Here is a 54,671-nt window from a genome sequence, read left to right on the forward strand (position 1 = left end):
AAAAACTCAGAGCCATAATCGTTTATAATGACTAATCATTCTGTTGCGGTTAACTGGGGAGCCCCAGGACAATCAGTCGCAAGGCATCTAGTTACAATGCAAGGACGGGAATGGTCAATCTTGCTTCTCGGAGTGGCGACGGAGGCCTATGCGATACTCCCTGTCGCCTACAGCAATTATCGCGTAGACCTCATCTAGATCCTCTACGGGGCCAAAGTATATCTCAACGCTCGACCCAGGGGCAACTCTCCTGCCAAGCGTTATGCGCTCTGTTATTTCCCTCCGGATGGTTTTCGCCTCAACCTCGCCGGAAAGATGCTCGCTTTTCAACACCCTTACACTATACTTTACCTCAACAGCTTTGAGGTCCAAGCCCTCCTTGCAGCCGTTAACAACTACTATATAGGGTCCCTCCACCCTGTAGTACATGCACTCGGCCAACTGCTCAACAATGTCTCCAGACTGGGTCATGTACTCCACCCCATTATACTGAGGGGAGAGCTCCTATATTTAACCTGGAGGCTGCGACATTGACGGTCAGAACCGGTGGAGGCCACTCATCGCCCCTAGGCTGCGGGGCTTGTAGACGTGCAATCTTCTTCATCCCGTATGTGAGCCACAGCATAACCCAGCCTAATAAGGAGGAAGCCCGGGCCACTGGCCGGCCGGGGAGTGATGATAAACCCCGTCTCGCGAGCCCCTCCGGCGGTGAAGAGTGCACCGGTTACTGACCCTCTTCAATAAAATCATGCACCCTGGCCGGCTGGCTACGTGTCTTAGAGGGCGGCTGGCATCGGCAGAGCAACTCCTCGTCACCATGTCAGCTGAAAACCGGGCTCATCCCAGCCAGCCGCCCTGGGGGAGGGGGGCCCCACGCTATGGGGGAGCGGTAAATATTTTCCCTATGAATGAGAAAGAGGTGTCTACTCTCGGGCAGTGCTAGTTTGACCGGCAATACGGACTCGTCACGGGTATCAACTCTGCTTAACCGTGTACACCAGTTCTATACGTCGCTAGCGGAGCCCTTCGTGGGGAGGGAGGAGGAGGCTAGAGTTATCACACTAGCCATTATAGCCAGAGAGCACACAGTACTTATCGGGGAGCCTGGCACAGCAAAGTCAGCCATGGCCAGGCGCAGCGCCGAGCTAATAAACGCCAAGTTCTTCAAGTACCTGCTAACCAAGTATACGGAGCCGAGCGAGCTCTTCGGCCCCCTAGATCTTAACGCCCTCAAGGAAGGCAGGTATGTCAGGATAACTAAGGGTAAGATGCCGGAGGCCGAGATTGTATTCCTAGACGAGGTCTTCAACGCCAACTCGGCAGTGCTTAATGCGCTACTAAGCATAATGCAGGAGCGTATATGGTACGACGGCTACACCGAGATCAAGGTCCCCCTCTGGACTCTGATAGGCGCCACTAACCGTGTACCGGAGGAGCCCGAGCTCGAGGCTATATATGACAGGTTCCTATTAAGACAGTACGCCAGGCCGCTCCCGGAGAACAGGTGGGGCGAGCTGCTAGAGGCCGGGTGGAGAATAGAGTCCGGTAAAATGCCTCCCGCGAAGCCGGTACTAGACATGACCACTCTCACTGAAGTACATAAGCTCGTGTTTAATGTCGACATATCAGGCATCAAGCCAAAGCTGCTACGCCTATTCGCAGTGCTGGAGGAGAGAGGGCTCCACCTCACTGATAGACGTAAGGCAAAGTCACTTAAGATAATCGCCGCTAATGCCCTGCTCGAGGGCAGGATGAAGGCAGAGGAGCGTGACCTCATAGTACTGAAGTACATAGCTCCAAAGGACATAGAGGACTTTGACAAGGTCAATATCGTGCTCTCCGAGGAGCTACGCATGCCCGAGCGCTTCATAAAGGAGCTCAACGACATCAAGGCCAACGTGAAGGAGGCAGGCAGGCTAGTAGACTCCATGAGAAGCTATGACCCGCGTCTTGTCGATCTCTTCCGCAGCCTCAAGATAGCCAAGAGCAGAATACTTAACATACTCAAGGAGACCGATGACGAGCGTGTCAGAGCGCTCGCAAACGAGACCCTTCACGAGATAGATGAACTCCTTGAGAAAATCTCATATAAGCTGGGGATGTAGGCCATGAGCATACTCAGGGGCGTTAAGTATGATGACCCCCCCGTGAGGTATCGGGGGGAGCGCATAATATCTCTACTGCATAAGCTCCTACCCGAGCCCATTAAGACTCCAGACTACCTCAATGTGGACCTGGCGATAACAGTATACTACTCTCTCTTCCTGCCCTACCCCCTGCTAGAGAGGCCCAGCAACGCCGATGAGAGGGAACTGCTACATTACGCTATAGTGTCCAAGATGCTCTCCTCCCCGAAGATATCTGAGGTAAAGAAGCACACCATAGCGGACACAACCACTAGCATGGTAGCCTCCGCAGTGTTCCTCGAATCGCTAGCCCAGAGGCTCAATAGGATGCCGAGGCCTCAGGGCGGTGACGCATCATCAGAGGAAAGCCGGGGAGCGGAGGAGGCCACGCAGGAGACTAGCAAGCTTGAGAAGGCGGTTGAGAAGGCGCTGGACTCTGCACAGGAGGCTGCGAGGCAGGCTAAGGAGATAACCAATCTGGCAATGAAGTTCGCCGCCGGGAACGCGTCCATGCTGAGCCTCGACGAGGTTATAAAAGATGTTATAAACCTAGCCCGCAATACCGATATAAACATGCTCCTCGAGGCCCTAAAGACTATTGAAAGTACGAAGTCCTACATAAAGTCAAAGAAGCTGCCGAGCCCGCGTGGCGAGCTTGACGGCTACGAGCTGGGCGACAACATAGAAAGGGTTGTTGCCAGCGAGCTTGCTCTGCCCCAGGAACTATTCCTGGTTAAGCTTGCTGAGCGCAACCTGCTACTCTACAAGAAGGTCGTAAACGAGGACTATGGAAAGTTCTATGTACTGCTTGATAAGAGCGGCAGCATGATGGGCATGAAGATTATCTGGGCTAAGGCCGTGGCTCTGGCGCTTGCCCAGAGGGCTGTGAGGGAGCGGCGGGAATTCTACCTGAGGTTCTTCGATAGCATACCATACCCGCCATTCCACATATCCAAGAGAATCCATGGGAGAGATGTGGTAAAGCTACTCGAGTATATAGCAAAGATTAGGGCTAACGGTGGTACCGATATAACCAGAGCTATACTTACGGCTGTAAACGATATAATGACGCGCAGTGCTGCATCAAGGGTATCCGACATAATACTGATAACGGATGGCGAAGACCGCGTGGCCATAGAGACTGTTAGGCGTGCCCTGGCTAGAGCTAATGCCAGGCTACACACCGTGATGATATACGGCAATAACCCTGATCTCAGGGCGCTCTCCGACAGCTACATGATAGCCACTAAGCTGGATAAGGAAGAGGCCCTCAAGGTGGTTATGGCGGGGAGCTAGGGCGGCTCCGCCCTATAGAATTTCACCACGTTATCCACGTTTACCCTGTAGAGTTTCTCCTCGTCCACAACTCCCTCTCTCAGCAGCTCCAGCTGCCTATCAATGATCTCCCAGGGGCATGAGGATACGCAGGGCCTCTTCGGGTCATCTATATAGTCTGACTCTATCATTATATAGTCTGTGTTGGCCTCGGTAAACGCCCTTCTCATGGCCTCCTTCTTGCCCGGTATTGTAGCCCAGAAGCCCTTCTCACCGGCGCGCTTAGCAACGCGGGTTGAGGCGTGGTGGAAGAGGACCCTACTCCTAGGAGCCGACGCCAGCTCGACAAGCTTCTCCGTCGTGTCCACGGTCACGGGGCCTGCATTCTCGAGGTGCAGGTGGACCAGGCAGTCATAGTCACGGGCGTGCTCCAATGCTCTAGTAGTTACCGTGGCTGCTATAGCCAGTCTCTCCGGCATCGTCTTGTAGTGCTGCCTCCCGACCTCGCCTATCCCATCGAGCATACCGCTTCTACACAGCTGGGCCATGTGGTCCACAACGCGCAGGCCCAGGCTGAGAACCTCCTCCGGCTTCATACCCGCTGATACCAGCCGGTCTACCTCGGCCGGATGGAACCCCGCCAGGCATGCAACCCGCAGACCCGCCTCACGAGCCCTCCTACATTCGGTCAGGAACCTCTCGAGAGCCTTGAAGTACATCTCTATTCCTGGAGGGGCGTCTACCCCGTAGTGCCAGGGAGGGAGCATTACAAGGGCCATGAACCAGCCGCCCTTCTCCCGGAATCTCCTGGCTATCTCAGCTGCTCCCAGGCCAGTGGGACTACTATGGGCGTGAGCATCCGCGAACAAGAGCTTCACCATACCGGGCACCTCCTAGAGCATTGCAGCAGGGGCGCCCCGGAGTTATAGAGAGGGCTACGCAAGCCCAAGGGTCGGTGTAGGACCACTCTATCATCCCCCGGAACTTAGACCCCCGGGGCTCCGGGGTAGGGGCGTCCTCATCCCCGAAGAAGCATACCGGGCGGGTATAAACGGTGGAATGTCAGCCCTCACACGGCTCCTCACCGGGCCCGCAGAGACGCGGGAGCCTCAGGCCGGAATCGTTCATCACGTAGCCTCTTCCAGGAGCACTGGAAGAGCATTGGGCAGAATATAATCTAAGGCTGAGCCTTTCTCCGACTAGGCTCGAGGCCGCGCTTCCGGGGGCAAGAGATTGGCAAGAGACTCCTGGAGCTCGACTATTAAATCAGCGTTTCTCTTCACATTGCTAGTGTTCAACGGGAGCATAGCACTGGGCTTCAGGTTCCCCAGTACATCCATGCTACAGGACATTGAGAAGAGCTTCCAGAGCATAGAAGCACTCCCACTATTTCATAAATATGTCGCGATAGCTCTAAACAACATAGTGTTGGCCCTACTTCTGGCTGCCGCATCCATAGCAGTACTGCCTGGACTAGCGCTACTGGCGTATAACGGCTACATAATAGGTGCCTTGGCCAGGGTCTGGGTGGAGAGCGGCCAGCCAGTAGAAGGCTTTCTCATAAGTATACTGCCCCATGGCATATTCGAGCTTACAGCCATGCTCTATGCATCCTCCATAGGGTTGAGCCTCGCCGCTACGTACCTCTCCGGCGGCCTTAGCCGGGACAGCCTGCGGAGAGCACTGGCTAGCCTAGCCATTGTAGTCTATCTGCTCCTCATTGCCGCTGCAGTAGAAGTTACCCTAACACCTTACCTGGCTTCACACTATGGCTAGGATGCCTGGCACGTCTATTACCCTAAAACTTTGAAAAAAGAATAAATATATCTTTCATGTACTTACTCTCTACGCAATAGTGTAGTAGGGCTGTGGGGCTCTGGGCCATGGCAAACCTTATTGAGATGAAGCTCAAGCTGCCTACTGGGCGTGAAGCTGCTCTCGTAGAGGGTCTACGCTTCTGCTATGATCTCAGCGAGACCGATGCGCTGATTCTCTTCGAGCTGCTGAAGGGCGGTCAGTACACTGTAGATGACCTTACCAAGAAGCTTGGACTTAGTAAGGCTACCGTCAATAGGAGCCTAGCCAAGCTTATGGAGGCTGGCTTCGTCTCGAGATCCCGGGAAAAGCGTGCAGGCGTAGGGAGACCCCGATACAAATACTACATAGAAGACCCCGAGAAAGTAATAAATAAGATAATTGACGACTTTGACAAGTGTTCTCAATCCTTCAGGGAAGCCCTAACCGAGTTGCTTAGATCTATAAGAGCCCAGAGAGGCCAGAAGTAGTCGAATAGCCGAGAAGAGGGTGAGGGTGCCAGGGGTACCCCGGCATAGTACATCCTCGCGACAATACGTCGATAAAGATAAAATAAAATGCCGGCTAAGCAGGTCTAGTCGCTATCTGCCTCATCGCTCAAAATGGGTTCATTCATATCTTTGTTTCCAACTATAGCCGTTGACACCGATGATTTAAGGGTCTGGCTTGACGCCACGACTTGCATGTAGTAGAGTATCGCCTCTCTTATGAATTCGCTCCTGCTTGTGTAGCCTAGAGAGCGCCAAAGCCTATCCATCTCCTCAATTATATCCACCTCAAGTTTTACTGAGACCACTTTCTTTGGCGGTGATACTGGTACCTCAAACACGTTGCCGGTCTCAATTCTCTGTTCAATTCTCTGTTTAGAAGCCATCACAGCAGCACCAGGGTCCTACAGCTCTCCACGCGTCTGTGAAGGAAGCTTGGCTACACTAATAACAGAGTGTTTTCGATTATACTACATAACATGCCATGGTATACCCGCCTATGTGCTTAATTAACTCAACTTAACAAGGTGCCTAGTAGTACCGGAGAGGGGCTGGAACGGAGGTATACGCTGCTCTTCAACCCTGTGCCCAGCCAGCTCAAGTACCCCCTCCCCCGGATAGCCTCCAGTAGAGAGGGCGCTGCCATGGATAGCAAACCGGAAAAACCGGAGAGCAGGGAGCCGGTAAAGGTGAATGAAGCTGTTATCCAGTGCCCAGTGTGTGGGAAGCATACTCTCCGCGTAGAGGATTATTTATACGAGATACCTATGATTGGCAAGGTTATACTCACCACAGGGAAGTGTAGCAACTGCGGCTATCGATTTAATGACGTGCGGCTAGCCGAGGCCCAAGAGCCTAGAAAGATACTCCTTAACGTGGAGAAGGCAGAAGACCTTAATGCGCTTGTTGTAAGGGCCTCCTCCGCCTCAATACTGATACCGGAGCTCGGGATGAGCATGACTCCGGGCCCCGCGTCGGAGGGGTTCATAACGACTGTTGAGGGTGTGCTAGAGCGTTTCCTAGAGGCCCTCACGGCTGCATGCTCGAGCCCCGACGCTGATAAAGAGGCCTGCGAGAAAGCTAAGAGGCTGATAGAGGACGCTAAGGAGGGGAAGCTGAAGTTCACTCTCGTACTCGTAAACCCGGAGGGTGTGAGCACCATAGTGTCTAGCAAGGCTAGGGTCGAGCCCGTCAGCAAGAAGGAACTTGAGGAGCTTGGCTACATAGTGACGAATGCTCCAGGCGAAGAGAGCAGTGAGAGTGGTAAAAACTAGCTTTATTCAACCCTTATCTTTATACCGCCCTTTTCCTCCTCCTCTTCTTTCCTCTCTTTCTCGATGACTACCTCAAGGACGCCGTTCTTATACTTGGCCTTGGCGGTCTCGGGCTTTATGTCGGGGGGTAGCTCTATCTCCTTGTAGTACTTCCTATCCTTATCCTCCGCCTTTATTATTAGCTTCCCGTCCTTAACCCGGACGTCTATCTTGTCCTTGTCCACGCCTGGCATCTCAGCTACAACCACTACCCTATCCTTCTCATCTATCACGTCGACGAGCGGTTCTCGGCGCTCTTCGACTATCGCTCTGCGGCCACGCCTCTTCACGTTGCCAAACTCCTCTATTATCGGCCTGCCATCAGGCCCTATTGTTATCCTCACGCCGTAGATCAGTGGCCCCCTCACTTCTTCGCCGGGGTATCCGAGGGCTCTGGCCCCTATATTCTCCATCATACTCATCGCTAGCCTTTCCATCTCCCTTATCATGTCCTCTATCTCGTCGAATATATCACTGAACCTGCGCCTCCATATGAAGGACATGCCCTATCCCTCCATACTACATTAAGAAGGGCCGCAAGGGTCCTATTAAGGCTCTTGGTAGGACTATAGTGCTGCATAAAAAGGCCCCTTTCGGGGCTCATCTCGTGGCTGCCGCAGCGGGGCGTCACTGATGCAAGCCAGATACGACGCTGTCATAGCCGGGCTCGGTCCTGCAGGCAGTGTTGCATTATGGCATCTCGCCAGGATGGGGTTCCGGGTTGCAGGGTTCGACATGAGGGATCCCAGCGACGTGTGGGGTAAGCCGTGCGGCGACGCCATCGGGGCTCATCACCCTAGGGAGGCCGGTCTCCCGGAGCCGCCGAGCCACGTGGTTAAGAACAAGGTTAGAGCTATCGACATCTACTCTCCCGGCGAGACCACGAGATACCGTATATATGGAGAGGGCTATATAATAGACCGCGCCAGGTTCGGGAAGTGGCTCCTAGACGAGGCCTCCAACAAGGGGGCTGAGGTGTACTTTAATGCAAGAGTCCTAGGCCCCATAATCAGCAATGGCATGGTTACTGGGCTCCGCGTGAAGACGGAGAACGGCGTTAGGGAAGTATATGCAAACGTGGTGGTGGAGGCTACCGGGTTCTCGAGGGCAGTCAGATCCCGGCTGCCTCGAGACTGGCCCATATACGAGGATATAGACCCCAAGGACACTAATATAGCGTACCGGGAGATAATAGAATACGAGGACTACACGATAGAGGAGCCGGACGTAATAAGGATATACATTGACCAGAATATTGCGCCTGGGGGCTACTGGTGGTACTTCCCCGAATCCAGCCACGGCGTCAACGTGGGGCTCGGCGTCCAGGGCGGTATGGGCCACCCTAACCCCATGACTCTTTACCGCGAGAAGCTGCTGAACCATCCTCTAATGAGGCATCGGTTCAGGGTAGTGAAGAGTGCTGGAGCCCCACTGCCCACCCGGCGGCCATCTAACACGCTGGCCGGCCCTGGGATACTCGTTGTGGGCGATGCCGGCTACACTGTTAACCCGGTGCACGGGGGTGGGATGGGGTACGCGTTCCGCGCTGCCTACTATGCAGCGCTGGCCTACGAGGAGGCCTACAACGCTAACGACTTCAGCGAGCGGGGGCTCTGGGGTATAAATAGAAGGTACATGAGGGACCTGGGGGCTAAGCAGGCTGCCCTAGACATATTCCGCAGGTTCCTCCAGAGGCTGAGCAACGATGAGATAAGATTCGGCATGGAGAAGAGGCTTGTGCCGGAGCAGGACGTGTACTATACGAGTAGCAGCGGCGAGCTAAGAATACCCGTAGTAGAGAAAGCTATGATAGTGCTCCGCGGCTTGAGAAGGCCGAGCCTACTGGCCAAGCTGAAGACAGTGGCTGACTATATGAAGCGCATAAGACAGCTCTACACGGAGTACCCGGAGGAGCCCAGCGGGCTGCCTAGCTGGATTAAAAAGGTTAACATGCTTATCGAGGAGTACGAGGCCAGGATAAGCGGGTAGGGGGCCGAGGGCAGTGTCTCTACAGTGGGACCCCAAGTGGGAGGAAGTGGTCGTGGAAGTCGACGGTGTGAGGGTCAAGGCTCTCAGAGACCGGGTTACAATGCTGCTCGCCTGCCCCATATGCGGCACGGGCGACAAGGCCTCCTACTTCTTTAGCCCAAGGGACCTGGTGAACCACCTGTTCTCCCACACCAGTAGGGCTTCCGGGATCCGGGTTGTGGCTGCTCCGGCCGAGGAGCAGGACAGAGAGGAGTAGACTACAATGCTGGTTATCGACGTCTACTCCTCCTCAACGCTAGACGTTATAGAGGATAGGCTCTGCAGAGGCGGGCCGGCCTACTACGCCCAGCTCGCACTCCATGCTATAGGGGCTGCTGATGCACGTGTCAGGCTTGCACTCCCTACATGCATTGACGCAGAATGGTACCTTGACGCCGACTGGTGCCCCGGCTCAGTCCACGCGGAGGGCTACGAGTGCGCCACAGTGTTTGCTGTAAAGGAGGGCCACGGGGGGAGAAGGCTGCGAGTGCTGCGAGAGCCCGACCCCCTGGAGCCGGATCCCCGCGGAGACGCGGCACTCGTGTCCCCGGTTCTAGGCGAGCTGGAGCCCGCGGAGGCGGCGAGACTGCTCACCCACTACCGGCTGGCCATAGTCGACGTGCAGGGGTTTGGCAGGGTTAACGGCGGCGGCGAGGTCGAGGCTTTCAGCAGAGGCGTACTCGCATTCCTCGAGCAGCCCGCGGAGCCTGGAGGCTTCGCTGCGGTTAAGCTCAGCCTAGAGGATGTGGCGGGGGCGGCGTGGGCCGCAGAGGCGGTTCGGCTACACCGTCACGCCCCCTACTCAGCCCTCCTTGTCACCGCTGGGCCGAGGGGGGCGCTCGCCGTGCTAGGGGACGGCAGCGCCCTGGCCGTGAGGCCTCGCCGGGTGGAGGCCGTCTCCACCGGAGCGGGCGACATGTTATCAGTACTGACGCTCTATGGGCTCTGGAAGGGCTGGGACCTGGAGGACGCGGTGGCCGGGGCTGCGGCTGCCGTCGCGTGCATACTCCTGGAGAGAAGCCGCAGGGGGAGAGTAGAGGAAGGAGCTTGTAAGGCGAGCTTCATGGGGAGGCGCGGTGTAAGCGTGGAGAAGCTACCAGGCGGATGCAGCAGCGCTGACTGCATCGTCATGGCCTTTGAACAAGGGTAGGCCATGCGGCTTATCTCCCTTGTAGCCGAGGAGAGATAGGGCCGTATCAACTATCTCCTCGACCCCAGGCACCCGGCCCTCGGAGACCTCCATCCCGTTTATGACGAGTACGGGTAGGTTGTAGGGGGTAATCGTCCCTATATGAGCTATATCCCAGTACACCGTGCTGGGTATTATCAGCGCCTCGATCCCATACTCCTCCTTCAGTATCTTGGCCGCTTTACGCGCATTGGCTATAAGCTCCTCTGTTGCGGGGTCTAGAGCGCCGTAAACATGGATCTCTATGTCAGCTGCAAATGCCGCCTCCGCCTCGAGGGCGATGCCTGCCTCGTATACGGGGACCGCCGCTCCGGCCTCTGCTGCAGACACGGAGAGACCCCGGTGCAAGTATTCGGGACAACGCGCTGCGGCTTAAGCTACTACAGCCAGGTAACCCGGGGAACAGCCACCCACCTGCTGACGGAAGCGCCTATAGGTGCCGGCGCCCTAGACCGCGGATACAGCTACATTCTAATCCAGTAGTACGTTTAGCCGAGAGTAACACCAAATAGAGGAGAGACCCCCGACAGAGGGCCTGGGGCCCGACGTTGACTGGTAGGAGTAGGGCTAAGACGGGCGACTATATTGATGAGAGGATGCTCTCGGCCGCTGACCGCGCGGCAGAGGTGCTGGTAGAGCACATGGACGAGTGGAAAGACCCGATAGACGCTTACTGGCTGCTTCGGAGGCTCGAGCATGAGGTGGGCGTCCCGGTCACCTACGATATAGTTGAGCAGGCTGTGGAGAAGGCGCGTAGAATCATAGAGTCTGCCAGGCACCCTGCCGCTCAGCACGCCAGAGCTCAGGCTTAGGAGGGTTTCCACTATTACCCCCCGTTTTTACCGTGTTAACTGGTGCCCAGCATAATGCAGGACTCTGGGAGTAGCCGGCTCTCCACGCTGCCCAAGGAGCTGCGCGAGGTTCTCGAGTTCACAAGGATGCACAACCGGTGGAGGAGATTCGAGACCATAAACCTGATAGCAAGCGAGAACGTAATGAGCCCTCTGGCAGACTCCGCCTACATGAGCGATATGATGCACCGCTACGCTGAAGGGAAGCCCTTCAAGCGCTACTACCAGGGGACCCGCTATGTAGACGAGGTAGAGGTTAGAGTTATGAGGCTCATGGGGGAGCTGCTTAACGCCGGCTATGTGGACCCGAGGCCTATCAGCGGCACCACTGCCAACGCCTCCGTTTTCCGCGTCCTCGGCGCTTGCGGCTCCAAGGCGGTAATAGCCCCGGTCCAGGCAGGCGCGCATGTGAGCCACACGAAGTTCGGCACTCTAGGCGCGCTCTGTATAGAGCACATAGAGATGCCCTACGATCCGGAGCGTATGAATGTTGACGTGGACAAGGCCGTCAAGTTGATAGAGGAGGTTAAGCCCAGCTTCGTCGTCCTCGGGGCTAGCGTCTACCTCTTCCCGCACCCCGTGAAAGAGGTAGCTGAAGCAGCCCACTCCGTGGGCGCAAAGCTAGTCTATGATGCCGCCCACGTGCTCGGCCTCATAGCTGGCAAGAGGTGGCGCAATCCCCTAGACCATGGTGCAGACGTGATGACTGCCTCGACCCACAAGACGTTTCCAGGGCCGCAGGGAGGCATAATAGCTACAAGGGATGAGGAGATCTACAAGCGCGTATCCCGCGCCGTTTTCCCCTACTTCGTCAGTAATCACCACCTTCACCGCCTTCCAGCCCTAGCTGTTACAGCTGTAGAGATGAAGTACTTCGGCGAGGCCTACGCGGATCAAGTCGTCAGAAACGCCAGGGCGCTGGCTGAGGCTCTGGCTGCTGAGGGCTTCAAAGTGCTGGGGGAGCATCTGGGGTACACGAAGAGCCACCAGGTTGTGCTCGACGTCAGGCCTCAGGGAGGTGGCGCTAAGGCGGCCAAGCTGCTAGAGGACGCCAACATAATAGTTAACAAAAACCTGCTGCCCTATGACCCACCTGACGCGATAAAGGATCCGAGCGGGCTCCGGCTTGGCGTCCAGGAGATGACCAGATTCGGTATGAAGGAAGACAATATGAAGGATATAGCAAGGTTTATGAGGAGAGTTCTAATAGACAGGGAGGACCCAAGGAAGGTGGCTGAGGAGGTTAAGGAGTACAGAAAGGAGTATACGAGGGTTCATTACTGCTTCGACGTGGACACCATAGAGGATGGGAAGCTCTACCTGCTATACTAGGCCACGGGTCTCGGCAGCGCTGAGGCGGTGAGCAACGAAGATTGCGGGAGGCAAGTCCCCTTACCCTCATCCAGGCCCCGTGCCGCGGGGCTGTCCGGGGGGCGGCGCGCCGGTTGAATACTAGCCGTTACGCCCGAGTTTTAGGGTAGCGCCCCTTGTACAGGCCGCGCGCCTGGATAATAACTATCGGCAATGAGCTCCTTATAGGCAGGACTGTGAACACTAATGCAGCCACAATAGCCAGGGAGCTTACCCTACGCGGCGTGCTCGTGAAGCGTATAGTAGTCGTAGGGGATAGCATCGACGAGATAGCTACAGCTGTAAGAGAGGCCCTGGGGAGCGCTGACATAGTCGTGACCACGGGGGGCCTCGGGCCGACGGATGATGACATGACTATGGAGGCTGTTGCAGCCGCCATAGACGAGCCGCTAGTCCTAAACCCGGAGGCCCTGGAGATGGTTAAGAAGTTTTATGGGGAGAAGGGGCTACCCCTAACCAGGGAGAGGATAAAAATGGCCTATCTGCCTAGGGGGGCAGAGCCGCTCCCCAACCCGGTGGGCGCGGCTCCTGGCGCCTACATAATCTACTCTGGATCCCATATCATAATGCTGCCAGGCGTCCCCGCGGAGATGGAGGCAATGCTCCAGGAGGCTCTAAAGAAGCTTAAACCCTTCCTCCCAAGACTCTGCGTGGTCGAGGAGGGAATCACCATAAGAGGTGTGCCCGAGTCCACCCTGGCTCCGCTGCTCCGACGGGCCGCGAAGAGCTGCAGCGACTGTTACGTGAAGAGCCACCCTAAGGGCCACGAAGTAAGGGAGCCGGTAGTAGAGGTTAAGGTGCTAGCGTCAGCGCCCAACTGCGAAACAGCAAAATCTAGAGTGCGGAATATGCTGGGTAAACTGGAGGCCCTCCTTAATGCTACACATAGCCCAGGAAAGCGAGGCCTTTAAGAGGGGTGCCGCCATCATTAACGCCCTGCTTATCCCCCTGGCTGCTGCTGCAATCTACATAGCATACCTCGGCGCCACTAGGCAGAGTACAGCTCTACTCGTAGCGGGTATAACGCTGACCCTTGCATCCCCCTTCATAGCCTACCTGGCTGCACGCGCTACCCTGCTCCGGAGACTCTTTTAGAGAAGCCTACGGGGCGGCTAGATATGCCGTGTAGCCTCTAGCGCTAAAGATATACTTCAAGCTACCCGCTTCAAGTTAGTGTGGATAAAAGCTTGGGGGTATAGAGTGCCTTGGCAGGCACACAGGCGCAGGCAGTTAAGCAGAGTGGACAGAATGAGGCGAATGCCGAGGAGATAAAGAAGAAGGTCATAGAGGCACTTAGAACGGTGTACGACCCGGAAATACCTGTAAATGTCTACGATCTAGGGCTAGTGTATGACATTAAGTTCGAGGGTGGCAAGGTGAAGGTTAGGCTCGGCGTAACCGCCCCTGGGTGCCCGGTTACAGGCCAGATAGCACTCATGGCTGAGGAGGCCATTCGCCAGAACGTGCCCGAGGTTAAGGACGTCGAGGTCGAGCTTGATATAGAGACGCCCTGGGACCCGCGAAGGGTGACACCGGAGGGTCGCAAGCTTCTGCAGGAGCTCTTCGGCTATGACGTGGTGGAAGAGTGGATCAAGCGTTACGACGAAATGTATGGCGGCTCCCAGGAGGAAGGCGGGAAGAACGAGGATAGCTGAGCCACCGCCCAGGGGAGCGCGTCCCCCCTAACGCCGTATAGGGGATTGGAAGCCGCCGGCACTGATCATGATTTATCCCGGCTCATTTATTCCCGCCAGGCTCCCTGGGTGGGCATCCCCAGGGGCCGGGTGTGACAGAACAAAAGAGCAAAGGCTGGCATCCGACACCTTCGGTGGGGAGGGGACCACCAGAGCTGACCCGGCCCCTCCCTCTCGGCCCAACATTTCCCCTCTGAAAGACGCGGGGCAACGCCAATGGACCCTGCCTTAGCCTTTATAGAGATGGGGGTGGTGCTGTCTACAATGGGTGCCTATCAGGCTTGACGTGGAGCCTGCTCCGCTACCTCCGAGAGAGCCCGGATGTGCTCCGGGAGAGCCTGCGGAAGCGCTTCATGGATCCCTCTATGGTTGATAGGCTCCGCGGCCTGGACGAGCAATGGCGTAAGCTCAAGCGTACCGTCGACGAGATTAGGCATAAGCATAACGTGATTACACATAGCATAGCCAGGACTAAGGATCCAGAGGAGAGGAGGAAGCTGATAGAAGAGGCTAAAAGACTGCTAAAAGAGAGGGAGAGGCTCGAGGCAGAGCTTAAGCGGGTAGAGGAGGAGCGGGAGAGACTGCTTCTCTCGCTACCCAACATAGTCCATGAATCCGTGCCTGTGGGCGAGTCGGATGAGTACAATATGCCCATAAGGTTCTGGGGGAGGCCCAAGGTCTACCGCGGCTTCCTTGACAGGTTCCGCGAGCAGACAGAAAAGTGGGGCTTCAAGGTAGACTACGAGGTTATTGACTGGAAGCCGGTAGGCCACGCGGATATGCTGGAAAGAGTACTTAAGCTAGGCAACACTGCAAAGGCCGCCGAGGTGGCTGGCTCCAGGTTCTACTACCTCTTTGACGACCTCGTCTGGCTGGACTTTGCCCTGCTCATGTACGCGATAGACAAGCTTACCTCAAAGGGCTATCGGCTGGTGCTCCCGCCCTACATGATAAGACACCGGATACTCATGGGGATAATAGACATGGAGACGTTTAGGGACGCCATATACAAGGTTGAGGGCGAGGATCTCTACCTCATAGCTACGGCCGAGCACCCGCTGGCGGGCCTCTACTCAAACGAGGAGATAATGGAGGACGAGCTGCCAATAAAACTGGTCGGGGTAAGCCCATGCTTCCGCAAGGAGGCTGGCGCCGGCAATAGGGACCTCAAGGGTATATTCCGGGTACACCAGTTCCACAAGGTGGAGCAGTTCGTCTACGCGAAGCCCGAGGAGAGCTGGGATATACTCGAGGAACTCATACGCAATGCCGAGGAGCTATTCCAGGGTCTCGGAATACCCTACCGGGTAGTCAACGTGGCCTCCGGCGAGCTCGGAGCGCCCGCGGCGAAGAAGTATGATCTCGAGGCTTGGATGCCTGCTCAGGGCAGGTACCGGGAGATGGTCAGCGCAAGCAACACTACCGACTGGCAGAGCTATAGGCTCAACATAAGGCTTGTGAGGAGAAAGGGCATGGTTAGGGAGTATGTCCACACCCTAAACTCCACAGCTATAGCGTCAACGAGGACTATAACGGCAATACTGGAGAACTTCCAGGAGCCCGACGGCACTGTTGTCATACCGAAGGTGCTGCGCAAATACCTAGAGCCGTTCTCCAAGGCACCCAAGGAAGCAATATACCCTGCCGGGAAGCGGGAGTAGCCGCCCGACAGCATAATAGTGCGTGCCCGAACCCTTTCATACGTACTAGGGCCTCCTAATGGACTTGAAGAGCCGCATATTAAGCCTCGTAGAGGGGGCCCCGCAGGCCAACCAGGCGGCTTTCTACAGCGACCCCTACGTGTCAGCCCTAGTGGAGGAGCTCCACCGGCGGTGGAGTAGAGCAGGCCATAGAGGAGAGCCCATAGACTTCGCCACTAGGGAGGAGCTTATGAGGCTCTACGAGCTTGCTGAGTACTATGCATCCCTCCCCGAGTGGAAGGCCTACCGTATATTCATGGAGAGGCGTGGGGGGCGGTAGGGCAGAGGAGTGGCAGAGACTAAGGGTGCCCGGTGGGCCGAGGCACAGGGACTATAGAGTTGGCGGGGTGTAGACTCTCCTTGCTTCTATTTGAGCGCTTCGTGCCGGAGAGGCTCTGGAGAAGGCTTAGGCCCGACGCGGTGGCGGTATGGAGCGACCCTGAGGTAAGGAGGAGACTCTCATGGTACTACCGCGTGATGAGGGATGAGGCGCCGGCCAAGTTCATGATAGCCAGGAGTGTAGAGGTTGATGAGGACCCCTGGCGCCTCGACTATGAGGGGCTCCAGGATCTGAAAAAATCCGCGAGGAGGGTCTTCGAGAGCCTTCTCCGCGAGGCTCGGAGAGGGGAGCTAACCCTCGAGGCACTTAGGAAGGAGTTCCGCAGCAAGCCCAGGTATACACTGCTACACGTTGACGCTGTCCTGGCCTGGAGGCTTGCGAACCCCTGTAGGCTCTGCGAGAGGAGATGCATGATAGACAGGAGCAGGAGGGTCGGAGCCTGCAGGCTCGACTCGAGGGTCTATGTGCATAGCTGGTTCCACCATCTAGGGGAGGAGGCACCCCTCGTCCCCAGCGGCACCATATTCTATGGAGGCTGCAACTTTACCTGCGTCTACTGCCAGAACCACGATGTTAGCCAGACTGCCGCCCGCAGGGGCGAGGCTATAAACGCTAGGAAACTAGCCTGGATCCAGAAGATGCTAAGAGTACACGGAGCTAGGAATATAAACCATGTTGGGGGCGAGCCTACGCCCAGCCTGCCGGTTATTGTAGAGTCTCTACTCCACCTGGATGTAAACGTGCCGCAGATATGGAACTCCAACATGTACATGACTCCGGAGGCTCTGGATATACTCGTGGATATAGTGGATCTCTGGCTCCCCGACTTCAAGTACGGCAATGACCGCTGCGCTATGAGGCTCTCGGCCGTCCCGCGCTACTTTGAGGTGGTTACCCGCAACCTACGGGCCGCGGTGGAGTGGGCTGACATGATAATAAGGCACCTGGTGCTGCCCTCGCATGTCGAGTGCTGCAGCATACCAGTGCTTAGGTGGATAGCCGAGAACCTGCCCCGGGACCGGGTGCTCGTCAATATAATGAACCAGTACCGGCCTGAGCACCTGGTGGCCCGGTATCCTCGACGCTGGCCCGAGATAGCCAGGACCCCCACGAGGGAGGAGATTGAGAGGGTCTACGAGTATGCCAGGAAGCTCGGCCTCGTCTTCGAGCCTGTCAGCTGAGGGGCTCCTCGCTACCTGAATAGAGTCGGGTGGGGCTATGGCTAAGCCCCGTAGGGTGCTGATCCTAGACGGCTATACCGATGAGCCGGCAGGCTTCGGCGTGCCGCCTTACATAGACGTTTACCCACGCTATATAGCCGGGGCCTTCTGGCTTGCAGACAAGACGACAGTCATACACTACATAACCGTGGACGAGGCTAGGAGGGATGTAGCCGGGTTCATAAGGAGGGCCAACACCTACGACACGGTGGTTGTCATAGCGGGTGCTGTCGTGCCTGGCAAGTACCTGGGCGGGGAGCCGATAAGGCTGGAGGAGCTGAAGCAGTGGTTCCGGCTAGTGGAGAAGCCCTTCAAGATCCTCGCAGGAGCGGCTGCACGCTGGGGCATAGGGAACGAGGGCGGCACAGTAGCGGCCCTGCCTAGAGAGGTTAGAGACGCGTTTGACGTGATAGTCACCGGCGACCCGGAGGCCTACATGATAGACTACGCCCGCTACGGCCCAGAGAGGGCTGAGCCCTGGCGCATAATGACTGATATGAAGCTTGTTGGTGAGATAGCTGTAAAGGGTGCCCGGATAGCCGAACAACACCCGAACCACGGCTACAACCTGGTTGCAGAGATAGAGACGTACCGGAGCTGCAGCAGGTGGATAAGCGGCGGCTGTAGCTTCTGTGTTACAAAGCTCTACGGTAGGCCGAGGCAGAGGGAGCCCAGAGACGTAGTCCGGGAGGTGGAGGCGCTCTACCGGGCAGGTGTGAGGCACTTCAGGCTGGGCAGGCAGGCCGACATACTAGTCTACGGGAGCCCTGAGCTAGACCAGGAGGAGTGGCCTAAGCCCAGCCCAGAGGCGCTTGAGAGGCTGCTCCACGGGATAAGGGCTGCCGCACCCGGGCTAAAGACCCTCCACATAGACAACGTGAACCCAGGCACCATAGTGAGGCATGAGAAGGAGAGTATAGAGGCGCTCAAGACCATAATAAGGTACCACACACCTGGCGACGTAGCAGCGCTGGGAATAGAGACAGCCGACCCCAAAGTCGTGAAGGAGAACAACCTCAAGACGATGCCGGATGAGTCGCTCAAGGCTATAGAGATTATAAACAAGTATGGCTCGGCTAGGGGCTACAACGGGCTCCCCGAGCTACTGCCCGGGCTCAACTTCGTGCTCGGCCTCCGGGGGGAGACAGCTGAGACGTATAGGCTGAACGAGGAGTTCCTCAAGACTGTATACGAGCGGGGACTGCTGGTACGCCGTATAAATGTTAGGAAAGTGCTCGTGCTTCCAGGCACGTCCATGGCTAGTGTTGGGACGAGGCTTGTTGAGAGGCACCGCAGTCTAGCTAAGAGGTTCCAGCATATAGCTAACATATACTCGAGACTCTTCCTGGAGAGGCTGCTTCCCCGAGGCTCGGTGCTGAGAGAAGTCTATATAGAGCGCTACGACTCGCACCGCAGGGTCACCTTCGCTAGGCAGGCTGGCAGCTACCCCGTAGTAGTGGAGATACCTTGCAGAATAGAGGGCAGGAAAGTTATCGATATAGCTGTATACGGTTACTCCGCCAGGAGCGTCCGAGGCCTCCCAGTGCCCCTCGACGCCAATAGGGCTAGCTTAACGCTCCTCTCCAAGCTCATCGGGAGGGCCAAAGCGGCGGAGGTTGCGAGGCGTCGCCCCTTCCGGGGAGACTATGAGCTTGGCAGGCTGCTTGGGGGCCAGATGCATCTTCTCTCCGTATCCGGCTTTGCATGCTAATGCGAATAGGACAATAGACGGTCAGTACCTGGCACTATGCTCACACGGCTAGCCCTTTTTATACAAGGGCTAATGGCTACCCAGCTCAGGATGTGGAGATGCCAGGGGGAAGGTGCTATGGCTCTCTCAACCAAGATCCCTCGGAACAACGCAGCTGGGTCTAATAAGCATGATATCCTGGAGTCTCCTGCGATCTACGATGCTAGGAGCAAGGTAGTTGTGGTGGCTGGTAAGCGGATCCCGATAGGCGGCCCTATCCCGAAGCTCAAGGAGGGCGAGAAGTTCGTTGCCTACACCACTAGTATCTGCCCGTACTGCTCGAGGCTGCTGCCTGCGGTGATCTATGAGAAGGAGGGCAAGATATACATGCGTAAGACCTGCCCGACACATGGCACCATTGATGAGCTGTACTTCAGCGACGCCAGGATCTACCGCAAGTTCATGAAGTATGAGGAGGAGGGTGTCGGCGTAACTCCCCACGTGAAGCTGACGGCTCCCTGCCCCTATAACTGCGGCCTCTGCCCTAGGCACAAGAACCACACCGCTCTCGCCAACCTGGTAGTGACAAACCGCTGCGACCTGTCATGCTGGTACTGCTTCTTCTATGCGGAGAAGATGGGCTACGTCTACGAGCCAACGCTTGAACAGATACGCCACATGATACGCCAGTATAAGAAGGAGGGTGTATCAATGGCCGTTCAGATAACCGGCGGCGAGCCAACGCTGCGCGAGGACCTGGTGGATATAGTAAAGCTGCTCAAGGAGGAGGGCGTAACCCACATACAGCTAAACACTCACGGCATAACGTTCGCTAGGCTCTGGTTCGAGAAGGGCCTCGACGCGGCTGTTAAGTATACGAGGGAGCTACGTGAGGCTGGTGTAAACACCGTATACATGAGCTTTGACGGTGTAACGCCCAGGGCTAACCCGAAGAACCACTGGGAGGTCCCCTACACCCTCGAGGTGTTCCGCAAGGCTGGCATGACAAGCGTGGTGCTCGTGCCGACAGTCATAAGGACGATTAACGACCAGGAGTTGGGCGCCATAGTCAAGTTCGCGGCAAAGCATATAGACGTTGTACGCGGCGTCAACTTCCAGCCCGTGAGCCTCACCGGCCGCATGAAGAAGGAGGCGAGGCGCCGCTATAGGGTAACCATAGCCGACGTGCTGAAATGGGTGGAGGAGCAGACCGACGGCCAGATACCTGCCGACGCCTGGTTCCCCATACCGGTTGCGGCAAAGTTCGCCTACTTCATAGAGGCTCTCAGCGGCGAGCTAAAGGTATGCATGGGCAACCACCCCGCCTGCGGCTCCGCGACATACGTGTTCGTTGAGAGGGGCGGTGATGGGCTGCCCAAGCGCTTTGTACCGATAACAGAGTTCTTCGACGTCGAAGGCTTCATCGAGTATATGGAGCAGAAGACTGGAGAGCTGCGGAAGGATGCCGAGTCAAGCTTCAGCAAGTTTAGACGCGCTCTACGAATAGCATCCATAGTCAAGGATCTGCCGAAGTTCGTTGACCGCGAGAAACTACCTAAGAACCTTAACATAACAAAGCTGCTAACCAACGTGTTCCTTAAGAGGAGCTATGAGGCGCTGGGGGAGCTACACTACAAGATGCTATTCCTAGGCAACATGCACTTCATGGACCAGTACAACTACGATGTGGAGAGAGTTATGAGGTGCAACATCCACTACCTCTCGCCCGACGGCAGGGTGATACCATTCTGCACCTACAATGTGCTCAACGACATATACCGCGACCATATACTCAAGAAGTTCAGGATACCTATAGAGGAGTACGTAAAGAAGTATGGTAAGGACAAGGTAGGCCCCGACGTGAAGTATGTACGCAACATAAAGCTGCTGAAGAGTAACCCGATATACTATGAGGCCTACAGGGGCATAGTGCCCGACGAAATACTCTTCGGCAAGAAGAAGAACTAGAGGCGGAGCCTGGTCTAGACTCCATGCAGTTTTTTCAGGTTGAGTCTAATCTGCTGCGCCACTGTTGAAGCATCCATGTTCTTTACAGCTGCTATTACTTCGAGAACCTCCTCCACCATCAACGGGTTCAGCCGCATGCCCTTATACTCGTAGGGGCCGTCGCTCTCGGTCAACATTATCGAGAGTGGGGCATTCTCTACGACGGCACGATGCTTACGCTGGATCTTCACGGCGGGGTTTATTGATATCATATAGCCCGACGCCTCTATGTCCCTTATGAGATATATTGGGCCTGTGTACCAGTGGAACATAGCCTTTTCTATATCATATTTTACGAGAAGTTGGTAGACTTCCTCCCATGTGCCGGCAGTATGCAGGTTGAGCACTAGCTTGTAATCCCTTGCAGCCTCTAGGAATACTTTGAAGACCTCACGTTGAAGCTCAATGGTTTCTGGGACGAACTTGGTGTCTAAGCCTACCTCGCCTATGCATCTAACCCCGCTGCTCAATGCGATCTCTACTATTTTCCTAGCCTTCTCTACGCCCTCCTCACGGCTCTTCACATTCCATGGGTGAAGGCCTATGCAGGGAATCACGTTCGGCTTTGCTCTAGCTATTTCAAGTACCCTCCTGCTAGTCTCTATATCTTCCCCCACAGCCACGATGGTCATCCCACGTGATAGTATGGACTCCAGCTCCTCGTTGCCGAACTCGTATAGGTGGCAGTGCGCGTCTACAAGCGGCCTACTAGCCTGCATGGGCCCCAGCCTCCCGGGGTGTGAGGCCTTCTCTGCAGCCCTTGAACAGCTGGCTTGGGGCTAATATAGGGGGATGTGCCACGACGGGGGTGGGAGTGCTCTCGTGGGGCGATGAGGAGCATCCCGAACCAGGAGGCCCCGCCGATGATTATGTGGCGGCTGACTGAGCCCCTCAGCCCGTAAAAGAGTCATCACCTACTCAGCATAGGCGGCCACAAGCATCACCGGGCTAGAGATCGATAACCGCCACATCTCCACGTGCTGGGAGGGCCACGTTGATTACACGGGTTCTGCCCAATACAGCCTCCAGCCTCTTTGAGCGGTGAGCGTGGCCGTGGATAGCCAGGTCGGGTGCTGTTTCAAGCACCACCCTCTCCATTATCGTGCTCCCTAGCTCGGGCCATATTCTTGGATCCTCTCCTTCGAGTGTTAGGCGGGTCGGCGCATAATGCGTCACGAGTATAACCTTGTCCGCCTTGCCACGCAGCTCTCGGAGCGCGGCTGCAGCTCTCTCAGCTCTATGGCGGTAGATCGCCTCTATGCCTGGTATGTGCCTGCGCTGCCACCTGGTGGGCCTGTCTAGAACACCCCTGCTACCATATATGGCCAGCTTTATGTCCTCCTCGACCACTATGTAGGTGTCGTTGAGCCATACTACGGAGGGGTAGCGTCTAATAAACTCCTCCTCCCTGTCCATGTATTCCTCGTTACCGAAGACAGCCACTATTCTCGCGGAGGGGCAGCTCCTCCTCGAGGCCTCCACCACGGCCTCGAGCGCGCTAACCCTGCCACGGTCCACCATGTCACCTGCCCATATGAGAATGCCTGCTCTGCTGCACTCATCGCGGTGCTTTGCAAGTGCGGCCATGTACTGTAGCAGGTACCTTGGACTATGCACATCGCCGGCTGCCACAATGATCAAGGCTCCTGCTGCACCTCCTCCTTCCCCAGGAGAGCGGGAGGAGAGGGGCCAGAGAAAGGGCGCGGTGAATACGTCCCGGCCCTGCTCATCCCAGAGAGGCTCCAAGGGCGGAGCTGTTGCAGGGCCAGATTACCGGGAAGAGCACCCGGCGGGTGTAAAGACATTGCGCCTGCTCTAGAGGATGGTGCAGGGAGGAGGGTCAGCCAGGGTTCCGGCACTCATCACGGCGGGGCGTCAGCGACCCTCTTACACATCACGGTCCACGGGCAGCCGTGCGGCAAGGAGGACCGTCCAGCCTTCATAAAAGTCTCCTAGCTCGTGTTATTCTCCCTGGGAGTGCTGGGAGGATGAGGAGCTGAGGGCTGAGCCCCTGGAAGGGGGCTGTGAGGAGGCTGAGCTACGCTGAACCCTGCTGGAAGAGTGGCATACACGCTGCAGGGGAGGCGGAGCAGGCAATGAGCCCGGGAGGGATAGTTTCCATCCTCGGGCGGGGACTGAGAGTTTACATAACGCCGCCGCTACGGCGTGTGTCGATAAGCCTTGGCCTCGTGGCCGCCTACAACGCAGGCACAATACTCTATACGGAGGAGTCGCTGGCTCCTGTCGTATCCGCTGCTGCAGAGGCCGCAGGGCTCGGGGTCGAGGTGAGAGGCTGCAGTGAGTGCGGCGGGCCCGGAGGCGTCTTCCTCTGGTGTGCTCCCGGCAGCAGCCCTGTACTCGTTGCCGGCTATGAGCTGCGGCGCCCCTCCAGCTATGGATTGAGGAGGCTGGTGGTGAAGCGGATATCTCCAAACATCTATCTGCTAGAGCTGCCGGGGACGGGGCTTAAGGAGTATATCGAGATTAGGGGCCATCTCCCCGTGCCTACGAAGCCACCATGCATGCGAGACCCTCTAGAGGCGCTGGCATCGGTGTTCGGCGGGGCGCCCGCCCCTATTAGAGACGCTGTCGACGTGGTCTCCCACGCCATGGGGGTGAAGCGGGAGGAGGCAAGGAGGATGCTCCACGATCTAGCGGAGAAGGGCTGTATAGAGATAACCAGAGAGGGCATGGTTAAGGTGAGGGGGCCTCTATAGGCGGGGGTAAAAGAGGCCTATATAGGAGCGCTATTCTATGAGGATTGCAGGCCTCAGCGGAGTAACCTGGTTCAGCTTGCTCTCGGGGAGACGGCCTGCGGCCTCCTCCACATAGTAGACGCTGATCTCCCTTATCCTGGTCTTAGCCGATATATAATCTCTCATAGCCTCTATGGCGTACTTCTCGTCGAACACGTCGACACCCTCTATGAGCGAGAGCAGCTCCTCGTCTACGCTCTGTAACAGCTCGTAGAGCCTGCGGACCAGCCTAGCAGCCTCCTTGCCCGGAGCCCCCGCTTCTATGGCGGCGTGTATCGCGTCGCGAAGCTGGCTTCTTCTTGCGACGTGGGCTGCTACTATCCTGGCTATTCTCCAGCTGCTGGGACTGGCGACCGCTACGACTAGCCTCCTAGGCTCGCCCTTGTAGACCCTAAGAATTGACTTTACATCCTCGACTAGACGGTCCACATAGGCTACCATGAGCTCTGCCTGGAGGTCGCGTCTACTGGGGTCCGGAGAGGGCCACTTCTCCAATGAGACGAAGCTCTCCTTGCCAAGGATCTCGTGCCAGACCTCCTCTGCTATGTGAGGCGCTATTGGCGACAGCATCTTGGTCCAGGCCTCTATGTACTCGCGTAGTGCGGGCCCGGGCTCGCCGCCGCGGATTTCAAGATACTTGACCACATCATTGCTCATCTCGTAGAGCACTGTAACCGTCGCCGCCCTGGTCCTCAACTCCTCAAAGGCCTTGGTCACCTCCTCCACGCGGCGCTGGAGTATACTGCGGAGCCACCGGTCGGCAACCGTCTCCTCGCCGCCGGCCTCACGGGCCCGCTGGGCATAGCTCTCGAACCTGCGAAGCCTATCCATGACGCTCCTGGCCAGCTCGTCAGAGAAGTTTGCATCCTGCAGCAGCTCTGCAGCCGCGAGCAGCGTAGCCCGCACCGTGTCGGCTCCATAGACGCGCAGCGCTCTTCGCAGCGGTATTATGTTGCGGAGGCTCTTACTCATCTTCTTTCCTTCCAGCAGGACGAAGCCATTCACCACTATCTGTCTAGGCCACTTCTCCCTCGAGAAGATGGCAGCATGGTTGAATATGAAGAACGTTAGATGGTTCGGCACCAGGTCCCTACCGCTATGCCGCGAGTCCAGCGGATACCAGTAGTTAAACTCCCTACGGAGATCTTCAAGCACATCCCTACCAATGCCCGTCTTCTCGGAAACCTTGTCGGGGTCACCCTTGCCCAGCAGTACATAGTCCCAGAACCCTGTGGTTAGCTGCTCCGGCTTCAGGCCGTATCTCCTTATCTTGTGTATAACAGTGTAGAACGCCATGTATATTGTAGAGTCGCTTAGACTTTCTATGATCCAGCCCTTGCTCCACGGCAGCTCTGTGCCGAGGCCGCGGGTGCGGGCAGCCGCTCTCTCGTGGAGCCATTCTATAGTCTTGACGAACTCCTCCCTAACCTCGTCAGGGACTACCCTCATAGAGTTAAGTAGCTCGTAGGCAAGCTTCTTCCACTCGGGGTTCCCATAATCTATAAACCACTGGTCCTTCAGGACTTTGACCACTATCTCGTTTCCACATCTGCAGTAGACGGGGCGGTTCATTATCTCGTACATCTTGTCGCCGTAGCCTAGCGCTACGAGCCATCTGGCAGCCGCGTCGCGGGCCTCCGGAACACTTCTCCCAGCTATCCACGCCTTCACCGGTGCTATGGCAAAACTGCGGTAGGGCTCCGGCATATCCGGGTAAATGTAATTTAGTATATCCTCCCTGACTATGCCGCTATGATACTCATCACTGTAAAGCTTCCTGGTGGCTTCATCAAGCAGCTTCCTCTGAAGCTGGCTCTTAATTCCCATCTTCTCTACTATATCCCTCGCCGGTATCTCACCGTATCCCTTAACCCTTATGAGGGGTATTGGCTCTAGCTCGGCGGGGTCGACTCCAAGCTTCTTTAGAGTGCCCAGCTTCTCCCTCTTCAGCTCCTCTAAGGCTACGTAGTCGTAAGGGGCGTGGGCTGGCACGCTCATTACTACTCCAGTGGCCGTGTTAGGATCGACGAAGTCCGCGGGGAGTATGGGCACCACCCTGCCTGTTGCGGGGTTGCGTACGCGTCTTCCCAGAAGCTCCTCGCCGCGGAGCTTCCTCTCAACCACCACGTTATCGCGCTGGAACCTTAGCTTGAAGGCGGCCCTCTCGCTCACTACATAGCGTCTACCATCAATGGCTACTATTACGTAGTCTGCAGCAGGGTTTACCCATACATTGGTGACGCCGAACACTGTCTCTGGTCTAAGCGTTGCGGCAGGAAGATAGAGGCCGTCCTCCAGCTCGAAGAGTATTAGTGTGAATTCCCCTATCTCCGGCTCCACGTCACCCTTGGTATCGTGCATGCCGACGGGCATGTTGTGTACTGGGCACCAGCCGACGGGGTGAGTGCCCTTCTTCAGCAGCCCTTTCTCCTTCAGCCTTGTGAACTGCCATACAATGAACTTTTTGAACTCCTCGTCTATTGTTGTGAACTCTCTTCTCCAGTCAATACTGTAGCCGGACTCTATCATCGCCTGCTTTGCGTCGCGGCTGAAGTATCTTGCGAGCGAGAGGGGGTCCTTAAGCTTGTCTATATCCTCTGGCGGCACATCGTACACGTTTATCATTAGGTCTATGAGGTCCTTGTCGCCATTGGCTATAGCTTCTGCCATGGTTAGGATCGGTGTGCCGGTGAAGTGGAAGCCCATCGGGAACAGCACGTTGTAACCTCTCATCCGCATGAAGCGCGCGTACGCATCCGTTATGGTGTATGTTCTGCTATGCCCCAGATGCAGCGGGCTATTGGGATAGGGGAAGGCCGCGGTTATGAAGAACTTTGGCTTGCTCTCATCCGGGTCGGCCTCGAATATGCGGGACCTCAGCCATCTTTCCTGCCACTTACGCGCTATCTTGTAGAGCTTCTCAGCGAACTCGTTTATAGGCTCCCTCCTGGAGATTATCCTCGAAGCAATAGCTGACCCCCTCCCCGCAACTTGTCGTCCTCGCCGGCTACCCGGAGGGCCCAGTGGGCCTGGAGCTGGGGCGAGCCGGGCTGCGGCCATACCCGGGCCCGCAAATAAGGCTTCACCTAGCGCAGCTCGGCTGGCTTTGAAGCCCTAAGGGGCCCGTGCAGGGGTCTCCACATGTAGCCTGGAGCAGGGTAAGGGATAAGGTGGGAGCTGTGTAGGCCTTCCCAGGGATTATGGAGCGCTGGCCGGAGGCTGGCCCCCTCTTGGAGTATGTCAAGAAGACGATGAAGGAGATTGTAGTGTTCATAGACAAGGTTATAGACAGGCTGAAGCCGGAGCAGGTAAACAGTATGCTTGAGGTACTAGAGAGAGTGTACCGCGACGGGCACAAGGTACTGGTAATGGGTGCCGGCCGGAGCGGCCTAGTGGGACGCGCATTCGCTATGAGGCTCATGCATATGGGCTTCAACGTGTACGTGCTTGGAGAGAGTATAACCCCCAGTATAGGAGAGAACGATGCGGTTGTAGCTATATCCGGCTCGGGTAGGACGAAGCTAATAGTCACGGCGGCCGAGGCAGCCAAGAAGGTGGGTGCAGTCATAGTAGCTGTAACCAGTTACCCTGACAGCCCTCTGGGGCAGCTAGCAGACGTCGTGGTCGAGATACCTGGCCGCACCAAGATGGCACCTGATATAGACTACTTCGCACGCCAGATACTAGGCATACATGAACCCTTAGCACCGCTTGGCACGCTGTTCGAGGATACTGCACTGGTGTTCCTCGACGGCGTTGTAGTGGAGCTGATGCACCGCCTGGGCAAGAGCGAAGATGATCTCCGCGCTAAGCACGCGAATATCGAGCTATAGCCGCCGCGGGGTTCCAGAAGGGACGCATAGCGGGAGAAGCCCTTGGGTAATATGCCGGGAAGGGGGCGGAGGCCTCTACTGCCCGAAGGCAGGCTTATAAAGACCTTTGACCCCTGGGGGAGCAGTCTCTGCACATGCCCGGTTAAGTATTCTTTAAACCCATATACCGGATGCAGCCACTTCTGCCTCTATTGCTATGCGACCGCATACATAGGGGTTAGGAGGAGTACCCCGAAAAAGGACTACAGGGAGAGGCTCCTGAGGGATCTAGTAAGGATAGACCCCAGGTACCACATAGACATCTCGACGAGCAGCGACCCATACCCCCCGGAGGAGGAGAGGTACCGGCTGACCAGGTGGACGCTGGAGCAGCTGTTGCCCCGCGGGTTCCGTGTACTCATAATAACCAAGGGTGCGCTCGTGGCCAGGGACGCCAACATACTCTCCCAGGGGAACGCCGCGGTCACCATGACCATAACCACTATGGACCGCAGGCTCGCCGCTAGACTGGAGCCGGGCGCGCCGCCGCCGAGGGATAGGGTAAGGGCGCTCGAGAAGCTGAACGAGGCCGGGGTGCCGCTAGGGATCCGGCTCGACCCGGTTTTCCCAGGCCTCACCGACAGCGAGGAAATGATACAAGAGGTCTTGGAGGCTGCCAGGGCCGCTGAGGCAAGGTTCGTGGTTACATCGATCTACAAGGCTAGGCCCGACAACCTACGTAGGATGCTGGAGGCCTTCCCGGAGCTGGAAGAGGAGTACCGGAGGCTCTACCCTGCCGGGCGCAGGTGGATAAACGGCTACTGGTACGCGCCGCTAGAGGTGAGGGCTAGAATCGTTGAAAGAGTGAGGAGGATAGCCCTCCGCCTAGGAATGGAGTTCGCCACGTGCAGAGAGGGCATGCAGCACCTCCACACCGCGCCGACATGCGACGGCTCCCACCTGATACCCCTTAGGATAAGGCCCCGGGAGCCGCCGCGGTCCGGCAGGCTGGACGAGTGGCTATCCCCGCAACAGGCTGGAGAGGCCAGCGCTAAGCCTGCGGAGCTCAGCTAGAACGAGGCTCCGCGGCGGCCACTCCCTCGGCAAGCCGCCGAGCCTGGCCAGGCACTCCCTGCACACCCTTGCTACCGGTGTCACCTGGACAGAGCACTCATCGCAGACAGGGCGGCCGCAGATGCTGCAGCTCGCAACCGCCAGCCTGGCTCCGCATATGCTGCACGACGTCTCCCTGCAGACTATGCAGCGGTCGCCGGCCCAGTCTTCATCGCATACCCTGCGGCCGCACATGGGGCATACGTGGGCCGCCGGCGCCTCGCCGCAGACCTCGCAGAGGGTTCCCGCAGACCCGCTGCTACTCCTCTCCCTCTTGCTCCTCATCAGCTTCCTCCACCTCCTCTTCCTCCTCGCCCCTAGCCTCCTCCCCTATGCTCCGGCCACGGCGTACCTGGAGCGAGGCTATCACGGACTCGGCCAGCCTCTTAACCCTCTCAAGTTCGCTCTTCGTACTAGCATAGATGACTGCCTTGTAGCTGTCCAGACCATCCGGCTCTATAGCTATGACCGCATTGCCCTCAGCCATATGCATCTTTGTAGCGAACCTGCTAACCTTAGTAGCAGGCACTTCTACGTAGCCGCTATACTTCATACCATTCACTGGAGGCTTCTCAACGCTCTCAGCAACCATCCCGTAAGGCGCTGCGCTGCGCGTCCTCTGCCTGCCTCTTCTACGCCTCCCCCGCTGGATAGTGTATACCTCCTTGAGTAGTAGCCAGACGTCGCCATGCCTTATCAGCACCCTCAAATCGCCCCCCACCTTTAGTTGTAGCTTGACCTATAGTATTAAGGATGCCCACCAAGGATTATGAGTGCCACCCGAATAACGCAGCTACTCCGGCTCAAGAACTCCCAGGCGGTCGCCTATCACGCCCCTTCGGACGAGAGCCTCGTAAGTGCGCCATATGCGCTTTATAGTGACATGCCTGGTTTCGAACCCCTTCTCCTCAAGTATCCGCAGCACGTACTCGGGGAACCCGTCGGGATGGCCGCTGAAGCTTCTAACCGCCTCTACCACGGCCTCCACCAAGTCGCGTGAGCTCGGGTAGGGCTTCATCCTCCTTCTACGCCTAGGAAGTATCTCCCGCTCAGCCTCCAGCACCTCCTTAAGTACATCCTCGGGCACGTAGTCCAGCTCGTCGCTCATCTCCGCCTCTCCTCGAGCAGGTGGAGAGATAATACGAGGCGCCTCCTTAGCCTGCCTCGGGAGGTTATGCCAACATCCTCGCCAGTGGCGCCGAGGCGGACGCGATAGTACTTCCTAAGCTGCCGTACTATCTTAGATGCACTGCCACGGTCTAGAAGCAGGAAGTCTACACCATTACCATACTCCACTATATCTACTATGGAGTTGGCGAGCTGCCTGCTAGACTCCAACAGTGGTGATAAAACCTTTGCCAGCTTTGCAGGCTTCTCACCCCTCACCTGGAGGAGGACGTTGTAATCGCCTCCGCGCGCGTCCTTACAAGCCGGGCATATGGTTGGCTTAGCCCTTACCTCAACGGTGTAGCTCACCCTTACCGCTCTATCGACACCCCGTAGCCTGGCGGAGAAGACCACCCTGTACATTGTACGCCAAGAGGGAGCTGTGAGAGGCTCCACGGACTCGAGGCGGAAGCTCTCAACCTCCTTAACGCAGGGCTCTACATGCTCGCTGAGGTGGCGTTCAAGAAATTTTGCCGAGGCCTCACCTAGCTCTCCCCCCTCGACCCATTTATACCCAATCCTGATAGACCCGCAGTACCTGCAGTAGTCGAATTCTAGCCGCTCGGGGACGCATAGGATCCTATGGGTTTCGATGAAGCACTCCAGGCAGAGGGGGCCTACATTCCCTCCCTCAACTAGCGGCCTGCCGCATCTTATACACACTAGCTGCATAGTGGCTTCCTCTCCCCGGGTTAACGGAGAAGACAAGCCCCCTAATCTGCCTCGGCCACCACCCCTCTAGGCCAGGGGATGACGAGATAAACCCGGTTTGAGGCCCGGGGGGCCGCTGCCTCCTGGGGCGGTGAAGAATCCTAGTCCAGCGGACCCCTTCCCATGGAGCAGGGCCCTGGGGCCGAGTGTTACCAGCCCCGTAGAGCTATCCCTACGGCATTACCTCAGCCATTTATCCTCGGGGAGGGCCTCGTGTCCACAGCTGGAACGGATCTCCAAGCCACATCGTTCGGGCAGCTGCCCAGGAGTATAGACACTGGCCAGGAAGCTACGAGCCTGGCGCGGGACATAGCCGTGGTGGCCTCCATAAGCTCAGCCCTCGACGGGCTTGGCATACCCTGCACCGAGTGCAGGGACCATTTCTACACGCTGATTGCCAATTATTCCCGGCACGTCGACGCCGAGTATACCGAGAACACCGCGGTACTGGCATCGATGAAGAAGAGGGATGCTGCACATCTCGTGGACGCCTGGGGGGAGGAGCACTTCGCGGCAGCACTGGAGTACCTAGCCTCGGACACATGTGACGTGGAGATGCTTAGAGAGATGTTTGAAGATATGCTGGAGGCGCTGGAATTCAGTAGAGAGGCCGCCGAAGAGCTTAGGGGCAGAGCCGCTAGGGCCGGCTGCAGGGAGCTGCGCGGGTTAATCCTTACAGCACTAATAGTGCCGCCGAGGGGCTAGGCCGTGGGGTATGCCAGGCTGGACCTCGTCTACGTAGTCAGCAAGCTCGCCGAGGCAGCTATAAGAAGGGCCACAGGGCTTAGTTATAGTCTCAGCGATGTGCCTCCAAGCCTCCAGGAGGTGGGCAAGGAGATAGTGGAGAGGGTGGCCGAGCAACTCATAATCGACGATGGGGAGACTCTCCGCTGCAGGATATGCGGCAGAGGGCCATTTACCCGGAAGGGCCTCTACCTCCACATAAGGAGGGTTCACCTGGACAGCATATACGACATGGTTAGAAGCGAGCTGGAAGCCTATCTCTGGAGGCTGAAGAACACCTAGGGAGGACATGTGGAAGGGTCTGTAGGGGTGGAGCCCGCTCATCGCCTCCTAGGCTCCAGAGGATCCGGGCTCGCCACTGGAGTCTTTCTTCACCCCCGCCAGCATGTCTCTAGACACAAGTCTTACGCCGCGATCGGTCTCTAGTATAACTCCCCACACTCCCTCCGGGAGCTCAATCCTCCCTAGAGATATGTAGAGCTCCCCGGGAGGCTTCACGGCGGGGAGGGGCTGGAGCGGCCGGCTCCCCCTGAGCTCTTCCTCTATAACGCGCACCACTATGAGGCGGGCTGGACGCGGGAACAACACTGTTCCCACAACAGTGGCGAACACTGACGCCTCGACTTCCTCTCCACGCTTGTTATACCTCACCACCTCCACTACGTAGCCTGGCGTGTTAGCGTATCTTTCGCGTAGATCGCTTACCGCGTCGAGAACCTCAGTGCTACCAAGCTCTATCTCCTTCTCTAGCCTAAGCAGTGTTAGCCGTACACCAGCTATACTGGCGTCAAACGCATGGTATAGCCGGGCCACAGTACCTGCTCTACCCATGTCAGCCCCCCGGGTCGGAGTACGGCATATCACAGCCTCTGGTAATAGATGCCCTGGAGCCTCAGGCTAGTATCTATAGGGGCGGCCTGCCACCGGCTACACCGGCGGCCCCGTGAAGACGAACCTCCATGCCAACCTACGGCGGGTCTGAAGAAAAGGTGCCTTCCCGGTGAAGAATCAGCCGGGCCTTGAGGGCCGCCGCCTACTTCTTGTAGCCTATCTTTCTCAGGAAGGCTCTTCTCTCTGCGCGATCCTCCTCCGTCTCAACCCCTACCGGGGTATAGCCATCCACTACCCCTATGACCCCTCTTCCTTGGCTCGTCTCCGCGACGAGGACCTGGAGTGGGTTAGCAGTGGCGGCGAATATCGTGACTACCTCCTGCACGTTCTTTATGGCATTAAGCACGTTTATGGGCCACGCGTCCTTAATGTATATGACGAACACGTGGCCTGCAGCTATTCTCCTAGCGGCCTCTATCGCCAGCTTCTCAAGCCCCTCATCGTTGCCTTCGTAGCGTATTAGCCTCTTCTGGCTGGCCTCGCAGAATGCCAGCCCAAACTTTATCCCGGGGGCACTGGTTACAAGGGCCTCGTACAAGTCCTCAACGGTCTTTATGAAGTGGGCCTGGCCCACTATTACATTGGTCCCCTCAGGCACGGGTATGTCCACGACATGTATCCGGGGGCTCTCGCCGGTAGCAGGCAAGGGGGATGCCGCACCCCCGATACCCTATCCAGTAAGGAGCGGCTTGAAGAGCTATAATGGCCCCTGGCCAGGAAGGAGGGTATGAAGCCGCTCCGAATGCCGAAGAGTAGATTATTTAGAGTACTTACGAGTTCTATAACCGACGGTATTCTGGGGAACGCGTATGGCTCTGCAGCAGCGTAGGCGGCTGGACTTCCTCCGACACATAGTGAATAGGATACTAGCCGAGTCTAATGCTCCCAGGCAGCTGTTGGATGATATACGTCGAGCAGTAGGTAGCGCCGAGGACAAGTACAAGTTCAACGCGTTTGGGGGCGATGTGAAGAGACTCGCAGACTACCTGCGCAGCCGCGACTTCGACGATTTGATAACCATTGCACGCTCCGACCGCAGCGGCCAGGGGCTAGAGCTGCTCCGGCGGATACTGGAGGAGGCGCGGAAAGTCTACAGCGACATACCAGAGGTCGTCGATGCTATTGATGCAAGGCTCAGGGAGCTAGAGGCTGGAGGGAAGAAGGGGGAGGACAAACTGGACACGCTCTACTCCATTCTGAAGGATCTCGAAAAGCTTGGTGCTAAAATCGAGAAGGATGAGAAGGGGAGGAAGCTGCTTGTAAAGCTCCCCGGCGATAAGCTAAGTGCAACCATAAGCTATGACGAGAAGATGAACACGTACAGGCTGGAGCTGGTAGTGAAGGAGAGTGCAGAGTTCTTAACTCCAAGCGAGGTACACGCACATCTAAAGAGGGTTGTGGAGACTATAGGCTCCGGGTAGAGCTTTCCAGCCGCTTCTCAAAATCATAGCAGCGCTGTAATGCCTTTTACCAGGTAGTGTGGCCCGCGGAGCCTGCCTTCAAGCCATGTCTTTATCAAGTCTTCGGGCGCCTTGCTGAGAATTCTCTCCACGCCCATTTTACCCAGCGCGGAGGCCGCGAGCAGCATGAGCGAGTGGGTCCTAGACTCTATTGAAAGGCTTCTTACCCCCTCCCTGTACCTCCTCGCGTCCAGAAACGGCCTGCCATCATCGTCTAGCGATACCGCGTCGGCGAGAGCTCTTGCCGAGAGGACTGCCGGGCGTATTCCCTCCCCTCCAAGACTCATCACTAGGCCCGCCGCCTCACCCGTCTTCACTACACCGCTTCTCGTGAGGAGCTCTATGCGTGGAAAGACTGTCACCAGCGAGTAGGCCTCTCCACGTAGCTTCGGCAGCTGGCCAAGAGCCTTGGATACGAGCTTCACCGATACTTCTCTCGGGTTTTTCACGTCCATAAAGCCTCCGCCTATGTTGAGCATATGGCCGTGAGGGAACACCCACGCGAGGCCAAGTCTCCCCGGCAGGAAGATGAGGTATACAGACTCGCCATCGATGCCCGGATTGTCTGCATAGGCTCTCCAAACGGGTATCTTCACCCCCTTGGAGGAGAATGGGCCCCGTGCATCGGCTACGAGGCTGTGGCTATCCAGGAGGCTCTCGGGATCCACAGGCTTGCTCACCACGTTGAGCCGGCTACGTAGGCCATCTATCCAGCGGCTCTTATCTATCGTGTACCATACTGGCCTCTTAGACTCGTATACTCTCACAACCTCAGCATCAACCATGAATATAAACCTCTTGATGACATTGAGGATCCTAGGCTTTTCAACCGCCTCGGGCCAGTCCTGGTCGAGCAGTCCCGCAGGCACTGCTTCACCGCATGGCTTCCGGTAGGAAGGAGTAATGTCATAGACTACGGTGCTTATGCCCTTAGCCTGGAGTAGCGTAGCCAGCACTGAGCCTGCAACACCGGCCCCTACTACCGCCACTTCTCCCCTAGGCCTCTGCAAAGGACTACAGCCCCTGTGCCCCGCGCAGCAACCGGCTGCGCAGGCTAGAATAACATGCGTCTCCTCCGCAACATAATTAAGCCGCCGTGGGTAGGGGCTTAAAATGATGCAGATACGGCATGGCACAATTAGGCGAGGTGTGAGCCATTTTTAACATTGGTGCCGCCCCCGGCGCCGTGGCGCCGGGCCAGTAGCGGGGTGCATAGCCTTGGCGGGCACACGCATATCCAACGAGGAGCTCGATAAGATTCTCAGCCAGGCGGAGGAGAAGGAGCGCAAGGACCCTAAGAAGAGATGGATAGCACGTATGATACGCAGCGCCAAACAGTATCATAAAATGTGCCCCTACTATGATAAGCGTACAGGCAAGTGCTTCCTCAAGCTCGGCGAGAAGTGTGAGCGTGACGGCAAGTTCGACGGCTGCCCGGTGTTCATAGAATGGCTGTCCCGGAAGTACGACGAGCTAAAGGCCAAGGGCAGGCCCCTGCCCATGGACTTCCTAGACCTCACTTTATCCGTCTAAATACGGTCTATAGCTGTTCACGAGCCTTGAACCATCTAAATTTTTAGCTTATGAATATAGCCCTGCAAAATACGTAGCAGCTAGCAAAGCCGTTGCCGCCGTGATGCTTGTGGCAAGCATCGCCGATGACCTGCTCCTCCTCTCCTCGAGGACTGCATTGGGCAGCGTGAGTAGGGCTATGAGTCTGAGCGGCAGAGGGGCCGGCGCAACTATCGCAGCCATGTTAAATATGTAGGGAGCATATAGCACAACCATCCTCCTAACCCCATGGATCTCGTCCTCTATGAACACTGAGGGCGATGGCAACATTCCATCAGTATCTATGCTGAAGCGTGCGCTGTAGCCTAGTAACCTGGCCGCCGCGTAGTGGAGCAGCTCGTGCATGGTCATGTAGGCTGCCGCCCAGAAGGCTAGGCTTAGGTAGCCGGCTACCAGCGGCTGCATCGGAGGCCCCGGGTTAGGCTGCTCTACTACAACCACCTCTTCTCAAAAGAGTTACCATGAAAGTTTTGCCAGACCACATGGAGCCATAGATGGATAAGATGGGTGAAACTTCTCCTGGGAAAACATAAGCCTATACGTAGTATGCGTAGTACCTACCCTCCTCGTCGCTTTCTACTATACCCTCCTCCGCGAGCCTGTTTAACGCGTAGCGTATCTTGTCCTCGCTAGCCAGGCCAGAGAGGATTGAGTGCAGCTCACGTACGGTCATAGGCCTTTCACGTAGGAGCCGGAGGATAATGTCTCTCAACTGATCCTCATTGGGAGCGACAACTACAACCACCTCATCGTCCTCGTAGAGCTTATGGAGAACTATGTCCCTGTTGTACACATAGGTCTCTCTACCACTAGAGCTGTCGTTGAAGTTGTTCTGCTTGGGGCTGGCCGGCACGGCTCCACTCCTCCGGGGCTTATAACCAGGAGCCCACACCCTTATATAGGGGTTAGTCTTTGAGCATCTAGAATTACTCAAGACGCGTATGACTGATAGATGCCCCGCGTTATTATCGCCCCTAACTCCTCTCCACCATATTAACTCCGGGATAGCTTGCACCTAGGGGCTGGAGGCTTCATGGGATTTGGGCTTAGGGCTGAGCTGCTAGGCCTATGCGCGCAGCTGGAAGCGCTCTCTAACAGCCTTGAGCGCTACCGCGCCAGCTACTCGGCCAAGCTCTCTGAGCTTAAGGAGAGGCCCGGCACGGAGGGGATGAAGGCTACTTTATCCCGTGTCCTGGATGAGCTGGAAGCCGTGGCAGACGTGGTCAATAGAATCAGATCGCTAGCGTGCAGCGGCGAGCCAGGGCTCCAGACACTTGTGCGCGCCTACCACATAGCAGACCAAGCCTACTACAAGATGGTGGCTGGGCACGGTGCCTCCGTACCTGCCAGCATAAGGTCGGCGTTCTACGAGATTTATAGAACCCTGAAGAGTATAGCGCTCTAGCCGGCGCGGGGTCAACGGCCTAAAGCGTCGCCATCGCCCTCCAAGTCCGTAGAGGCCTTTACCTATCATCCCCCGGTGAGGGCTAAGCCCTGGAGTAAGCTTGATTATATAGGTTTCAGCGGTCTCCAGCGGGCAAAAGACGGGGACAAGGCATTGCAGCTGATTGAGGCTGTGCGCACCAGCCTGAGGGCGGCCAAGGTCCCCGGCCAAGTAGCTGCTAAAGCCATAGCTATTGTCGAAGAAGCCCTGGAGACATACGGTGTAAAGAACACCAAGGAGATGTACGAGCTGCCGGACTGGAATCTCTGGCTCATACTCGTAAAGTCCATAGTGTCACCACTAACCAAGATGCTTAGAAGAGAGGGCTACTGCCACGCCAACAGCTACCTCATAGGCGGCCTGATGGCGCTTGACGAGAGGGCTGCCTCAATGCTACGCGAGTGGGTCAGGGCTAAATGCGGGGCAGGCAGCGATCCATGCTGCAAGAGCCCCAAGTGCTGCAACATACTGTAGCACCGCAGCCCTGCTAGCATGGGCAAGGGCCCTCTAGAACGTTAACCCTCGGGCTTTCCACCAGGTGGAGCCTGGGCGAGGAGACACTTGCCGGAGAAGCTTGACCTGGCTAATGTGCCTCTAAGGCCGGCCTCGAGAAGGGAGATACTGCTCCTGGAGACCGGCCTGATCGTCGGTACGCTCTACCGCCCCGACATAATGGAGCTGATAAGAGACCCCCTAGAGAGGGCGACATGGCTTGACAGCCTCGCTGTGGCGGCGGCCGCTCTAGCCCGCGAGAAGGCTGGATACACTGTGAGCCAGATAGCCGAGGAGCTTGGGAGGAGTGAGACCACGATAAGAGCCCACCTGAGCGGGAAGACCAAGGCCGGCAAGATAGTCAGGGAGACCTATGAGATTCTCGCCAGGGGGCAGCTAGAGCTCGTGATACCCTTCACGCTGCCGGCCTGCGGCGAGGCCGAGGAGGAGCTGAAGCGGCTCAAGGAGGAGAACGAGAAGCTGCGGAGGGAGCTGGAGAAGTGCAGCGAGGTGGACGAGGTCAGGAGGCAGCTCGAGGAGATAAGGAGCCGGCTCGAGGAACTCGAGGGCGAGAAGAGGGAAATGGAGAAAGAGCTGGAGAGGTGTAGGGGGCAGGCCAGCCTACTCGAGGAGGCGCGCAAGCTCCTCTGCAGAGCAGGGTGAAGGCCTACTACCGCGGGGAGGGGGCCTGGCGTGCCGTGTCCCTGGTACCGCAACGGCATGTGTACATCACCTAAGCTGTCGAGGCCCACTGCCGCTGTCACCTCTCCCTCAAGGTGCCAGGGGAGCGAGGCTGAGTACAGGGCATGCCAGTTCTATGTCGACCCGGACAAGGGACAGAGGAGGCGCACCGGCCTGGAGGCCGGGTTAAGACCCGCCATAGCTGATCAGCTGAAGCCGTACCCGCCCATACACCTGCTTACCTCGAGGCCGCAGCAGCGCTGCCCCTTCATGAGGGTCTACGAGTACAGTGGGGGCTACCTGGCCCAGTGCCGCGTACTCAATAGGCTACTGACGAGGAGCGAGGCCGAGAAGTGCGAGAAATACTGGCAGTCGTGCCCCTTCTACAAGGTTGGTGTTCAGCAGAAGGCTGCTGAAGCCTAGTCAGCCAGGGTTACAGGAGGGAGGGGGAACCCGGCAACCCCGACTCCAGCCGCACCGGCCACGGCCAGTATGTAGTCCGCCAGTTTCTCCGGGTCAGCCTTTATGGAGGGTATGTACACCTCAACATTGTTGGCTAGCACTACCGGCTCGAAGAGCCCCTCGGAGTCGAGTACCGGCACCGGGACCTCTACATAGTCGACCGCGAGGCCCAGCTCGCGGAGGGCCTCCACCGCTAGCCTAGCGTTGTCGCGCACCCCCTTACTAACCGGGCCGAAGCCGTGTATCACAGCTATTTCGAGCACCTGGTACAAGTGCAGACCCCGCGGCTCAAGCTACACAGACTGGGAGCGCTGGTTAGGCTGAGGCCCAAGTAATACATATAAGACTAGCCACGCTGTGCTGGTGTGATACTCCATATAAACTGTGCCGGTCTAAAAAACCTCCAATAGGGTGTTGTGCCGATGAGCAGCCTAGAGAAGCTCACGGTGGACAAGAGGACGCTCAAACGCATAATACGCGAGCTTAAAAAGTGGAAGGCGCCGGCAACGGTGCTGCTGAGCCTATACATACCCCCGGGTAGGCCGATAAGTGACGTAGCTAGCCTGTTGAGGACGGAGTACTCTATAACAGACAACATAAAGCTGAAGAGGACCAGGGACGCCGTCCAACGCGCGCTATCATCAGCCATGGATAGGCTGAGCAGGATGCAGAAGGTGCCTCCCAACGGCCTGGTACTCTTCTGCGGCGAGGACATGGAGACCCACGACTTCATCTGCCTAATGTTCTCGCCGCCCGAGCCGGTGCCAGTGTTCTTCTACCGCACCGACAAGTGGTTCCACACGGAGTTCCTAGAGGAGATGGTAGAGCATGAGGAGACGTTTGGCCTAGTCATAGTGGAGAGGGACCAGGCTACCATAGGCCTGCTCAAGGGTAGTAGGATCCAGGTGCTGGAGGAACTGGAGGGCTACGTACCCGGCAAACACCATAAGGGCGGGCAGAGCCAGAGGCGATTTGACCGCCAGATAGAGCAGTTCGTAAAGGGCTTCTATAAGGAGGTCGCCGAGGCTATGAATAAGCACTTCCTCCCGCTCATAGAGAAGAACGCGTTGAAGGCCATAATCGTAGGCGGCCCGGGCTATGCTAAGCAGGACTTCCTAGAAGAGGCTAAGGAGTTCCTAGACTACAGGATTAGGCAGAAGATAGCCAGCGAGCTGATAGACGTCGCCTATCAGGGTCCTGCAGGGCTCAGAGAGCTTTCAATAAAGGCCTCAGATATAATAGCTAAGAACAAGTACGCTGAGCTTGTGAAGGCTATAGAGGAGTTCAAGCGCCACCTTGTAAGGGATGATGGACTTGCTGTCTACGGAGACAAGATGGTTAGGCAAGCCCTAGAGATGGGAGCCCTTAAGTTCATAATACTCGATGAGGACCGGGAGGACGCCGAGGCGCTGGCCGAGGAGGCTAAGAAGTACGGTACAGAGGTTTACTTCCTCTCGGACGGTGTACCGGAGGCAGAGTGGATAAAGAAGACGTTCAAGGGCCTGGTAGGGGTGCTAAGGTTCAAGATAGCTTAGGGCCCTAGCGCCCACAGAGCCTTAACCCCCTTTTGCAAGGCTTCCCACCCATAGCTCCTCAGGGACTGTTTGCCCCCCCCCCCTCCCGGGGCGCGTGGAGAGGAGCATCGATGGGGCGACGTATACCTCCGCAGCTATGCACCAGGTGTAAGGGCTATAAGAAGCTCTGCGGGCTCCCAGTATGCCCCATCCTGGAGAAGTTCAGGTTCCAGGCGGAGGCGGTGGCGAGGATAAGGGGTGGGAGGGAGATAGAGGGCAGCACTCCCCCCAGCATAGTGGTCGGCGAGGCCGGGTACCCGAGAGTCCCGCTCCTCTACAACATCCCGCCCGGGGTCCGCGGGGAGGAGGCCCAGCTCTATGATGCCCCCGATCTCTGGAGGGAGAAGCTTCCAAGCCTCCGCGAGCTCCTCCAGCTCCGCTCGAGCCTGGTATCTACCATAACGCGTGTGGACGCTCGGGCCCCCTGGAGGCTCTACGAGAAGGAGATATCAATAGCAGCGGTATCGGAGAGACCCGTCGACAGCCGGGCCATGCTCTCGAAGCCCCCGCTGCCGGGCCTCCGCTTTGACGGCATGCTGGCACCGCAGGGGCCGAGCGCGCCGGCCGAGAAGATAGAGGTTGAAGAGTCTCCAAGGCCGCCAAGGAAGCTCGAGAAACTTGTCTGGGACGACGCGAGGAGCACAGACGCTATAATAGAGCTATACCGTAGCGGCATTGACGTGTACCTGCTCACGCGCGCCCTCTCCCTAGGGCTGCTTGGAAGGATTCGCAGCAGGAGGCTTGTCCCAACCCGCTGGGCTATAACAGCGGTGGACCAGACTATATCAAACAACCTACTCCATGCGGTTAGGAGCTACGACACCATAGGGCAGGTGGAAGTCTACCACGGCGGATACCTGGGCAACTACTTCACAGTCATACTGGTGCCGGGGAGCTACGAGGCAGAGATGATAGAGGTATGGCACCCCTTGACCCCCTGGACCCAGGCGGCAAGGAGCCCCGTGGTCTACCGCATAGTCGAGCACCCGAGCCTCAGAATGGAGCCCCTTGACGGAGGGTACATAGCGGCCAGGCTTGCCGTGGCGGAGCACCTGTACCGCAGGAGGAGACAAGCCAAAGCCATCATACTAAGGGAGATAACGCGCGACTACTACGCCCCCATAGGCAACTGGCACATACGGGAGACGGTGAGGCGCATACTGGCCTCGAAGCCCGTAGCCGTCTACAGCGACCTAGGCCATGCACTGGAAGAGGCTGCCCGGCTGGCGAAATCCCTGGAGGCTGCTGAGGAGGTCAGGCGCTCAAAACTGGCGGGAAAGCTTAGGAGCTCGGCAGCACTGGACGCTTTCCTAAAGAAATAGCCAGCCTAGCCACCGTTTAAGAGGAAGCCACTACTTAACCCCTCCTCATGGCCTACAGTGACGAGTAAGAGGGGGGTAGAACGTATGCCCCAGCTCTCAACAGGCCTTGTCATAGCCGGTGCCTACGCCGACAAGCTGCGCAGGGTGTTGTTCGCCCAGCTTAGGAACGATATCAAGAGCGGCAAGATAGACTCAAAGCAGGTGGCCCGCCGCGCCGGCGAGCTGAACCGCCTCCTCTTCGAGATACTCGTCAACAAGCTCCATATAGACAAGGGTGATGCTGTGCGGATACGCGTAGAGTACGAGGTAAGGGATGGAGACATAGAGTGGAAGCTCGACACGCTCCAGATGGAGGCCTTCAGGAGGATACCCGACGAGGAGGTACGGAAAGCCGTGCTAGAGGTGATAGAGAAGGCTGAGCACGTACTAGCCAGGCCAGAGACCGAGGAGGAGAGAGCCTGGACAACTACAACGGAGGCGGAGGTGGAGCGCCAGATACGGGAAGCCGCTAGGCGCGCCGCCAGGCCCGCAGCCCAGCCGCCGGTACAGGTTAGCGAGGCAGTAGTATACGGGAGCACTAGGAGCGGAGAGCACCTGGCCATACTGAAGGACCCTGCCGGAGAGAACGTAGGCCTAGCTGTTATGAAGGAGGATGACGGGCGAACACGCATCCTAGTAATCCTCGTCCCGGGCAGGAAAGCCTACCGTGCCGAAACCACAGTAGACATGCCCGTCAGCGACCTGGAAAAGCAGCCGGAGAAGATAGTAGAGGCAATCCGGAGCATGGGCTTCACAGAGGTCTCGAGAGGGGATGCAGAGAAGGTAATCAAGGAAAAGATGGAGGAGATAATATAGCGTCCCTCGGCTCAGCGAGGTCTCCACTCCACATCCACACTACTCGGCTCAAATCAGCCTCATCACCGCCGAGGGCTACACCGCTCCAGGACAGGGGCCAGAGAGCACCTTTTATATGACTGTAATACCCCCTCCAACAGCCTATACGGTGGATCCCCGGGCATGGATAAGCCCCTGGGGCTTGTCGGGGAGGATGGTAGCGTTGACTACGGACTCGCACTCAAAATCACGGCCCCGGCCTCAAGGGATGAGTACCTGAAGAGGGCCATTCTCAGCTTCGCTGTCAGGGAGTTCAGGGACGGCTTGAGGAGGATGCCCGGCCTCAGCTTCTCCGGCGTCACATTGAGGTGGGACGCGACTTCGAGAGCATCCTGAGGGAGCGTAAGGGGCGCAGGAGGGTCAGGGATCCCGCCACACTCAAGTACTACAGGAGCCTGTTCACGAAATACCTGGAGGGCAGGGAGCTCTCAGAGGACCTGGTCGACTATGTTGTGAGCCACCCGAATAGGTGGCTCCGGAACGTACTCAGGCACTACGTCCAATACCTCTACTACAGGAGGAGGATCAGCCCCGAAGCATTCGGGTGGCTAACGGAGGCGGTGCCCTCCCGGGGGTACAGGCTGGACGTCAAGCCGTACCCCATAAGCCTCGAGGACGTTAGGAGGACCCTAGAACTCCTGGGGGAGAACCACCCGGTCTACTACACCGTCTACAGGGTCATGATCGAGTCAGGGGCCAGGTACACGCACGTGCTGAGGATGATTGAGTCCTGGGATCCTGGCGGGACCGTGGAGATACCGGGAGTTGGGGTCACAACCGAGAGGCTGGTGTGCCCCGGCGATAAAGGGTTCTGCAGGTACTACATGGGCCTCAGGGGCTCGGCCAAGCAGTGCGAGTGGATATACTTCTCTAGGGAGACCCTTGAGCTGCTGATGCGGGTAGCCCCTAGGAGGGTTGGCAGGCACCAGCCCAGAAGGTACGCGGTGAGGCACGGCCTAGTACTGCCCAAGTACATGAGGAAGGTTGCATGGAGGCTCATGGTTAAAACTGTGGGGAGGGAGGCCGCGAGGTTCATGCAGAGCAGGTTTGGGGAGCTGAGGGTGAGCGAGGCGAGGTACGAAGACCTCCTAGGGGAGGCAGACCAGGCATACCCCAAATACCTGGAGCACCTGGCTGAGGTGGGCCTCACTTAACCGCCTGGCAACATCGGGAACGCTGTGGGGGCCTGTCTTGCCCGTGCCGCGCGTGCCCTTAAAGGACTTGGGCTTCGCAATTCTCCTGCTGGCACTGATACCCTCCCTAATATTATACAGCCTAGGCTTACATGACGGACTCATCGCCACGCTCATATACTTCCAGCTGGTCACTATATGGATTCAGGCGGAGATCTCGCTCAGACAGCAGGAGCTAGCAGAGCTCCAAGCAACGCCGATAACAGTCCTACATTACTCCTCCTCTCGCGGATTTCTTCACGCTAAACCCTCAGAAGCTACTAAGCATATTCCACTTACCGTGCAAAACTAAGCAATGGCCTGCATTGGAGCTTCTTGCAGTCTTTGACACCATTTTCCGCGGGTGCAACACCGTTTTTGAGCCAATAACAGAGAGCAAAGCGTCTTTTTAGGGCTTTTCAACATTATACCTGATAGAAGCACGGCAGGAAAAGAGTCAGAGGATCGCGCTCAAAATAATATCTCGTGCCAGTCCGCGACATGACTCAGATTCACGGCCCCGAGGAATTTAAGAGGGCTGGCCTGGGCGGGGTGAATGAACCTTTATTAGCCGTGTGTGCGTAGTGTGTTTCTGTGGAGTTTGGTGTGCTATGAGCGAGCAGAGGAGGGGGAGGGTTAAGAGGGTTCAGGTCACCTTTACGCGGGAGCAGTGGGAGCTTATAGAGATGCTTCGTGGCGTGATGGGTAGCGACGATGCTGAGCTTGTCAGGAATATAGTGCTGTCGTGGCTGTCGGAGAAGTCGATTGTGGCGTCTAAGGTTAAGAGGGAGATGGGAGGTGGTGAAGTGTGAAGGTGTACAGGGTCGCATCGCTATTCTCGGGTGCTGGGGGGCTTGACCTGGGCCTCGTCCAGACGGGGAGGTTCAGGATTGTGTTCGCTAACGAGTTGCGGGTCCCCGCGGCGATGACGTACGCGAGGAACCTGGGGCTCAAGCTGGAGCTGTGCGGTGGGGAGCTGGAAGTCCAGGCTCGGCCGGGCGTCATCCTGGCCTGCGACGTGGCCCGGGTGGACTTTGCCGGGCTCTCTGATGCGGGGGTTGACGTGGTGGCGGGTGGCCCCCATGCCAGGACTTCTCCATTGTCCGCGGCCCCGACTGGGACAGGAGGGGGATAGAGGTCAGGAGGGGGAGGCTGTACGCCCACTTCGTGAGGGCTCTCGCCACCCTCCAGCCCAAGGCCTTCGTGTTCGAGAACGTGCCCGGCCTCGTCAGCGCCAATAAGGGGCTCGCCTACAAGGTCATCCTGGACGACTTCGCCAACCTGAAGCTCCGCTGGGATGAGGTGAGGAGGCTCATAAAGGCGGACGGCGCGGACGGAGCTGAGGGCTACGAGATAATCTTCAGCGGCATCGTCCACTTCTCCAGCCTCGGAGTCCCCCAGAAGAGGGAGCGGCTGATCATAGTGGGCGTGAGGAAAGACCTGCTCCGGGGGAGCACAGCCGCGCTTTGGAGGCTGAGGGGCAGGCTGGAGGCCGCCCTGCGCGGGAGAGGCTGGCTCTTCCGCAAGTACCCTCTCACACCCATCGAGGTCTTCGAAGGCGACCGGCTGGACAGGCTCGACGACAAGTACAGGGAGGTGATGCGGAAGTGGGAGGGCCTCTGGCGCGAGCTGGGCACTCAGCGCGCCCTGGAGTGGAAGAGGAGAGTGTGGGACAGGCTCACTTTCAGCGCAGTAGAGGACTACCTGAGAGTCAACGGAGTGGAAAGGGCCAGCCCGGAGGAGATCGAGGAGGCCCTGAGGCAACATGAGGCCGTTCTGAGGGAGCTGGGCTACCTGGGCAGGCCTGTGGACAGGCTCATGCTCCCCGACTCCACCACAGAGCCCCCGAGGGAGGATCCCGTGGTGGTTGAGAGGATGAAGAGAATCCCCCCGGGTGAGAACCACGAGTTCGTCAGGGGGACGCGGTGGGAGGTTGAGGGGAGGGGCATAAGCCTGGTCTACAGGAGGATCCACCCGCTGAAGCCAGCCTACACTGTGGTCGCCTACGGCGGCGGGGGGACCCACGGCTACCACTATGATCGAGACAGAGCAATGCTAACGCTGAGAGAAAGGGCGAGGTTGCAGACATTCCCAGACACATTCCTCTTCCATGGCGGCAGGGGCGAGATCAGGGCGCAGATAGGCGAGGCAGTCCCCCCGCTGGCTGCTAAGAGGATAGGCGAAGCCCTGACTCCTGAGGGTCTCGATGAGCCTCTCCCTGTACTTGTCCTGCTCGGGGTGCCAGTAGCCCACAAACTTGTTGACAACAAACCTCTTCTTCTTCTCCTCCCCGTCAGCCAGGAGTATGCTCGTCCTCTCCTTAACTGCATCCTCATACTCTCTCTTGTCGAAGAAACCGGCGATGCAGGCCGGTATCTTGGTAAACTCTGGGATTGCATCCCAAATGCTGGCCAGATCATCCTCAGATATTATCCCCAGCTCCCTCGCCTTCGACAGGATCTTGTCTTTAATGGCGCTTATCTCCTTGAGGAATGCGAGGAAGTGCTCCCTCGACACCCCGACCCTGACCAGGACGAAGACGTGGCTGTTCTCTATCTGGCTGTAAGGTATGTCCAGCCATATGCCTCTCAGCTTAGTTGTCTTTATGCTCACATTGAGCCTGGGAGGCCTACCGTTCACCAGCCTTATGTCTGAGGGCAGGAATTCTGGCAGGGGGCCCTTCCTGTAGTCGAGCACGACTCTGACTTCGAACCTCTCGCCTAGCCACTTGGCGAGGGCTATCTCGCCCAGGAAGCCCCTTATCGCGTCTGTCAAGAGCTGTCCCAGATCCCTCTGCCTCGTCGTCCCGTAATCCGTCGCCGGGATCCTCGGGGCCAGATCGAGGGCGTGAACGGCGGCTGTGAGGTAGTCCCTTTCATCCAGCAGAACAGTACTCCAACCCAGCCACTCAATCCACTCATCTACGCTGGAGAAGGACTCCCAATCACGCCCCCTCACGGTGCCCTCACACAGCAGGTCTGCGTGTGTGACCTTGCGGCGAGGGTCATCGTAGAGCAGGTACTCGTCTGGGAGGGCGCCCCTCCTCACAGCCTTCTTGACCGCGCGCCTGCACAGAGACACTGTGAAGCGTTGCATCAGCACGCACCCCCCAATGAAGCATATTAAAAAACATATATAAAGCATATATATTCACCGAGCATAAGTGCCTCAAGGCGGGAGCCAAAGGGGGGCCTCCTTGCTCCTGGCCGACAGCGGGAAGATCAGGGAGTTCAGGCGCAGGATAATAGAGTGGTACAGGGTGCATGGGGACAGGGGCCTGCCTTGGAGGAATACTAGCAATGCATGGGCCATCCTCGTCGCGGCGCTCCTCCTGAGAAAGACAACCACAAAGCAGGTGATCAAGGTTTACGAGGAGTTCATTAAGAGGTACCCGTCGCCCAAGGCGCTCCTGAACGCTGAAGAGAATGAGGTGAAGGAGGTCATACGCCCGCTGGGCATAGAGCACCAGAGGACTCGGCACCTCATAGAGCTGGCCAGGCTCGTCGAGGAGAAGCTTGGAGGGAGGATCCCATGCGACAAGGAGAAGCTCAAGAAGCTACCCGGAGTGGGCGACTACATAGCCTCGGAGGTGCTCCTGAGGGCCTGTGACAGGCCCGAACCCCTCCTCGACAGGAACATGATAAGGGTCATAGAGAGGGTTTTCAGCGTGAAGTCGGCCAAGAAGAGGCCTCACACAGACCCCAAGCTCTGGGCCTTCGCAAAAATGCTCGTGCCCAAAGACCCTGAGAGCGCCAGAGACTTCAACTACGGAGTGCTGGACTTTGCGAGAAAGGTGTGCACGGCAAGAAGCCCCAAATGCTCAGAATGCCCGGTCAGAGATATATGTAGCTACTATTTTGAAGACAGAAGCAAAAAGCAGGCATAACTGGTCGGCAAGACCCCGGGCCCGCCTCGGCGCTCAGGCGGCTGACCGCCCGGGCCGCACTCACCGGTGATTTCGATCGTGTAGGTGGTTCTGAATCGAGGCTTTTGAGCAGTTTGGGCAATTTTGCCCGCCCTGACCCCGGGACGCGTCCCGCAGAGCCTCCCCCGCCCCACCCCCCATCCTTGTTTAATAGTTTAACGCGTTGTTTAGCCGGGAGAAGTTGCTGGAAGCAGGAGCCCCCTAGCTTCCTGCAGGCATGGGGCCCCGCGCTCTCCGCGTTTTTGAACGCTCGGGGTGGTGTTGAACGGTTAAGGGGGTTGCCCAGGCGTATCGCTGAAAGCCTTAGGGAGCTGGAGGAGCTCCTTGAGGGATCCCGTAGCTAGCAGTATACTGTATATTATTAGGGTAGAGTCGCAGGCCCGCTCTCTGCCCCCTGAAATTTCTGTGGGCGGGCCCGGGTGGCGGCTGCGCACGCTTAACATGTGGGAGGCTGGCGGACGCATACCCTAGAACGATAGTCAATAAACATGGACGTTAAACAGAGAAGCACAGGCAAACACGCTAACAAACACCGGAGTCCCGGACTCCTCCCAGATGCTCCCAGATGCTCCGGGGCGTACACTATAGCGCGGCGCCCCCGAGCCCCGGCCCAGCCCCTCAGACCCCCTCAGACCGTGATAGCCGAGAGGATTTCTAATAGATACCTTGGCATGATGCTCATTCTCAATGAAGAGATTCTTGAGTATCTAAAAGATATTCTTGTTGATTTAATAATGTTAAATTTCAAGGATGTTAAATTTCATGTTAAATTTCAAGTCCCGCAGGCCAGGCCCAGCGTTGCCCCCAGGCAGGCCTCTCGAGCGGCCGCTCGAGGAGGAGTTGCTGGAGCTGCAAGCCCCCCTAGCCCCTAGGGGCGGTGGGAGGCCATGGAGGGCGCTGGTTCTGCAACATTCCTTAGCATTCCTTAGCACGCTAAGTTTAGCGCTAAACTTTCAATTCTATGCAATGGAGAGCGAAGAATCCAAAAGACACTGAAACTGTGGTGAAAGAGGGGGGAGGGGTCTCCTCGAGGGACGTCTCAAGGCTGGTAGACGTGGTGGCGAGGGCCCGGGGGCGTCAGGGCGGAAGCAGTCAAGCCTCGATTCAGAACCACCTACAGGGGTCAGGGCGGGCAAAATTGCCCATAACTGCTCAAAAGGATCTAACAGATAGAATTGAAAGGCGGTGGGCATTTTTGCCCACCCAACACTCCGACCGTATAACGGGCGTAAGACGGCGTCTTACGGGCGTCTGACGCCTATGCGACGGGTGTCGCACGTTTGTCTGACGGGCATTCACCGACCGTGCCGGTGAATCGTGCCGACACCGTCAGTAAGATTAACCGACCCAGTCGGTACGAATCACCCGCGGCGCCGGTGATGGCAAACGCCTGTTAACCCTCCTGCCCAGCCCTCTCAACAGGCCTCCCCCTCCTCCCCGTTGCAGCTTCCTCGGGGATCTCTATGTAGACGTATACTTTGACCCCCAGTTCAGCCTCCTCCACAGGCTGTTGAGATGCGTTGAGAGCCAGATGTGGTAGCGCTCCACCCTCGACCCCGGCCTCCCCGCCCTCGTGACCCTGCTGAGTTGCGGGTGGGTGAGAGGGCTGTATCCAGCCTCATCTACGAGTATGTAGAGCACGCCCTCGAAGTCAGCGGGCATACAGAGGTGGGGTGTAAGTGGCTTGAAGTGGGCGGCGGCTGCCTCAGCTGCCTGGGCATGAAGCTCCGCAACCGGAGGGGGCGTTCGGCCTCTAACAGGCGGCAATGCTCCAAGGCCTGCCGGCACGCCTGGGACCCTACTAACCACGACTACAACCAGGCCAGGCCTCAGGGGTGGCAGAGCACCCTGCCCCGGGGGGCTCCCTACTCCCTGCTATAGCGAGCCTGTAGAGAGCGCCAGGGCGGCGCTCGGAGCATCGGCTCATATCTTATCAATAGCGGCCTTGGCTCCTGCAATCTACTCATGTATGCTGTAAACTCTGTTGACCGCGCCTAGCCTGCTCCTAGCATCTATGGTGCCTCTATTTTATCTTGTAGAGTTTTGCTGGTTTGTATAAACCATGTATTGGCATCTATTAGAGGTAATGCTGGGTAACATAAACCAGGAGTATATCAAAGCATGATGTCCTCCTCTACCATTATTCATGTATACCGCACGGTCCCGGGGCGGTAATCCCTGGCGCAAGAATACCCATGTTCCAGGGGAGCGTAGGGGTGGAGACTATACCCTCCCCAGGGCTGTGCGCGTGCAGGCCGCAATGGCGCCCTTAACCCTCTTTGATAGCCCTATCCTCATGCCGAGTCTCCGGTCGCTGTAGAGGTACACGAGGCCCTTCGTCTGGAGGCCGCGGAGCACTCCGACAAGCCATACCCTGTCAGCCTCTAGCTCCTTCTCCAGCTGGTCTAGGTACATGTAGGTCATCCCCCATCTGCGGTAGTGGTCTAGCAGGGTCTCCAGTACCTGGCGCTCATCCTCCCCTATCTCGAGCTCCTCGAGCAGTGCCCGTATGCAGGCTGCGAGGATCCTCTCCTGCTGTTTCTTGTCGAGATTAATGGTATGAGTGGCAATGAACGGCTGGACTCTGCCTGACTGCTCGCCCGCGCCGCCCGCTCCATTGTTGTTTGCTGCCTGACTAACCTGTGTATTGCTACCCGATAGTATCTGTCTTGCTAGTGCGGCGTACTGGGCTATGCGGCTGTTCATCTCCCTCTCTAGTATGCTCTTGGCGTAATCCTCCCCCTGCGGGGTGAGCACCCAGAACCCGTTTTCGTAGTCGAAGAGGCCCCGCGTCCTCCAGTAGCTCAGGTAGCTGCTAACATACCTGGTAGGCTTGCCCACCACCTGGGCTATCTCGGCGGCCCTCATAGGCCTCGCTAGCAGTAGTACAGCTATCGCCTCCACGAGCTTGCTCCGCGGGCCCCCTCCTCCCCTCTGCCTCTGGGCCAGCCTCTTCGCAGCTTCTTTGACCCACTCCAGCTGCTCTCGCCCGCGCTCATCCATGCCGCGTACCGCCCCTTTAGGGATGTGTGGGTAACTGGTATGAAGCCTAGCTCCCGGGCTAGTAATACCATGGGGCTTCCAAGAGCCCTGGCGGGGCTGAAGGGCTATGGTGTTGAGGGTGCTAGTATCAGGGCTCCTTGAGCACGACTCCGGCAAGACCTGGACAGTGGTAGCCCTGGCCAGGGCTCTGGCTGAGAAGGGGCCCCGCGTGGCAATATTCAAGCCCGTGGCGGGCCACAACCTCTGGGGCTCGCCCCACGCGCTTAGATCGAGCTATGATCGCGGGCTTCTCCTGGGGAACGATGTCTACACCTACCTGAGGTACCTCGAAGGCGTCGACCCCGGCGTCTCAAACCCTGTGGCGCTGGCCCTGGCCTATCCTGACCCCCTGGCCTTCAAGGGGCCCTCGCAGTATCTCGCAGCAATCTCCGATACAAGGTCTATGCTGGTGTTGGCGCGGGTCCAGGACTGCGGGCGGGGCGCTGCACGACACTATGTCTTCCCCAATAGCCTGGCGAGGCTCACCGGCACTCTCCGGAGCGAGGTTGAGAGGCTGGCAGCTCGCCTCGGGGCGGAGCCCTCTGAGCCTGGCTGGCTGCTAGACTGGCTAGCAGGCCCTAAGGCTGAGGAACTGCTGGAGGAGTGCAGGGCCAGGCTTGAGGCCGGGAGCGACATACTACTGGTGGAGTCGTTCAACAACGCTGCTACGCCCTACAGGAGCCTGGTAAGCCATGTAGACTTCTTCATTGTCGCTGCGCCCTCGAGGCTTCTACTCTACAGCGGCGACAAGCTGAGGCTGGTCTATGAGGCCCTGGGGGGCGCCACGCGGGTGGACTCCCTGCTCCCCCTGCTCTCAAAGCCCCTGCTAGCCCTTGAGACCCCTATAGTGGAGAGCCCTGCGGACCTCTCCACGCACATCGGCCAGCTGGCCGAGATCCTGGCTCCGTAGCACCCCGGGTGCAGGGGCACTCTATTAGGGCGGGGGCTGGGGCGCTCTCTCCCACCCCAGGCCCTGTGCAGAGAGCGCGCCCGGGAGGTGCCGGCTCTATGGCGACCAGGCTGCTCTTCCAGGAGGATAGCTACCTAAAGGAGTTCGACGCCACGGTTACCCGTGTCGACGGGAACAGGGTGTACCTCGACGCTACAGCCTTCCACCCCAGGCCAAGCGGCGGCCTCGACGCTGATACGGGCAAGCTAGTGCTCCCAGACGGCACCACGCTCCGTGTGGTGGACACCCTTGCTGAGGGCGATGAAGTGGCGCACATAGTGGAGGAGGGTGCGGAGAGGCTGCAGCCCGGGATGAGGGTGCACGGCGTTATCGACTGGGAGCGGCGCTACAGGATGATGCAGCTCCACACGGCTAGCCATGTACTGGCGGCTGTGCTCTACGAGCGGTATGGTGTCCGGGTGACCGGGGGCCATATAGCCCCGGATATGGCTCGCGACGATTTCGAGATAGCCGTTGACGACTGGAAGAATGCTATAATGGAGGCCGTGGAGGAGACTAACAGGATTCTGAAGCGCTGTATAGAGGTGAAGATCTACTGGCTCCCCCGCGAGGAGGCGATGAGGATACCCGGTATAGTGAAGCTGGCTGATAAGATGCCGCCGGACGTAGAGAAGCTTAGAATAGTCGAGATCCCGGGCATAGACATACAAGCTGACGGCGGGCCCCACGTGAGAAACACGTGCGAGATACCCGGGATAAGAGTGGTTAAGCTGCAGAGCAGGGGCAGGAGGAGGAAGAGAGCCTACTACACGCTGGCGGAGAGCTAGGGATTTGTGAACGCGAACACGCTTGCCAGAGCTATGAGTACTAGCCAGGCCAGCGGGCTCCTCTGCACGATCTTTGAGCCATCAAGCGGGCTGAAGGGTAGCAGGTTGAAGAACGCCAGCCACGCGTTCATAGCAGCAAAGCCTACGAGGAAGGGGTAGGCCCAGGTGTGGCCGGCCAGCCTTGCCGCGATCCAGGCGGCAGCGGCGAGGGCCACGTTCGCGGCGGGGCCTGCAGCGGCCACGTAGTCGTCGCGCGCGAAACCGCTACAGTATATCGACACGTAGCCTGGGGAGAGTATCGCGAAGGGCACCCCTATGCTTCTAAGCACGCCGGAGGCGAGCGTAAGCGCTAGCCCGAACTGGGACAGCACGAAGCCGGCTATGCAGCCCTGCCGGCGCGCGGTCTCCCGGTGAGCGAGCTCATGGGCTAGGAAGCCTACTAGCGCCCCGGCCAGCACTCCGCCGCTGAAGCCCAGGGGGTGGTACGCTACGTTGAGCAGCCCTATCCCCGCGAACCCGAAGGCTACTGAGAACACTGCCACAAGCAGGGCCTTCCACTCATCAGTATATATGGGCCTATCCCTCACGGTTAGCGCCATCCAACCTACACCCCGCCGGGGAGTGCGCCCGGGGAACACTTCTCACTCTACGCGTGCCACAAGCTCCTCTCCGTAGTCTATAACTACTCTGACGTATCCACGCAGTGCGGCATCAACCTCGGGGTCCCCGGTGTCCACTCTAAGCTTTCTCAGCCTCTGCATCTTGCCCCTCGTAGCTATAACGATCAACCCGTCCTTGCCTACTAGCCTCAGTATCCGGGGCGATATCTGCTGGTTCCCCCTGCCAAGTATGTAGCCCTGCCCGCCTATCGGCGTAACTATGAGCTTCACCCTGCCCCCCTTCTCGATATGCTTCTCCACCAGCCGGTAGAGGGCTTCCTCGTCGACGTCGCGGGCGAGGAGCCTCTGGTTGTGCACCACGTCCACCCCCAGGAGAGTCTTCTCTACACCTATCTCGTCGGCCAGCGCCTTGACCGTGGAGCCGGGGCCGAGTATGTAGAGCGTGCAGGGCTCCATGCTCTCGGCCAGGTACCTGGCTATGGCCCTCTTGTTCTCCTCCTCCTCGGGTGTGCTCTGGGAGGGCTGCTTGCTGGCCCCCACCATCCTGGGGCTGCAGGGGGTCTTCGCTATGCCGTAGAGCCTGGTCCTCAGCTCGCCGCGGCGGAAGGCATCCTCGTCTATGTCGAGCACCTCGGCGTCGCAGAGGCTCCTTCTCGCCAGCCAGTCCCGGAGCACATCCGCGGCGGCTTCAGGGTTCTCGGCGTACACCGAGCTGTACATCTTGACTCCCGCTGGTACGCCGAGAACCGGAACCCTCTCCACGGCGTCGCCTAGAGCGTCCAGCACGTCTCTCGCAGTCCCGTCTCCCCCGGTGAACACTACTATCTCCGCACCCTCCCTCAGGCACCGCTTCACAGTCTCCACGGTGTCCCTGCGGCTCGTGGGCCAGTCTCCCGGCTGGTAAACCGTTCTAGCCTTTACGCCGGCTTCCCTGGCCTCCTCCTCCCCCATGAGGCCTCCGGCGGTGATAATCTCGAGCCTCTCGCTGAGCCCGAGGAAGCGTAGCCTGGAGAGGAACCTTACAGCCTTCCCGGGGGAGACCAGCTGGGCTCCGCGCTTCAGGGCGGCTATACCGGCCTCGCCGTCGCTGCCCTTGAGGGCTAGTGGCCCGCCTATGCCTGCCAGGGGGTTAACTACAAAGCACAGCTTACGCCTCACCGGCCGCCACCCTGGAGCTTGGCGCCCCATGCTTTCTTGCGGGGCCAGAGATACTCATAGGGGGCTGTTTATGGCCGGTGGCGACGTTATCGGGAAGGGTAGGCGCGTGCTGTTCTTCGGGAGATTCCAGCCATTCCACCGCGGCCACCTGGCCGCGGTAAACTGGCTGCTTGAACGCTACGACGAGGTGGTCGTGCTTGTGGGCATGGCTGATGAGAGTCATACCTGGCGCAACCCCTTCACGGCGGGGGAGAGGCTGCTTATGATACGGGAGGCGCTGCGTAGAGCCGGGGTGGACCTAGGCAGGATAATCACCGCCACTATACAGACGCTAACAGTGTATAGTGGTAACGCCGGCTTCGTCTTAGGATACGTGCCGCCTGTGGACGCGGTGGCTACGGCTAACCCGGCTGTTAATAGGGCGTTTCGCGACGCGGGCGTGAAGGCTATAGCTCCGCCTCTTGTGAACCGGCATGTCTGGTGCGGAGAATACATCCGCTGCCTAATGCTTCGGGGCGACGAGTCGTGGAGGAGGCTTGTACCCGAGCCCGTCCCGGATATCATAGACAGTATTGACGGTGTTAGTAGGCTGCAGGATATAGTACGCGACAACCTCTACAGCGTCGAGGCCGCGTGCAGCAGGCTCGCGCAGCAGCGGTAGCAGGGAGCGGCGCTGCCGTGAAAAACCCCTATGAGGCAGCGCGGGGCCTCGCCGCACCGGAGCCCCCCTATTAGCCTCCGGTAGTGTTCAGCCAACTCCCCCTCAAGCCTTGGCAGTAGGAGGCCCTTCTCGTCCACCCAGCCTACGACGTCGA

At 57.8% G+C, this 54,671-nt stretch carries 66 protein-coding genes (1 of these 66 running past the window's edge); 43 read left to right on the plus strand and 23 right to left on the minus strand.

The annotated features are described in order from the left end of the window. Nucleotides 1-114: 114 nt before the first annotated feature. Complete coding sequence (locus ACZ42Y_RS04885) at nt 115-471, minus strand: hypothetical protein (RefSeq protein WP_058371009.1); 357 nt, start codon at nt 469-471, stop codon at nt 115-117. A gap of 473 nt (nt 472-944) precedes the next feature. Here ACZ42Y_RS04885 and ACZ42Y_RS04890 point away from each other — a divergent pair, with 473 nt between their 5' ends. Continuing rightward, nucleotides 945-2,105, plus strand: coding sequence for an AAA family ATPase (locus tag ACZ42Y_RS04890; RefSeq protein ID WP_058371008.1), 1,161 nt, complete (start codon nt 945-947; stop codon nt 2,103-2,105). 3 nt (nt 2,106-2,108) lie between these two features. Beyond that, nucleotides 2,109-3,422, plus strand: a complete 1,314-nt coding sequence (locus tag ACZ42Y_RS04895; protein ID WP_058371007.1) for a vWA domain-containing protein — start codon at nt 2,109-2,111, stop codon at nt 3,420-3,422. On the opposite strand, the gene ACZ42Y_RS04900 is transcribed toward ACZ42Y_RS04895, so the two are convergent. Then, the gene (locus ACZ42Y_RS04900) at nt 3,419-4,282 is read right to left on the minus strand and encodes a TatD family hydrolase (protein ID WP_058371006.1); all 864 of its coding nucleotides are present in this window, start codon (nt 4,280-4,282) and stop codon (nt 3,419-3,421) included. The two genes, ACZ42Y_RS04895 and ACZ42Y_RS04900, sit on opposite strands and share 4 nt — an antisense overlap. Before the next feature lie 352 nt (nt 4,283-4,634). Here ACZ42Y_RS04900 and ACZ42Y_RS04905 point away from each other — a divergent pair, with 352 nt between their 5' ends. Both ACZ42Y_RS04905 and lrs14 read left to right on the plus strand, forming a co-directional pair. Beyond that, nucleotides 4,635-5,177: a stage II sporulation protein M gene (locus tag ACZ42Y_RS04905; protein ID WP_083494535.1), complete on the plus strand. Its 543-nt coding sequence runs from the start codon at nt 4,635-4,637 to the stop codon at nt 5,175-5,177. A 125-nt stretch (nt 5,178-5,302) separates the two neighbouring features. Then, a complete protein-coding gene (gene lrs14, locus ACZ42Y_RS04910) occupies nt 5,303-5,686 on the plus strand; it encodes an HTH-type transcriptional regulator Lrs14 (protein ID WP_464735183.1) in 384 nt (127 codons plus the stop codon). 104 nt (nt 5,687-5,790) lie between these two features. Here the strand turns inward: lrs14 and ACZ42Y_RS04915 are convergent, their stop codons facing one another. Beyond that, the gene (locus ACZ42Y_RS04915; RefSeq protein WP_236698202.1) at nt 5,791-6,090 is read right to left on the minus strand and encodes a ribbon-helix-helix domain-containing protein; all 300 of its coding nucleotides are present in this window, start codon (nt 6,088-6,090) and stop codon (nt 5,791-5,793) included. 141 nt (nt 6,091-6,231) lie between these two features. Here ACZ42Y_RS04915 and ACZ42Y_RS04920 point away from each other — a divergent pair, with 141 nt between their 5' ends. Continuing rightward, nucleotides 6,232-6,978 carry a ZPR1 zinc finger domain-containing protein gene (locus ACZ42Y_RS04920; protein WP_464735184.1) on the plus strand — a complete coding sequence of 249 codons (747 nt, stop codon included), beginning with the start codon at nt 6,232-6,234 and terminating at the stop codon, nt 6,976-6,978. A 2-nt stretch (nt 6,979-6,980) separates the two neighbouring features. On the opposite strand, the gene hsp20 is transcribed toward ACZ42Y_RS04920, so the two are convergent. Further along, nucleotides 6,981-7,520, minus strand: coding sequence for an archaeal heat shock protein Hsp20 (gene hsp20, locus ACZ42Y_RS04925; protein WP_058371002.1), 540 nt, complete (start codon nt 7,518-7,520; stop codon nt 6,981-6,983). Between the two features lie 130 nt (nt 7,521-7,650). Between hsp20 and ACZ42Y_RS04930 the strand changes: the two genes are divergently transcribed. The 3 genes from ACZ42Y_RS04930 to ACZ42Y_RS04940 are packed head-to-tail and all read left to right on the plus strand — an operon-like array spanning nt 7,651 to nt 10,195. Beyond that, on the plus strand, nt 7,651-9,006 hold the full coding sequence (locus ACZ42Y_RS04930) for a digeranylgeranylglycerophospholipid reductase (protein ID WP_058371001.1): 1,356 nt from the start codon (nt 7,651-7,653) through the stop codon (nt 9,004-9,006). 13 nt (nt 9,007-9,019) lie between these two features. Continuing rightward, on the plus strand, nt 9,020-9,262 hold the full coding sequence (locus ACZ42Y_RS04935; protein WP_058371000.1) for a hypothetical protein: 243 nt from the start codon (nt 9,020-9,022) through the stop codon (nt 9,260-9,262). Nucleotides 9,263-9,268: 6 nt separating this feature from the next. After that, nucleotides 9,269-10,195 carry a PfkB family carbohydrate kinase gene (locus ACZ42Y_RS04940; RefSeq protein WP_464735185.1) on the plus strand — a complete coding sequence of 309 codons (927 nt, stop codon included), beginning with the start codon at nt 9,269-9,271 and terminating at the stop codon, nt 10,193-10,195. On the opposite strand, the gene ACZ42Y_RS04945 is transcribed toward ACZ42Y_RS04940, so the two are convergent. Continuing rightward, nucleotides 10,139-10,564, minus strand: a complete 426-nt coding sequence (locus ACZ42Y_RS04945) for a thioredoxin domain-containing protein (protein WP_464735186.1) — start codon at nt 10,562-10,564, stop codon at nt 10,139-10,141. The two genes, ACZ42Y_RS04940 and ACZ42Y_RS04945, sit on opposite strands and share 57 nt — an antisense overlap. 218 nt (nt 10,565-10,782) lie before the next feature. On the opposite strand from ACZ42Y_RS04945, the gene ACZ42Y_RS04950 reads away from it, so the two are divergent. The 10 genes from ACZ42Y_RS04950 (at nt 10,783) to tes (ending at nt 21,068) form a co-directional block, all read left to right on the plus strand. Beyond that, nucleotides 10,783-11,046 carry a hypothetical protein gene (locus ACZ42Y_RS04950; RefSeq protein ID WP_058370997.1) on the plus strand — a complete coding sequence of 88 codons (264 nt, stop codon included), beginning with the start codon at nt 10,783-10,785 and terminating at the stop codon, nt 11,044-11,046. A 54-nt stretch (nt 11,047-11,100) separates the two neighbouring features. Beyond that, nucleotides 11,101-12,417, plus strand: a complete 1,317-nt coding sequence (glyA, locus tag ACZ42Y_RS04955; RefSeq protein WP_058370996.1) for a serine hydroxymethyltransferase — start codon at nt 11,101-11,103, stop codon at nt 12,415-12,417. 155 nt (nt 12,418-12,572) lie between these two features. Continuing rightward, the gene (locus ACZ42Y_RS04960; protein ID WP_058370995.1) at nt 12,573-13,367 is read left to right on the plus strand and encodes a nicotinamide mononucleotide deamidase-related protein; all 795 of its coding nucleotides are present in this window, start codon (nt 12,573-12,575) and stop codon (nt 13,365-13,367) included. After that, complete coding sequence (locus tag ACZ42Y_RS04965; protein WP_058370994.1) at nt 13,333-13,551, plus strand: hypothetical protein; 219 nt, start codon at nt 13,333-13,335, stop codon at nt 13,549-13,551. Before ACZ42Y_RS04960 ends, ACZ42Y_RS04965 begins: the two co-directional genes overlap by 35 nt. Before the next feature lie 110 nt (nt 13,552-13,661). Then, nucleotides 13,662-14,111: a metal-sulfur cluster assembly factor gene (locus tag ACZ42Y_RS04970; RefSeq protein WP_070807834.1), complete on the plus strand. Its 450-nt coding sequence runs from the start codon at nt 13,662-13,664 to the stop codon at nt 14,109-14,111. Nucleotides 14,112-14,431: 320 nt separating this feature from the next. Further along, nucleotides 14,432-15,811, plus strand: a complete 1,380-nt coding sequence (gene serS / locus ACZ42Y_RS04975) for a serine--tRNA ligase (RefSeq protein WP_464735187.1) — start codon at nt 14,432-14,434, stop codon at nt 15,809-15,811. Between the two features lie 64 nt (nt 15,812-15,875). Next, a complete protein-coding gene (locus ACZ42Y_RS04980; RefSeq protein ID WP_464735188.1) occupies nt 15,876-16,130 on the plus strand; it encodes a hypothetical protein in 255 nt (84 codons plus the stop codon). An 80-nt stretch (nt 16,131-16,210) separates the two neighbouring features. Beyond that, nucleotides 16,211-17,371, plus strand: coding sequence for a radical SAM protein (locus tag ACZ42Y_RS04985; RefSeq protein WP_464735189.1), 1,161 nt, complete (start codon nt 16,211-16,213; stop codon nt 17,369-17,371). 37 nt (nt 17,372-17,408) lie between these two features. Then, the gene (locus ACZ42Y_RS04990; protein WP_464735190.1) at nt 17,409-19,121 is read left to right on the plus strand and encodes a radical SAM protein; all 1,713 of its coding nucleotides are present in this window, start codon (nt 17,409-17,411) and stop codon (nt 19,119-19,121) included. Nucleotides 19,122-19,238: 117 nt separating this feature from the next. After that, nucleotides 19,239-21,068: a tetraether lipid synthase Tes gene (tes, locus tag ACZ42Y_RS04995; RefSeq protein ID WP_464735191.1), complete on the plus strand. Its 1,830-nt coding sequence runs from the start codon at nt 19,239-19,241 to the stop codon at nt 21,066-21,068. 14 nt (nt 21,069-21,082) lie between these two features. On the opposite strand, the gene ACZ42Y_RS05000 is transcribed toward tes, so the two are convergent. Beyond that, a complete protein-coding gene (locus ACZ42Y_RS05000) occupies nt 21,083-21,826 on the minus strand; it encodes a TatD family hydrolase (RefSeq protein WP_058370988.1) in 744 nt (247 codons plus the stop codon). A gap of 229 nt (nt 21,827-22,055) precedes the next feature. Continuing rightward, nucleotides 22,056-22,739: a metallophosphoesterase family protein gene (locus tag ACZ42Y_RS05005; RefSeq protein ID WP_236698201.1), complete on the minus strand. Its 684-nt coding sequence runs from the start codon at nt 22,737-22,739 to the stop codon at nt 22,056-22,058. Nucleotides 22,740-23,275: 536 nt separating this feature from the next. Here ACZ42Y_RS05005 and ACZ42Y_RS05010 point away from each other — a divergent pair. Then, entirely contained in the window at nt 23,276-23,824 is a 549-nt protein-coding gene (locus ACZ42Y_RS05010; protein WP_464735192.1) for a hypothetical protein, read from the plus strand. A gap of 30 nt (nt 23,825-23,854) precedes the next feature. Here ACZ42Y_RS05010 and leuS read toward each other — a convergent pair whose 3' ends face one another. Further along, nucleotides 23,855-26,923, minus strand: a complete 3,069-nt coding sequence (gene leuS, locus ACZ42Y_RS05015) for a leucine--tRNA ligase (protein WP_464735193.1) — start codon at nt 26,921-26,923, stop codon at nt 23,855-23,857. Nucleotides 26,924-27,063: 140 nt separating this feature from the next. Here leuS and hxlB point away from each other — a divergent pair, with 140 nt between their 5' ends. Both hxlB and ACZ42Y_RS05025 read left to right on the plus strand, forming a co-directional pair. After that, the gene (gene hxlB, locus ACZ42Y_RS05020) at nt 27,064-27,696 is read left to right on the plus strand and encodes a 6-phospho-3-hexuloisomerase (RefSeq protein WP_058370986.1); all 633 of its coding nucleotides are present in this window, start codon (nt 27,064-27,066) and stop codon (nt 27,694-27,696) included. A 51-nt stretch (nt 27,697-27,747) separates the two neighbouring features. Next, on the plus strand, nt 27,748-28,749 hold the full coding sequence (locus ACZ42Y_RS05025; protein WP_058371421.1) for an SPL family radical SAM protein: 1,002 nt from the start codon (nt 27,748-27,750) through the stop codon (nt 28,747-28,749). Here the strand turns inward: ACZ42Y_RS05025 and ACZ42Y_RS05030 are convergent. The 4 genes from ACZ42Y_RS05030 to ACZ42Y_RS05045 form a co-directional block, all read right to left on the minus strand. Next, the gene (locus tag ACZ42Y_RS05030) at nt 28,696-29,073 is read right to left on the minus strand and encodes a hypothetical protein (protein WP_058370985.1); all 378 of its coding nucleotides are present in this window, start codon (nt 29,071-29,073) and stop codon (nt 28,696-28,698) included. The genes ACZ42Y_RS05025 and ACZ42Y_RS05030 overlap by 54 nt on opposite strands. Continuing rightward, entirely contained in the window at nt 29,048-29,497 is a 450-nt protein-coding gene (locus ACZ42Y_RS05035; RefSeq protein WP_058370984.1) for a hypothetical protein, read from the minus strand. The genes ACZ42Y_RS05030 and ACZ42Y_RS05035 overlap by 26 nt, the downstream gene beginning before the upstream one ends. 84 nt (nt 29,498-29,581) lie before the next feature. Further along, nucleotides 29,582-29,896 carry a hypothetical protein gene (locus tag ACZ42Y_RS05040; protein ID WP_464735194.1) on the minus strand — a complete coding sequence of 105 codons (315 nt, stop codon included), beginning with the start codon at nt 29,894-29,896 and terminating at the stop codon, nt 29,582-29,584. Beyond that, complete coding sequence (locus tag ACZ42Y_RS05045) at nt 29,893-30,627, minus strand: 60S ribosomal export protein NMD3 (protein WP_464735195.1); 735 nt, start codon at nt 30,625-30,627, stop codon at nt 29,893-29,895. Before ACZ42Y_RS05045 ends, ACZ42Y_RS05040 begins: the two co-directional genes overlap by 4 nt. A 252-nt stretch (nt 30,628-30,879) precedes the next feature. On the opposite strand from ACZ42Y_RS05045, the gene ACZ42Y_RS05050 reads away from it, so the two are divergent. Together ACZ42Y_RS05050 and ACZ42Y_RS05055 are read left to right on the plus strand one after the other, a co-directional pair. Next, on the plus strand, nt 30,880-31,371 hold the full coding sequence (locus ACZ42Y_RS05050; RefSeq protein WP_464735196.1) for a hypothetical protein: 492 nt from the start codon (nt 30,880-30,882) through the stop codon (nt 31,369-31,371). 3 nt (nt 31,372-31,374) lie between these two features. Next, nucleotides 31,375-31,692: a hypothetical protein gene (locus ACZ42Y_RS05055; protein ID WP_464735197.1), complete on the plus strand. Its 318-nt coding sequence runs from the start codon at nt 31,375-31,377 to the stop codon at nt 31,690-31,692. Nucleotides 31,693-31,740: 48 nt separating this feature from the next. Here the strand turns inward: ACZ42Y_RS05055 and ACZ42Y_RS05060 are convergent, their stop codons facing one another. Continuing rightward, nucleotides 31,741-32,241 (minus strand): hypothetical protein, encoded by a 501-nt coding sequence (locus ACZ42Y_RS05060; protein ID WP_464735198.1) that lies wholly within the window; start codon nt 32,239-32,241, stop codon nt 31,741-31,743. 202 nt (nt 32,242-32,443) lie between these two features. Next, a complete protein-coding gene (locus ACZ42Y_RS05065; RefSeq protein WP_058370978.1) occupies nt 32,444-32,947 on the minus strand; it encodes an adenosine-specific kinase in 504 nt (167 codons plus the stop codon). A gap of 163 nt (nt 32,948-33,110) precedes the next feature. Here ACZ42Y_RS05065 and ACZ42Y_RS05070 point away from each other — a divergent pair, with 163 nt between their 5' ends. Further along, nucleotides 33,111-33,722: a hypothetical protein gene (locus ACZ42Y_RS05070; RefSeq protein ID WP_464735199.1), complete on the plus strand. Its 612-nt coding sequence runs from the start codon at nt 33,111-33,113 to the stop codon at nt 33,720-33,722. Nucleotides 33,723-33,745: 23 nt separating this feature from the next. Here ACZ42Y_RS05070 and ACZ42Y_RS05075 read toward each other — a convergent pair whose 3' ends face one another. After that, a complete protein-coding gene (locus ACZ42Y_RS05075; RefSeq protein ID WP_058370976.1) occupies nt 33,746-34,771 on the minus strand; it encodes an NAD(P)/FAD-dependent oxidoreductase in 1,026 nt (341 codons plus the stop codon). A 208-nt stretch (nt 34,772-34,979) separates the two neighbouring features. Between ACZ42Y_RS05075 and ACZ42Y_RS05080 the strand changes: the two genes are divergently transcribed. After that, on the plus strand, nt 34,980-35,294 hold the full coding sequence (locus ACZ42Y_RS05080; RefSeq protein ID WP_058370975.1) for an RNA-binding protein: 315 nt from the start codon (nt 34,980-34,982) through the stop codon (nt 35,292-35,294). Between the two features lie 48 nt (nt 35,295-35,342). Here the strand turns inward: ACZ42Y_RS05080 and ACZ42Y_RS05085 are convergent, their stop codons facing one another. Continuing rightward, the gene (locus ACZ42Y_RS05085) at nt 35,343-35,738 is read right to left on the minus strand and encodes a hypothetical protein (protein WP_464735200.1); all 396 of its coding nucleotides are present in this window, start codon (nt 35,736-35,738) and stop codon (nt 35,343-35,345) included. A 130-nt stretch (nt 35,739-35,868) separates the two neighbouring features. Next, nucleotides 35,869-36,186, minus strand: a complete 318-nt coding sequence (locus tag ACZ42Y_RS05090) for a helix-turn-helix domain-containing protein (RefSeq protein WP_464735201.1) — start codon at nt 36,184-36,186, stop codon at nt 35,869-35,871. A 180-nt stretch (nt 36,187-36,366) separates the two neighbouring features. On the opposite strand from ACZ42Y_RS05090, the gene ACZ42Y_RS05095 reads away from it, so the two are divergent. The 4 genes from ACZ42Y_RS05095 (at nt 36,367) to ACZ42Y_RS05110 (ending at nt 38,373) form a co-directional block, all read left to right on the plus strand. Further along, nucleotides 36,367-36,738: a hypothetical protein gene (locus ACZ42Y_RS05095; protein ID WP_464735202.1), complete on the plus strand. Its 372-nt coding sequence runs from the start codon at nt 36,367-36,369 to the stop codon at nt 36,736-36,738. Nucleotides 36,739-36,891: 153 nt separating this feature from the next. Further along, nucleotides 36,892-37,251, plus strand: a complete 360-nt coding sequence (locus ACZ42Y_RS05100; RefSeq protein ID WP_464735203.1) for a hypothetical protein — start codon at nt 36,892-36,894, stop codon at nt 37,249-37,251. Between the two features lie 87 nt (nt 37,252-37,338). Beyond that, nucleotides 37,339-37,932: a transcriptional regulator gene (locus tag ACZ42Y_RS05105; RefSeq protein WP_464735204.1), complete on the plus strand. Its 594-nt coding sequence runs from the start codon at nt 37,339-37,341 to the stop codon at nt 37,930-37,932. Nucleotides 37,933-37,962: 30 nt separating this feature from the next. Continuing rightward, nucleotides 37,963-38,373: a hypothetical protein gene (locus ACZ42Y_RS05110; RefSeq protein WP_058370970.1), complete on the plus strand. Its 411-nt coding sequence runs from the start codon at nt 37,963-37,965 to the stop codon at nt 38,371-38,373. Here the strand turns inward: ACZ42Y_RS05110 and ACZ42Y_RS05115 are convergent. Continuing rightward, entirely contained in the window at nt 38,370-38,684 is a 315-nt protein-coding gene (locus ACZ42Y_RS05115; protein WP_058370969.1) for a hypothetical protein, read from the minus strand. The genes ACZ42Y_RS05110 and ACZ42Y_RS05115 overlap by 4 nt on opposite strands. Nucleotides 38,685-38,834: 150 nt before the next feature. On the opposite strand from ACZ42Y_RS05115, the gene prf1 reads away from it, so the two are divergent. The 11 genes from prf1 (at nt 38,835) to ACZ42Y_RS05170 (ending at nt 48,171) form a co-directional block, all read left to right on the plus strand. After that, nucleotides 38,835-39,947: a peptide chain release factor aRF-1 gene (gene prf1 / locus ACZ42Y_RS05120; protein WP_058370968.1), complete on the plus strand. Its 1,113-nt coding sequence runs from the start codon at nt 38,835-38,837 to the stop codon at nt 39,945-39,947. Nucleotides 39,948-40,057: 110 nt separating this feature from the next. Then, nucleotides 40,058-41,308 (plus strand): Nre family DNA repair protein, encoded by a 1,251-nt coding sequence (locus ACZ42Y_RS05125; RefSeq protein WP_058370967.1) that lies wholly within the window; start codon nt 40,058-40,060, stop codon nt 41,306-41,308. 84 nt (nt 41,309-41,392) lie between these two features. Further along, nucleotides 41,393-42,163, plus strand: coding sequence for a DUF2258 domain-containing protein (locus ACZ42Y_RS05130; RefSeq protein WP_070807832.1), 771 nt, complete (start codon nt 41,393-41,395; stop codon nt 42,161-42,163). Nucleotides 42,164-42,325: 162 nt separating this feature from the next. Next, a complete protein-coding gene (locus ACZ42Y_RS05135; protein ID WP_058370966.1) occupies nt 42,326-42,538 on the plus strand; it encodes a hypothetical protein in 213 nt (70 codons plus the stop codon). Beyond that, complete coding sequence (locus ACZ42Y_RS05140) at nt 42,511-43,356, plus strand: integrase (RefSeq protein ID WP_464735205.1); 846 nt, start codon at nt 42,511-42,513, stop codon at nt 43,354-43,356. The genes ACZ42Y_RS05135 and ACZ42Y_RS05140 overlap by 28 nt, the downstream gene beginning before the upstream one ends. 37 nt (nt 43,357-43,393) lie before the next feature. Beyond that, entirely contained in the window at nt 43,394-43,687 is a 294-nt protein-coding gene (locus tag ACZ42Y_RS05145; protein WP_058370964.1) for a hypothetical protein, read from the plus strand. A gap of 298 nt (nt 43,688-43,985) precedes the next feature. Next, entirely contained in the window at nt 43,986-44,186 is a 201-nt protein-coding gene (locus ACZ42Y_RS05150) for a hypothetical protein (protein WP_058370963.1), read from the plus strand. Continuing rightward, nucleotides 44,183-44,509 (plus strand): DNA cytosine methyltransferase, encoded by a 327-nt coding sequence (locus ACZ42Y_RS05155; protein WP_464735206.1) that lies wholly within the window; start codon nt 44,183-44,185, stop codon nt 44,507-44,509. The genes ACZ42Y_RS05150 and ACZ42Y_RS05155 overlap by 4 nt, the downstream gene beginning before the upstream one ends. Then, nucleotides 44,506-46,029: a DNA cytosine methyltransferase gene (locus ACZ42Y_RS05160; protein WP_464735786.1), complete on the plus strand. Its 1,524-nt coding sequence runs from the start codon at nt 44,506-44,508 to the stop codon at nt 46,027-46,029. The genes ACZ42Y_RS05155 and ACZ42Y_RS05160 overlap by 4 nt, the downstream gene beginning before the upstream one ends. Nucleotides 46,030-46,570: 541 nt before the next feature. Further along, nucleotides 46,571-47,260: an A/G-specific adenine glycosylase gene (locus tag ACZ42Y_RS05165; protein ID WP_464735207.1), complete on the plus strand. Its 690-nt coding sequence runs from the start codon at nt 46,571-46,573 to the stop codon at nt 47,258-47,260. Nucleotides 47,261-47,934: 674 nt separating this feature from the next. Further along, on the plus strand, nt 47,935-48,171 hold the full coding sequence (locus ACZ42Y_RS05170) for a hypothetical protein (RefSeq protein WP_464735208.1): 237 nt from the start codon (nt 47,935-47,937) through the stop codon (nt 48,169-48,171). 589 nt (nt 48,172-48,760) lie between these two features. Here ACZ42Y_RS05170 and ACZ42Y_RS05175 read toward each other — a convergent pair. Both ACZ42Y_RS05175 and ACZ42Y_RS05180 read right to left on the minus strand, forming a co-directional pair. Then, a complete protein-coding gene (locus ACZ42Y_RS05175) occupies nt 48,761-48,961 on the minus strand; it encodes a hypothetical protein (protein WP_168371310.1) in 201 nt (66 codons plus the stop codon). A gap of 561 nt (nt 48,962-49,522) precedes the next feature. Next, entirely contained in the window at nt 49,523-50,302 is a 780-nt protein-coding gene (locus ACZ42Y_RS05180) for a hypothetical protein (protein WP_058370959.1), read from the minus strand. Nucleotides 50,303-50,408: 106 nt separating this feature from the next. Between ACZ42Y_RS05180 and ACZ42Y_RS05185 the strand changes: the two genes are divergently transcribed. Then, a complete protein-coding gene (locus ACZ42Y_RS05185; RefSeq protein WP_464735209.1) occupies nt 50,409-51,251 on the plus strand; it encodes a hypothetical protein in 843 nt (280 codons plus the stop codon). A gap of 98 nt (nt 51,252-51,349) precedes the next feature. Continuing rightward, entirely contained in the window at nt 51,350-52,078 is a 729-nt protein-coding gene (gene alaXM / locus ACZ42Y_RS05190; RefSeq protein ID WP_464735210.1) for an alanyl-tRNA editing protein AlaXM, read from the plus strand. Here alaXM and ACZ42Y_RS05195 read toward each other — a convergent pair. After that, nucleotides 52,075-52,677, minus strand: coding sequence for a hypothetical protein (locus ACZ42Y_RS05195; protein ID WP_464735211.1), 603 nt, complete (start codon nt 52,675-52,677; stop codon nt 52,075-52,077). The genes alaXM and ACZ42Y_RS05195 overlap by 4 nt on opposite strands. Nucleotides 52,678-52,719: 42 nt before the next feature. Continuing rightward, nucleotides 52,720-53,856 (minus strand): ATP-NAD kinase family protein, encoded by a 1,137-nt coding sequence (locus ACZ42Y_RS05200; RefSeq protein WP_464735212.1) that lies wholly within the window; start codon nt 53,854-53,856, stop codon nt 52,720-52,722. A 70-nt stretch (nt 53,857-53,926) separates the two neighbouring features. Between ACZ42Y_RS05200 and ACZ42Y_RS05205 the strand changes: the two genes are divergently transcribed. Continuing rightward, a complete protein-coding gene (locus tag ACZ42Y_RS05205) occupies nt 53,927-54,517 on the plus strand; it encodes a nicotinamide-nucleotide adenylyltransferase (protein ID WP_058370953.1) in 591 nt (196 codons plus the stop codon). On the opposite strand, the gene ACZ42Y_RS05210 is transcribed toward ACZ42Y_RS05205, so the two are convergent. Further along, on the minus strand, nt 54,472-54,671 hold the end of the coding sequence (locus tag ACZ42Y_RS05210) for a hypothetical protein (RefSeq protein WP_464735213.1). It continues 385 nt past the right edge of the window; the window shows 200 of its 585 coding nt (coding positions 386-585); its start codon lies beyond the right edge, outside the window — the gene reads right to left on this strand; the stop codon is at nt 54,472-54,474. The genes ACZ42Y_RS05205 and ACZ42Y_RS05210 overlap by 46 nt on opposite strands.

The organism is Pyrodictium brockii (genome assembly GCF_055379715.1).

Excerpts from the sequence above, each read along its gene's own strand:
- ACZ42Y_RS05175 (WP_168371310.1), bottom strand. The coding sequence starts at position 48,961 with ATGCCCGCTGACTTCGAGGGCGTGCTCTACATACTCGTAGATGAGGCT.
- ACZ42Y_RS05130 (WP_070807832.1), top strand. The coding sequence starts at position 41,393 with ATGCCCCAGCTCTCAACAGGCCTTGTCATAGCCGGTGCCTACGCCGAC.
- ACZ42Y_RS05085 (WP_464735200.1), bottom strand. The coding sequence starts at position 35,738 with ATGCAGCCGCTGGTAGCCGGCTACCTAAGCCTAGCCTTCTGGGCGGCA.
- ACZ42Y_RS05135 (WP_058370966.1), top strand. The coding sequence starts at position 42,326 with ATGGATAAGCCCCTGGGGCTTGTCGGGGAGGATGGTAGCGTTGACTAC.
- ACZ42Y_RS05125 (WP_058370967.1), top strand. The coding sequence starts at position 40,058 with ATGGGGCGACGTATACCTCCGCAGCTATGCACCAGGTGTAAGGGCTAT.
- ACZ42Y_RS05025 (WP_058371421.1), top strand. The coding sequence starts at position 27,748 with ATGCCGGGAAGGGGGCGGAGGCCTCTACTGCCCGAAGGCAGGCTTATA.
- ACZ42Y_RS05030 (WP_058370985.1), bottom strand. The coding sequence starts at position 29,073 with ATGAGGAGCAAGAGGGAGAGGAGTAGCAGCGGGTCTGCGGGAACCCTC.
- ACZ42Y_RS04940 (WP_464735185.1), top strand. The coding sequence starts at position 9,269 with ATGCTGGTTATCGACGTCTACTCCTCCTCAACGCTAGACGTTATAGAG.
- ACZ42Y_RS05045 (WP_464735195.1), bottom strand. The coding sequence starts at position 30,627 with ATGCAGCTAGTGTGTATAAGATGCGGCAGGCCGCTAGTTGAGGGAGGG.
- ACZ42Y_RS04895 (WP_058371007.1), top strand. The coding sequence starts at position 2,109 with ATGAGCATACTCAGGGGCGTTAAGTATGATGACCCCCCCGTGAGGTAT.
- ACZ42Y_RS05185 (WP_464735209.1), top strand. The coding sequence starts at position 50,409 with ATGGTGTTGAGGGTGCTAGTATCAGGGCTCCTTGAGCACGACTCCGGC.
- ACZ42Y_RS05205 (WP_058370953.1), top strand. The coding sequence starts at position 53,927 with ATGGCCGGTGGCGACGTTATCGGGAAGGGTAGGCGCGTGCTGTTCTTC.
- ACZ42Y_RS05000 (WP_058370988.1), bottom strand. The coding sequence starts at position 21,826 with ATGCAGGCTAGTAGGCCGCTTGTAGACGCGCACTGCCACCTATACGAG.
- ACZ42Y_RS04900 (WP_058371006.1), bottom strand. The coding sequence starts at position 4,282 with ATGGTGAAGCTCTTGTTCGCGGATGCTCACGCCCATAGTAGTCCCACT.
- ACZ42Y_RS04915 (WP_236698202.1), bottom strand. The coding sequence starts at position 6,090 with ATGGCTTCTAAACAGAGAATTGAACAGAGAATTGAGACCGGCAACGTG.
- ACZ42Y_RS05070 (WP_464735199.1), top strand. The coding sequence starts at position 33,111 with ATGGCTCTGCAGCAGCGTAGGCGGCTGGACTTCCTCCGACACATAGTG.
- glyA (WP_058370996.1), top strand. The coding sequence starts at position 11,101 with ATGCAGGACTCTGGGAGTAGCCGGCTCTCCACGCTGCCCAAGGAGCTG.
- alaXM (WP_464735210.1), top strand. The coding sequence starts at position 51,350 with ATGGCGACCAGGCTGCTCTTCCAGGAGGATAGCTACCTAAAGGAGTTC.
- ACZ42Y_RS05195 (WP_464735211.1), bottom strand. The coding sequence starts at position 52,677 with ATGGCGCTAACCGTGAGGGATAGGCCCATATATACTGATGAGTGGAAG.
- prf1 (WP_058370968.1), top strand. The coding sequence starts at position 38,835 with ATGAGCAGCCTAGAGAAGCTCACGGTGGACAAGAGGACGCTCAAACGC.
- ACZ42Y_RS05095 (WP_464735202.1), top strand. The coding sequence starts at position 36,367 with ATGGGATTTGGGCTTAGGGCTGAGCTGCTAGGCCTATGCGCGCAGCTG.
- ACZ42Y_RS05180 (WP_058370959.1), bottom strand. The coding sequence starts at position 50,302 with ATGGATGAGCGCGGGCGAGAGCAGCTGGAGTGGGTCAAAGAAGCTGCG.
- hxlB (WP_058370986.1), top strand. The coding sequence starts at position 27,064 with ATGGAGCGCTGGCCGGAGGCTGGCCCCCTCTTGGAGTATGTCAAGAAG.
- ACZ42Y_RS05040 (WP_464735194.1), bottom strand. The coding sequence starts at position 29,896 with ATGAGCGACGAGCTGGACTACGTGCCCGAGGATGTACTTAAGGAGGTG.
- ACZ42Y_RS05150 (WP_058370963.1), top strand. The coding sequence starts at position 43,986 with ATGAGCGAGCAGAGGAGGGGGAGGGTTAAGAGGGTTCAGGTCACCTTT.
- hsp20 (WP_058371002.1), bottom strand. The coding sequence starts at position 7,520 with ATGTCCTTCATATGGAGGCGCAGGTTCAGTGATATATTCGACGAGATA.
- ACZ42Y_RS04990 (WP_464735190.1), top strand. The coding sequence starts at position 17,409 with ATGGCTAAGCCCCGTAGGGTGCTGATCCTAGACGGCTATACCGATGAG.
- ACZ42Y_RS04885 (WP_058371009.1), bottom strand. The coding sequence starts at position 471 with ATGACCCAGTCTGGAGACATTGTTGAGCAGTTGGCCGAGTGCATGTAC.
- ACZ42Y_RS05060 (WP_464735198.1), bottom strand. The coding sequence starts at position 32,241 with ATGGGTAGAGCAGGTACTGTGGCCCGGCTATACCATGCGTTTGACGCC.
- leuS (WP_464735193.1), bottom strand. The coding sequence starts at position 26,923 with ATGGCCGCAGCCCGGCTCGCCCCAGCTCCAGGCCCACTGGGCCCTCCG.
- ACZ42Y_RS04965 (WP_058370994.1), top strand. The coding sequence starts at position 13,333 with ATGCTACACATAGCCCAGGAAAGCGAGGCCTTTAAGAGGGGTGCCGCC.
- ACZ42Y_RS04930 (WP_058371001.1), top strand. The coding sequence starts at position 7,651 with ATGCAAGCCAGATACGACGCTGTCATAGCCGGGCTCGGTCCTGCAGGC.
- lrs14 (WP_464735183.1), top strand. The coding sequence starts at position 5,303 with ATGAAGCTCAAGCTGCCTACTGGGCGTGAAGCTGCTCTCGTAGAGGGT.
- tes (WP_464735191.1), top strand. The coding sequence starts at position 19,239 with ATGGCTCTCTCAACCAAGATCCCTCGGAACAACGCAGCTGGGTCTAAT.